Source organism: Streptomyces hiroshimensis, assembly GCF_014650335.1.
GTDB lineage: Bacteria > Actinomycetota > Actinomycetes > Streptomycetales > Streptomycetaceae > Streptomyces > Streptomyces hiroshimensis.
On record NZ_BMUT01000010.1, the window covers coordinates 225,964 to 283,634 of the forward strand.

At 73.0% G+C, this 57,671-nt stretch carries 49 protein-coding genes (2 of these 49 only partly in view); 19 read left to right on the top strand and 30 right to left on the bottom strand.

Annotation, left to right across the window (positions count from 1 at the left end; genetic code table 11):
• A protein-coding gene (gene hisD, locus IE241_RS23025) for a histidinol dehydrogenase (RefSeq protein WP_190023701.1) crosses the window boundary here: on the bottom strand, nt 1–1,174 show its 5' portion. The gene continues 164 nt to the left of window position 1, outside the view; only the first 1,174 of its 1,338 coding nucleotides appear in the window; it begins with the start codon at nt 1,172–1,174; its stop codon lies off the left edge, out of view.
• A gap of 146 nt (nt 1,175–1,320) precedes the next feature.
• Between hisD and IE241_RS23030 the strand changes: the two genes are divergently transcribed.
• From IE241_RS23030 to IE241_RS35005, 4 genes are all read left to right on the top strand, one after another.
• Nucleotides 1,321–2,922, top strand: coding sequence for an oxidoreductase (locus IE241_RS23030; RefSeq protein ID WP_190023702.1), 1,602 nt, complete (start codon nt 1,321–1,323; stop codon nt 2,920–2,922).
• A 44-nt stretch (nt 2,923–2,966) separates the two neighbouring features.
• Nucleotides 2,967–3,704: an LON peptidase substrate-binding domain-containing protein gene (locus IE241_RS23035; RefSeq protein WP_190023703.1), complete on the top strand. Its 738-nt coding sequence runs from the start codon at nt 2,967–2,969 to the stop codon at nt 3,702–3,704.
• 17 nt (nt 3,705–3,721) lie between these two features.
• Entirely contained in the window at nt 3,722–4,222 is a 501-nt protein-coding gene (ybaK, locus tag IE241_RS23040; RefSeq protein ID WP_190023704.1) for a Cys-tRNA(Pro) deacylase, read from the top strand.
• Nucleotides 4,223–4,346: 124 nt separating this feature from the next.
• On the top strand, nt 4,347–4,421 hold the full coding sequence (locus tag IE241_RS35005; RefSeq protein ID WP_373300743.1) for a 50S ribosomal protein bL37: 75 nt from the start codon (nt 4,347–4,349) through the stop codon (nt 4,419–4,421).
• Between the two features lie 266 nt (nt 4,422–4,687).
• Here the strand turns inward: IE241_RS35005 and IE241_RS23045 are convergent, their stop codons facing one another.
• From IE241_RS23045 to IE241_RS23060, 4 genes are all read right to left on the bottom strand, one after another.
• The gene (locus IE241_RS23045; RefSeq protein ID WP_190023705.1) at nt 4,688–5,326 is read right to left on the bottom strand and encodes an ABC transporter permease; all 639 of its coding nucleotides are present in this window, start codon (nt 5,324–5,326) and stop codon (nt 4,688–4,690) included.
• A gap of 56 nt (nt 5,327–5,382) precedes the next feature.
• Complete coding sequence (locus IE241_RS23050; RefSeq protein ID WP_190023706.1) at nt 5,383–6,219, bottom strand: ABC transporter permease; 837 nt, start codon at nt 6,217–6,219, stop codon at nt 5,383–5,385.
• An 82-nt stretch (nt 6,220–6,301) separates the two neighbouring features.
• Complete coding sequence (locus IE241_RS23055) at nt 6,302–7,273, bottom strand: ABC transporter ATP-binding protein (protein ID WP_190023818.1); 972 nt, start codon at nt 7,271–7,273, stop codon at nt 6,302–6,304.
• A gap of 110 nt (nt 7,274–7,383) precedes the next feature.
• Nucleotides 7,384–8,703 (bottom strand): NYN domain-containing protein, encoded by a 1,320-nt coding sequence (locus IE241_RS23060; protein WP_190023707.1) that lies wholly within the window; start codon nt 8,701–8,703, stop codon nt 7,384–7,386.
• 256 nt (nt 8,704–8,959) lie between these two features.
• On the opposite strand from IE241_RS23060, the gene IE241_RS23065 reads away from it, so the two are divergent.
• Complete coding sequence (locus tag IE241_RS23065; RefSeq protein ID WP_190023708.1) at nt 8,960–9,133, top strand: hypothetical protein; 174 nt, start codon at nt 8,960–8,962, stop codon at nt 9,131–9,133.
• A gap of 155 nt (nt 9,134–9,288) precedes the next feature.
• Here the strand turns inward: IE241_RS23065 and dnaE are convergent, their stop codons facing one another.
• Nucleotides 9,289–12,834, bottom strand: a complete 3,546-nt coding sequence (gene dnaE, locus IE241_RS23070) for a DNA polymerase III subunit alpha (protein WP_190023709.1) — start codon at nt 12,832–12,834, stop codon at nt 9,289–9,291.
• A 158-nt stretch (nt 12,835–12,992) separates the two neighbouring features.
• On the opposite strand from dnaE, the gene IE241_RS23075 reads away from it, so the two are divergent.
• From IE241_RS23075 to IE241_RS23100, 6 genes are all read left to right on the top strand, one after another.
• Nucleotides 12,993–14,327, top strand: a complete 1,335-nt coding sequence (locus tag IE241_RS23075) for a DUF2252 domain-containing protein (protein WP_190023710.1) — start codon at nt 12,993–12,995, stop codon at nt 14,325–14,327.
• A gap of 37 nt (nt 14,328–14,364) precedes the next feature.
• Complete coding sequence (locus tag IE241_RS23080) at nt 14,365–15,009, top strand: hypothetical protein (RefSeq protein WP_190023711.1); 645 nt, start codon at nt 14,365–14,367, stop codon at nt 15,007–15,009.
• A gap of 34 nt (nt 15,010–15,043) precedes the next feature.
• Nucleotides 15,044–15,877, top strand: a complete 834-nt coding sequence (locus tag IE241_RS23085; protein WP_190023712.1) for a thioredoxin domain-containing protein — start codon at nt 15,044–15,046, stop codon at nt 15,875–15,877.
• Nucleotides 15,878–15,973: 96 nt separating this feature from the next.
• Nucleotides 15,974–16,639, top strand: coding sequence for a hypothetical protein (locus IE241_RS23090; protein WP_190023819.1), 666 nt, complete (start codon nt 15,974–15,976; stop codon nt 16,637–16,639).
• Between the two features lie 46 nt (nt 16,640–16,685).
• Nucleotides 16,686–17,507 carry a thioredoxin domain-containing protein gene (locus tag IE241_RS23095; RefSeq protein ID WP_190023713.1) on the top strand — a complete coding sequence of 274 codons (822 nt, stop codon included), beginning with the start codon at nt 16,686–16,688 and terminating at the stop codon, nt 17,505–17,507.
• Nucleotides 17,508–17,584: 77 nt separating this feature from the next.
• Nucleotides 17,585–19,240 (top strand): alkaline phosphatase D family protein, encoded by a 1,656-nt coding sequence (locus IE241_RS23100; RefSeq protein WP_229899679.1) that lies wholly within the window; start codon nt 17,585–17,587, stop codon nt 19,238–19,240.
• A 46-nt stretch (nt 19,241–19,286) separates the two neighbouring features.
• Here the strand turns inward: IE241_RS23100 and IE241_RS23105 are convergent, their stop codons facing one another.
• The gene (locus IE241_RS23105; protein ID WP_190023714.1) at nt 19,287–19,874 is read right to left on the bottom strand and encodes a dienelactone hydrolase family protein; all 588 of its coding nucleotides are present in this window, start codon (nt 19,872–19,874) and stop codon (nt 19,287–19,289) included.
• A 115-nt stretch (nt 19,875–19,989) separates the two neighbouring features.
• Between IE241_RS23105 and IE241_RS23110 the strand changes: the two genes are divergently transcribed.
• On the top strand, nt 19,990–21,093 hold the full coding sequence (locus tag IE241_RS23110; RefSeq protein ID WP_190023715.1) for a mechanosensitive ion channel family protein: 1,104 nt from the start codon (nt 19,990–19,992) through the stop codon (nt 21,091–21,093).
• Nucleotides 21,094–21,317: 224 nt separating this feature from the next.
• Here IE241_RS23110 and IE241_RS23115 read toward each other — a convergent pair whose 3' ends face one another.
• From IE241_RS23115 to IE241_RS23135, 5 genes are all read right to left on the bottom strand, one after another.
• Nucleotides 21,318–22,910: a Na+/H+ antiporter gene (locus IE241_RS23115; RefSeq protein WP_190023716.1), complete on the bottom strand. Its 1,593-nt coding sequence runs from the start codon at nt 22,908–22,910 to the stop codon at nt 21,318–21,320.
• A 107-nt stretch (nt 22,911–23,017) separates the two neighbouring features.
• Nucleotides 23,018–23,500 (bottom strand): GNAT family N-acetyltransferase, encoded by a 483-nt coding sequence (locus tag IE241_RS23120; protein WP_229899681.1) that lies wholly within the window; start codon nt 23,498–23,500, stop codon nt 23,018–23,020.
• 4 nt (nt 23,501–23,504) lie between these two features.
• Nucleotides 23,505–24,446, bottom strand: coding sequence for an RluA family pseudouridine synthase (locus IE241_RS23125; protein WP_190023717.1), 942 nt, complete (start codon nt 24,444–24,446; stop codon nt 23,505–23,507).
• 42 nt (nt 24,447–24,488) lie between these two features.
• On the bottom strand, nt 24,489–25,037 hold the full coding sequence (gene lspA, locus IE241_RS23130; RefSeq protein ID WP_190023718.1) for a signal peptidase II: 549 nt from the start codon (nt 25,035–25,037) through the stop codon (nt 24,489–24,491).
• A 78-nt stretch (nt 25,038–25,115) separates the two neighbouring features.
• On the bottom strand, nt 25,116–26,384 hold the full coding sequence (locus IE241_RS23135; RefSeq protein ID WP_229899683.1) for a TraR/DksA family transcriptional regulator: 1,269 nt from the start codon (nt 26,382–26,384) through the stop codon (nt 25,116–25,118).
• Nucleotides 26,385–26,867: 483 nt separating this feature from the next.
• Between IE241_RS23135 and ileS the strand changes: the two genes are divergently transcribed.
• Nucleotides 26,868–30,020 carry an isoleucine--tRNA ligase gene (gene ileS, locus IE241_RS23140; protein WP_190023719.1) on the top strand — a complete coding sequence of 1,051 codons (3,153 nt, stop codon included), beginning with the start codon at nt 26,868–26,870 and terminating at the stop codon, nt 30,018–30,020.
• A 181-nt stretch (nt 30,021–30,201) separates the two neighbouring features.
• Here ileS and IE241_RS23145 read toward each other — a convergent pair whose 3' ends face one another.
• The 16 genes from IE241_RS23145 to rsmH form a co-directional block, all read right to left on the bottom strand.
• On the bottom strand, nt 30,202–31,410 hold the full coding sequence (locus IE241_RS23145) for a DivIVA domain-containing protein (RefSeq protein ID WP_190023720.1): 1,209 nt from the start codon (nt 31,408–31,410) through the stop codon (nt 30,202–30,204).
• 49 nt (nt 31,411–31,459) lie between these two features.
• Complete coding sequence (locus IE241_RS23150) at nt 31,460–31,744, bottom strand: YggT family protein (RefSeq protein WP_030364712.1); 285 nt, start codon at nt 31,742–31,744, stop codon at nt 31,460–31,462.
• A 76-nt stretch (nt 31,745–31,820) separates the two neighbouring features.
• Nucleotides 31,821–32,432: a cell division protein SepF gene (locus tag IE241_RS23155; RefSeq protein ID WP_058044831.1), complete on the bottom strand. Its 612-nt coding sequence runs from the start codon at nt 32,430–32,432 to the stop codon at nt 31,821–31,823.
• Nucleotides 32,433–32,554: 122 nt separating this feature from the next.
• Nucleotides 32,555–33,274, bottom strand: a complete 720-nt coding sequence (locus tag IE241_RS23160; RefSeq protein ID WP_190023721.1) for a YggS family pyridoxal phosphate-dependent enzyme — start codon at nt 33,272–33,274, stop codon at nt 32,555–32,557.
• 5 nt (nt 33,275–33,279) lie between these two features.
• Nucleotides 33,280–34,020, bottom strand: coding sequence for a peptidoglycan editing factor PgeF (gene pgeF / locus IE241_RS23165; protein ID WP_229899685.1), 741 nt, complete (start codon nt 34,018–34,020; stop codon nt 33,280–33,282).
• Between the two features lie 40 nt (nt 34,021–34,060).
• Nucleotides 34,061–35,293 carry a cell division protein FtsZ gene (gene ftsZ, locus IE241_RS23170; protein ID WP_190023722.1) on the bottom strand — a complete coding sequence of 411 codons (1,233 nt, stop codon included), beginning with the start codon at nt 35,291–35,293 and terminating at the stop codon, nt 34,061–34,063.
• A 239-nt stretch (nt 35,294–35,532) separates the two neighbouring features.
• Complete coding sequence (locus IE241_RS23175) at nt 35,533–36,399, bottom strand: cell division protein FtsQ/DivIB (protein WP_373300737.1); 867 nt, start codon at nt 36,397–36,399, stop codon at nt 35,533–35,535.
• 23 nt (nt 36,400–36,422) lie between these two features.
• Nucleotides 36,423–37,517 carry an undecaprenyldiphospho-muramoylpentapeptide beta-N-acetylglucosaminyltransferase gene (murG, locus tag IE241_RS23180; protein WP_190023723.1) on the bottom strand — a complete coding sequence of 365 codons (1,095 nt, stop codon included), beginning with the start codon at nt 37,515–37,517 and terminating at the stop codon, nt 36,423–36,425.
• A 6-nt stretch (nt 37,518–37,523) separates the two neighbouring features.
• A complete protein-coding gene (gene ftsW / locus IE241_RS23185; protein ID WP_190023724.1) occupies nt 37,524–38,927 on the bottom strand; it encodes a putative lipid II flippase FtsW in 1,404 nt (467 codons plus the stop codon).
• A 120-nt stretch (nt 38,928–39,047) separates the two neighbouring features.
• Nucleotides 39,048–40,520, bottom strand: a complete 1,473-nt coding sequence (gene murD / locus IE241_RS23190; RefSeq protein WP_190023725.1) for a UDP-N-acetylmuramoyl-L-alanine--D-glutamate ligase — start codon at nt 40,518–40,520, stop codon at nt 39,048–39,050.
• On the bottom strand, nt 40,502–41,566 hold the full coding sequence (gene mraY, locus IE241_RS23195) for a phospho-N-acetylmuramoyl-pentapeptide-transferase (RefSeq protein ID WP_190023726.1): 1,065 nt from the start codon (nt 41,564–41,566) through the stop codon (nt 40,502–40,504). Before mraY ends, murD begins: the two co-directional genes overlap by 19 nt.
• Nucleotides 41,566–42,987, bottom strand: coding sequence for a UDP-N-acetylmuramoyl-tripeptide--D-alanyl-D-alanine ligase (locus tag IE241_RS23200; protein ID WP_190023727.1), 1,422 nt, complete (start codon nt 42,985–42,987; stop codon nt 41,566–41,568). The genes mraY and IE241_RS23200 overlap by 1 nt, the downstream gene beginning before the upstream one ends.
• Before the next feature lie 65 nt (nt 42,988–43,052).
• Nucleotides 43,053–44,750 carry a UDP-N-acetylmuramoyl-L-alanyl-D-glutamate--2,6-diaminopimelate ligase gene (locus IE241_RS23205; protein WP_190023728.1) on the bottom strand — a complete coding sequence of 566 codons (1,698 nt, stop codon included), beginning with the start codon at nt 44,748–44,750 and terminating at the stop codon, nt 43,053–43,055.
• Between the two features lie 14 nt (nt 44,751–44,764).
• Nucleotides 44,765–46,708, bottom strand: coding sequence for a peptidoglycan D,D-transpeptidase FtsI family protein (locus IE241_RS23210; RefSeq protein ID WP_190023729.1), 1,944 nt, complete (start codon nt 46,706–46,708; stop codon nt 44,765–44,767).
• A gap of 4 nt (nt 46,709–46,712) precedes the next feature.
• The gene (ftsL, locus tag IE241_RS23215) at nt 46,713–47,192 is read right to left on the bottom strand and encodes a cell division protein FtsL (protein WP_190023730.1); all 480 of its coding nucleotides are present in this window, start codon (nt 47,190–47,192) and stop codon (nt 46,713–46,715) included.
• Nucleotides 47,189–48,148: a 16S rRNA (cytosine(1402)-N(4))-methyltransferase RsmH gene (gene rsmH / locus IE241_RS23220; protein WP_190023731.1), complete on the bottom strand. Its 960-nt coding sequence runs from the start codon at nt 48,146–48,148 to the stop codon at nt 47,189–47,191. Before rsmH ends, ftsL begins: the two co-directional genes overlap by 4 nt.
• 431 nt (nt 48,149–48,579) lie before the next feature.
• Here rsmH and IE241_RS23225 point away from each other — a divergent pair, with 431 nt between their 5' ends.
• The 4 genes from IE241_RS23225 (at nt 48,580) to IE241_RS23240 (ending at nt 54,148) form a co-directional block, all read left to right on the top strand.
• Nucleotides 48,580–49,131, top strand: coding sequence for a beta-class carbonic anhydrase (locus IE241_RS23225; protein WP_190023732.1), 552 nt, complete (start codon nt 48,580–48,582; stop codon nt 49,129–49,131).
• 156 nt (nt 49,132–49,287) lie between these two features.
• Entirely contained in the window at nt 49,288–50,325 is a 1,038-nt protein-coding gene (locus IE241_RS23230; RefSeq protein ID WP_190023733.1) for an AAA family ATPase, read from the top strand.
• The gene (locus tag IE241_RS23235; RefSeq protein ID WP_190023734.1) at nt 50,325–51,719 is read left to right on the top strand and encodes a DUF58 domain-containing protein; all 1,395 of its coding nucleotides are present in this window, start codon (nt 50,325–50,327) and stop codon (nt 51,717–51,719) included. Before IE241_RS23230 ends, IE241_RS23235 begins: the two co-directional genes overlap by 1 nt.
• Nucleotides 51,716–54,148: a transglutaminase TgpA family protein gene (locus IE241_RS23240; RefSeq protein ID WP_190023735.1), complete on the top strand. Its 2,433-nt coding sequence runs from the start codon at nt 51,716–51,718 to the stop codon at nt 54,146–54,148. The genes IE241_RS23235 and IE241_RS23240 overlap by 4 nt, the downstream gene beginning before the upstream one ends.
• Before the next feature lie 90 nt (nt 54,149–54,238).
• Here the strand turns inward: IE241_RS23240 and IE241_RS23245 are convergent, their stop codons facing one another.
• Entirely contained in the window at nt 54,239–54,643 is a 405-nt protein-coding gene (locus IE241_RS23245; protein WP_190023736.1) for an SCO2097 family morphological protein, read from the bottom strand.
• A 237-nt stretch (nt 54,644–54,880) separates the two neighbouring features.
• Nucleotides 54,881–55,642 (bottom strand): methyltransferase, encoded by a 762-nt coding sequence (locus IE241_RS23250; protein ID WP_190023737.1) that lies wholly within the window; start codon nt 55,640–55,642, stop codon nt 54,881–54,883.
• 208 nt (nt 55,643–55,850) lie between these two features.
• Here IE241_RS23250 and IE241_RS23255 point away from each other — a divergent pair, with 208 nt between their 5' ends.
• On the top strand, nt 55,851–56,465 hold the full coding sequence (locus IE241_RS23255) for a TetR/AcrR family transcriptional regulator (RefSeq protein WP_190023738.1): 615 nt from the start codon (nt 55,851–55,853) through the stop codon (nt 56,463–56,465).
• Nucleotides 56,466–56,853: 388 nt separating this feature from the next.
• Nucleotides 56,854–57,671: the 5' portion of a phytoene desaturase family protein gene (locus IE241_RS23260; protein ID WP_190023739.1), read on the top strand. Its footprint extends 709 nt past the window's final position; 818 of the gene's 1,527 nt are visible here — the first part of the coding sequence; the start codon lies at nt 56,854–56,856; its stop codon lies beyond the right edge, outside the window.

The window sequence follows — 57,671 nt, forward strand, 5'->3', positions numbered from 1 at the left end:
AGAGGCCGGAGGAGTGGCAGGCGCAGCCGCCGGTGGGCAGCACGTGGTTGGAGCCCGCGGCGTAGTCGCCGAGCGAGACGGGGGCGTAGGGGCCGACGAAGATCGCGCCGGCGTTCTGCACACGGGCGGCGACGGCCGCGGCGTCGGCGGTCTGGATCTCCAGGTGCTCGGCGCCGTAGGCGTCGACGACGGCGAGGCCGTGATCGACGGAGTCGACCAGGACGATGCCGGACTGGCGGCCGCCGAGCGCGGGCACGATGCGGTCCTCGATGTGCCGGGTCATGGCGACCTGGGTCTCGAGCTCCTTCTCCACCGCGTTCGCGAGGTCCTCCGAGTCGGTGACGAGGACGGAGGCGGCCAGCGGGTCGTGCTCGGCCTGGCTGATCAGGTCGGCGGCGACGTGCACGGGGTCGGCCGTTGAGTCCGCGAGGATCGCGATCTCGGTGGGGCCGGCCTCGGCGTCGATGCCGATGCGGCCCTTGAGCAGCCGCTTGGCGGCCGCGACCCAGATGTTGCCCGGGCCGGTGACCATGTTGACCGGGCGGCACTCCTCGGTGCCGTAGGCGAACATGGCGACGGCCTGGGCGCCGCCCGCCGCGTACACCTCGTCGACGCCCAGCAGCGCGCAGGCGGCCAGGATCGTCGGGTGCGGCAGGCCTCCGAAGTCCGCCTGGGGCGGGGAGGAGACGGCCATGGAGGCGACGCCGGCCTCCTGGGCCGGCACCACGTTCATGATCACGGACGAGGGGTAGACGGACCGGCCGCCCGGCACGTACAGCCCGACGCGCTGGACGGGCACCCAGCGCTCGGTGACCGTGCCGCCGGGCACGACCTGGACGGTCTTGTCGGTGCGCCGCTGCTCGCGGTGGACGATCCGGGCGCGGCGGATGGACTCCTCCAGCGCGGCGCGCACGGCGGGGTCGAGCTCCTCCAGCGCGCGGGCGATGGCCTCGGCGGGGACCCGGATCCGGTCGAGCGTGACGCCGTCGAACCGATGCGCGTAGTCGATCAGTGCCGCGGTACCGCGATGATGCACGTCCTCGCAGATGGGCCGCACCTTCTCCAGGGCGGCCTCGACGTCGAGTTCGGCTCGGGGCAGCAGGTCGCGGTCGATGCCCGCCTCGGGGGAGCCCGGGGCGAAGGCGGAGCCACGCAGATCGATTCGGGAGATCACACGGTAATTGTCTCAGACCCGTCCCGTCGCACGGCGCCCCGTACCACTCAGTGGTACGGGAGTTTCACCGAGAGTGTTCAATCGGTCACGCGTTTGGGAAAGGGGACAGTGCACCGAGGTGTACGGGACGGGAGGGGGTACGGAGCGTGACCGACCCGACGGACGGCGACCCGCCGGCGGAGCTGGAGCTGACCGCCCCCGAGCGGGCCATGTGGGAGGCCTTCCGCCGCGGCGGCACCCACGACCTGCGCACCCCCCGCCCCGAGTGGAACGACCCGCGCGGGCTGCACACGTGGGGGCCCGAGCGCAGCGTGCGGGCCCGCCTCGTGGCCCTCCTCCTGCTGGACGGCCCTCCCCCGCTGCCGGGCCGCGTCTGCGCCCTCAAGCTCAACGGCGTGCAGATCACCGGCCAGCTCGACCTCTCGGGCGGCACGGTCGTGCCGTACGTCGAGATGCACAACTGCCGCTTCGAGCAGGAGGTGCTGCTGCCGGAGAGCCACTTCACGACGCTGCGGCTGGTCGCCTGCGCCCTGCCCCGGCTGGAGGCCGCCCGGCTGCGCACCGAAGGCGATCTGCACCTGCCGCGGTGCGTCGTGCAGCGCGGCATACGGCTGACCGACGCCCAGATAGGCACCGATCTGCTGCTCAACCAGCTCGTGGTGCGCGCGGACCGGCGCGGGGTGTCCATCGCCGCCGACGGCATCAGCGTCGGGCAGGACCTGCAGGCCGAGATGATGCGCTCGTACGGCGAGCTGAGCATGCGGGCCGCCACGATAGGGGTCTCGCTGAGCCTGCGCGGCTCCACGCTGAGCAATCCGCAGGGGCGGCGTGCGTTCAACGCCCCGCAGCTGACCGTGGAGCGCACGCTCTATCTGACGGGGGCCGGGGTCGGCGGCTATCCGTTCGCCACCGGCACCACTCCCCCGTACGGCATCACCACCACCCCGCAGCACGGCATCCGCACCCAGGCCTTCGAGTGCCGCGGCGGGGTGCGCCTCGACGACGGCCGGTTCGGCGACGCCGTCGACTTCAGCGAGGCCCGGTTCGTCCTGGAGTCCGACCAGGAGCTGTCGCTGCGCCGCGTCCAGACCCCCGAGCTGCGCTTCCTCGGCGAATGGGTCCAGCGGGGGCGGGTGGTGCTCTCCGGGACCCGCGTCTCCAACCTGGTCGACCGCTATGCGAGCTGGCCCGGCCCGGGCAGTCTGGTGATGGCCGGCTTCTCCTACGAGACGCTGATACCGCTCGGCCACTTCCCCTTAGGCCTGCGCCTGGAGTGGGTGGCCGCGGCCACCCCCGAGTACGCCCCCGAGCCCTACGAGCAGTTGGCGGGCGCCCTGCGCGACAGCGGCGAGGACGCCGACGCGCGGGCGGTCCTGCTCGCCAAGCAGCGCCGCCGCCGCGAGACCCTCCCGCCGGCCGGCAAGGCCTGGGGCTATCTGCAGGACTGGATGGTGGCCTACGGCTACCGGCCCGGGCGGGCGGCGGTGTGGATGGCGGTGCTGTGGGCTGCCGCCACGGTCTACTTCACCTGGCGGCCCGTGCCGCCGCTCAAGGAGGGCGAGGGCCCCGCCTGGAACCCCGGGCTCTACGCCCTCGACCTGCTGGTCCCCGTCATCGACCTGGGACAGGGCAACGCCTGGCGGCCCACCGGCGCCGCGCAGTGGGTGGTCACGGCGCTCATCCTGCTGGGCTGGGTGCTCGCGACGACCGTGGCGGCGGGAGCGTCCCGGCTGCTGCGCCGGCAGTGAACGCCGGGGCGGCATCGCTGCACAGGCCATTAGGCTTACCGGCTGTGACCACCGCGCGCCTGCCCCTCTTCCCGCTGAACTCGGTGCTGTTCCCTGGGCTCGTCCTGCCCCTGAACGTCTTCGAACAGCGGTACCGCGCGCTGATGCGCGACCTCTCGGCGCTCCCGGAGGAGGAACCGCGCCGCTTCGGCGTCGTCGCCATCCGCGACGGCAGCGAGGTCGCGCCCACGGCGCCCGGGATGCCCGAGGGCGCCCGCCCCGAGCCCGGCCCCGCCTCCGGCTTCGGCCCCGACCCCCTCAAGGCGTTCCACGCCGTGGGCTGCGTGGCCGAGGCGGCGACGATCCGCGAGCGCTCCGACGGCACGTACGAGGTCCTCGCCACCGGCACCACCCGCTTCCGCCTGCTGTCCGTCGACGCCTCCGGGCCGTACCTGACCGGCGAGGTCGAGGACATCGAGGAGGAGCAGGGCGAGGGGGCGGGCGCGCTCGCCTCCGGGGTCGTCCGGGCCTTCCGCGCCTACCAGAAGCGGCTCGCCGGGGCGACCGAGCGCACGCTCGCCGGGCAGAGCGACCTGCCGGGCGAGCCGTCGGTCCTCTCCTACCTGGTCGCCGCCGCGGCCATGCTCGACACCCCCGCCAAGCAGCGGCTGCTGGAGACGCCGGACACCGCGACGCGGCTCGCGCGCGAGCTGAAAATGCTGCGCACCGAGACCGCGGTGATCGCTAAGCTCCCGTCGCTGCCGGCCGTCGACTTCACCCGGCGGCCCACGAACCCCAACTGACCGGACGGGACGGACCCTTGGCACGCAAGGCCGGCAAACAGCAGGCGGGCTCGACCCCGGCGATCGTCGCCCTGGAGAAGGCGGGGACCGCGTTCTCCGTGCACTCCTACGAGCACGACCCGGCGGTCGCGTCCTACGGGACGGAGGCCGCGGAGGCCCTCGGGCGGGACCCCGCGCAGGTCTTCAAGACCCTCGTGGCCGAGGTCGACGGCGCGCTCACGGTCGCCGTCGTGCCCGTCTCCGGCTCGCTCGACCTCAAGGCGCTGGCGGCGGCGGTCGGCGGCAAGCGGGCGGCGATGGCCGACCCTGCGGCCGCGGAGCGCACCACGGGGTACGTACGGGGCGGCATCTCCCCGCTTGGGCAGCGCCGGCGCCTGCCGACCGCGCTGGACGCCTCCGCGCGCTCCCACGCGACCATCTGCGTCTCGGCGGGGCGCCGCGGCCTGGAGGTCGAGCTCGCGCCCGGTGACCTGGCCGCGCTCACGGGCGCGGTGGTCGCGCCGATCGCCCGGGACTGACCGGTGCGGTGACCCTGCGGGTGGCTCTGCGGGTGCCCGGGGTCTGGACGGTTGCCCGTCCCTCGGCTAGGACCGTCAGGAGCGGGCCGCCGCGCGTGCGGCCCGCCATCCGGGAGGGACGCCCATGTCCAAGCGCACCCGCAAGCGCCGCTGGCGCGTAAAGAAAAACCGCGCCAATCACGGCCGTAGGCCGGCGTAGGCCCTGGCCGGGCCGACCGGAGTCCAGCAGCCGGCCGGCTCGGCACCGCCGGACCGCGCCGCGGGGGCTGAGCGCCGTTGCGGCGGGGGTTTTCTGCCTGGCGGCATGAGCGTTCGGGCCGCCCCGGCCCTCAGCCCCCGCAGAGGGAAACGCCACCCCAGCTGTCAGCCCCCGCAGGGGGAAACGGTGCGGGCGGGGCCGGGGCATTTTCCCCCGCCGCAACGGCGAGCGACCAGGACGGTCGTGCCCGGCGGTGCCGGACCGGCTCAGGCCGGATTCCCGGGCTCCCCGGACGTCCAGTCCGGCTCCGGCTCCGGCTCCGGGTCCCGCGGACCGAACAGCGCCGTCAGCACGAGATGGACCGCCATCGCCGCGAGCGGCCACGCCAGCAGCGCGCCCTTGGCCGCGAGCTTGAGCGGGGCGTCGAAGACGACGCCGCGGCCGGCCGCGCGGGCCGCCGCCACCACGTCCGACGTCGGGCCGAGCGCAGCGCCCACGCGCCAGGCGATCACCGAGGCCACCAGGGAGCCGAGGGCGAGGCCCACGACGAGCGGGATGCCCCCGCGGCGGCGGAGCAGGAAGACGACCGCGGCGCTCACCGCGCCGAACCCGAGCGCCAGCAGCACGAACATGCCGTCCGCGCCGATCGCCTGCTCGCCCTCGCTGTTCTTGAGGTACACCGCCTTGCCGTCCGAGATCAGCGGCACGCGCGGCGCCAGCCACACCCACAGCAGCCCCAGCAGCACTCCGGCCACGGCCACCGCCGCGGCGACGACCGCGGCCTGCCGCAGCTCGGTGCGGAGCTCCTCCCGCTCGGCGGGGAGAGCTCCGGGGACGGGGCCCGGCTCGTCCCCGGCGGGCTGCTCGTCGGCGGGCTGGTCATGCGGCGTCAGCGGTGCGGTCACCCTGTCATCGTGCCAGGTCGGCGCAGCCGGGCCCGCGGCAGGACGGTCCTGGCGCGTCACCGCACGGCCGCACGGCGGTACGCCCAGGTCGCCGCGGCCAGCGACACCACGCCGACGGCGGCGCACACGCCGAGGTCGGCGGCGACCACGGCCCAGTCGGGGCTCGCGTCGAAGGTGCGGGCCAGCGCCTCCACCCCGTACGTGGAGGGCAGCAGGTCGCGGGCGTAGGCGATGGGCGCGGGCATGTGCGCGGCGGGCAGCACGCCCAGCAGCAGCGCGGCCGACATGCCCAGCTGCCCGCCGAGCGTCGCCAGCTCCTGCCGGGGGGCGAGCAGCCCGAGGGCCGCGCCGAGCCCGGCGAGGGCGGCGCCGGAGAGCGGGACCACCGCGGCGAGCACCCACAGGTGCCCCATCGGCAGTTTGAAGAGCACGCTGCCCACGACGGCGGTGACGGCCGTACCGGGCACGGTGAAGGAGGCGTAGGCGCCCGCCGCGCCGAGGACCACGGCCGCGGGCGGCACCGGCAGCGTCGCGTAGTGGTCGAGCCCGCCGCCGGCGCGCAGCTGGCCGAAGTACTGGGCGAGGAGGTTGAGGGCGACGAAGGCCACGACGAGCACGCTGGAGCCGGCCACGACGGCCCGCGCCTCGTCGCCGCCGTCCACCACCCCGCGCATCATGATCATGATGCCGACGGACTGGAACGTGGCCACGAAGAGCAGCGGGATCCGCGCCACCTTGGCCCGCGAGAGCTGCGCGCGGTACACGGCGGCCAGGGCGGGCAGCAGCTTCGCCCTGGGCGCGAGCGGGGCGGCGTCCTCGCCGCCGGACCGCGGCCGGGAGTCGCTCCCGGTCCGGACCGCCCCGGACACCGCCTCTGCGGATACAGCACTCACCCGGCACAGCTCCTGTTCGGTCGGGTCCGGTGACCCTGTCTCGCCGTCGCCCCCGCCGTCCCCGTCGCCCCCGCCGTCGCCGTCACGCCTTCACCAGCCCGTCCGCGCGGCCGCCGAGCGCCAGGTACACGTCCTCCAGGCTCGGCGTGGTCAGCGTGAAGTCGTCGAGCGCGGCGAAGGCGGGCCCGCCGGTCACGGCGGCGACGGCCGCACGCGCCTCGGCGGGGGCGAGCCGCAGCGTCCAGCGGCGGCCGGCGGGGTGCGCGGCGTCGCGCAGGGCGGCGACCTCGGGGACGTGCAGCGGGGCCTCGTCGCGCCAGACGAGCTCGACGCGGACCTCGTCGCCGACGAGCTCCTTCAGCCCCGCGGGGGTGTCGCAGGCGATGATCCGCCCGCGCTCCAGCACGGCGACGCGGTCGAGGACGGTCTCGGCCTCGATGACGTTGTGGGTGACGAGCAGGACGGTCGCGCCGCGCTCGGCGCGCCGCCGGTCGACGGCGGCCCAGACGGCGCGGCGGGCCACGGGGTCCATGCCGGCGGTGGGCTCGTCGAGGACGAGCACGGGCCGGTCGCCGACGAGCGCGGCGGCGAAGCAGGCCAGCCGGCGCTGGCCGCCGGAGAGCTTCTTCAGCGCCCGGCCGGCGAGGTCCGTCAGGCCCAGCTCCTCGAGGACGGCGTCGCGCTCGGCGCGGGCGGCGCGCAGGCCGAGGCCGCGGAGCCGGCCGGTGGTCTCGGCGGCGAGGGAGACGGTCAGCTCGTCCAGCGCGGTCGACTCCTGGCCGAGGTAGCCGACGAGGCGGGCGGCGCGCTCGGGGTGGCGCACGAGGTCGTGGCCGAGGAGCTCGACGCTGCCCTCGTCGGGCCGGAGCAGGCCGGTGAGCTGGCGCACCAGGGTGGACTTGCCGGCTCCGTTGGGGCCGAGCAGCCCGAAGATCTCGCCGCGCCGGACCTGCAGGTCGATGCCGTCGCTGGCGCGTACGGCCGCGGTGCCGGGCGCGCCGCGGCGGCCGCGCGCGGCGGGGTAGGTCTTGACCAGGCCGCGCACGGTGCACACCGTGGCGGCTGCCGCCGCCTCTTTCACGCCCGTCCTCACGAGCTATGAGGGTACGCGGTTGGGCTCGCGCCCCGGCCGTTGGGGCGCCCGAAGGCGGGGCGTGGTGGAAGTCAGTCGCCCACCGGCGCCTTCTCCGCGGCCGTGCGCGCGTCGATTTCGCGCCAGAACCCGGCACGGATCGCATAGCGGTCGTGCTCGTCGATCTGGTCGTCCTTGTGGGCGAGGAGCCCGAAGCGGGCGGCGTAGCGGAGCAGCTCGCCGTCGATGCGGTGCGGGATGCGGGGGTACTCCGTGGAGAGGTGCTGCAGGTGGACGGCGTCGGCGAGGCGCTCGGCCCAGCGCCGGGCGAAGACCTGGCCGACCTCGAAGGGGTCGCCGCCGACGGTGGTGATGTCCTCCTCGCGGTCCGCCCAGCGCTGCTCGGCGCTGGTGAGCTGGGCCAGCATCGGCAGGGAGGCGGTTTCGGGGGGCTCGCCGGGCCCGGTGCCGGTGCCGCGCTCGATCCAGCCCTTGTCGGAGGACCAGCGCAGGGTGGCGTTGGCGGCGAGGGCGGCGCCCTGGCCGCCGCCCTGGCCCGGCTGCCCGCCGGGGCCGGACTGGGCCGCGGCGGGCTGGCCGGCGGGGCCGCGGCCGAGGATGGCGAGGTCCTTGGGGGTGGGCACGCCGCGGGCGGCGGGGGCCTCGGGTGCATCGCGGTCGTCGCGCTCGCCGTCGGCGCCGGGGGCCGCGGCGGGCCGGGAGCCGTTGCGTTCGGCGGGGACCGGCTCGGCCTGGCGGGGCGAGGGGGCCGTGCCGGCGGCCGCGGTCTCGGGGAGGGGGGCGGAGAGGATCGCGGCGATCTCGGGGCGGGGCGCGGGCTGCGGGGCGCAGGGCCCGGTGAGCTCCTTGGCACGGACGGCGCGGGTGATCCACGTGCGGTCGAGGACGCGGCGCTCGTCGGCCTCGGCGACGAGGTCCTCGGACTGGTTGTAGTCGCCGTCGGCGGCCTGGACGGCCCACAGGTGGACGGCGACGCCGTGCTCCTTGGCGGACATCAGGCCCGGCAGGAGGTCGCCGTCTCCGGTGACGAGCACGATGTCGGAACAGGCGCGGTTGCGGGCGAGCTCGGTGAGCTCGGCGTGCATGGCGGCGTCGACGCCCTTCTGCGCCCAGCGGCCGTCGCTGCGGGTCAGGGCCCCCAGCCGGACGGTGACGCGGGGCATGACGCGCAGCCTGCGGTGCTCGGGCTGGGGCACCCGGTCGGGCGCGCCGTCGAACCAGTAGATCCTCAGCAGGGGCTGCTCGGTCTCGGCCTCGGCGCGCTCACGCAGCCCCTGGATGAGGATCGCGTGGTCGACGGAGATACGGGACCGGGCGGGCTCGCCGGCCAGCAGGCTCGCGGCGGCGCCCAGCAGGTACCCGGCGTCCACCAGGACGACGCAGCGGTCCACGTTCCACCCTCTTTCTGTGCGTGCAGAAATTGCGGTCGCCCCCCGGCACGGCAAGCAGTGCCCCGGTTCTCCTCGGCTTTCCCTGGAGTCTGCCCGACCGTGCGGGGGTTATCAGTCCGAACTGGATCTTCGGCGTGGCGGATACGCCTTCCCGGCGGTAAGTGCACGGATCACGCACGGTAATTACCCGAAATGCGCTGTTCGCCGGTGCGTGCGAGTGTGTTCGGCGGGGGGACACCCCGAGTGGAGGCTGAGCATGGCGAAGAACAAGAAGCAGGACAGGAGCCAGCAGCGGGGCAGCGCCGCCGAGCGCGGGCAGCAGCAGGCCAAGAGCTCCTCGATCGAGTCCCAGAGCGAGCAGCGGGCCACGCAGGTCACCCCGGGCGACATGGCGCGCAAGAGCAAGCAGAAGCGCTTCGGCCACAACTGAGGGGTGCCGGGACGGCATCCGGCCGATAAGCGACGGCGCCCACCGGCGCTTTGATGCAGCGAGGGGCGCGCCCGGAGGATCCGGGCGCGCCCCTCGTGCGCGGGTGCGGGCTCAGCAGGTGCTCAGCCGGTGATCAGCAGGCGAGCAGCAGGTGCTCAGCCGGCCAGGCAGGACGGGCCGAGCAGCTGCTTCAGGTCGCCGAAGAGGGCCGGGTCCGGGGTGACCCGGTGCCGGTCCAGGCGCAGGACGGTGGTCTTCCGCGGGCCCTGGAGCTTGATCCGCACCTCGGTGGAGCCGCGGTGGTGGGTGAGGACCTGGCCGAGCCGCTCGACCATCGGCGGGGTGACCTTCACCGTGGGGATGGTGATGATCACGGGGGCGTTGGTGCCCGCGTTGGAGAGGTCGGGGACCATCAGCTCCATGGCGACCAGGCGGGGGATGTCCTCGCGCTTGTCGAGGCGGCCCTTGACGAAGACGACGGCGTCCTCGACGAGCTGGGTGGAGACCAGCTGGTAGGTGGCGGGGAAGAACATGCAGTCGATGGATCCGGCCAGATCCTCGACGGTGGCGATGGCCCAGGCGTTGCCCTGCTTGGTCATCTTGCGCTGCAGGCCGGAGATGATGCCGCCGATGGTGACGATCGCGCCGTCGGCGTGCTCACCGCCGGTGAGCTGGGAGATCGAGGCGTCGGCCTTGTCGTTGAGGACGTGCTCGATGCCGAAGAGCGGGTGGTCGGAGACGTAGAGGCCGAGCATCTCGCGCTCCTGGGCGAGCAGGTAGGCCTTCTCCCACTCGATGTCGGAGAACTCCACGTCGAGCCCGAAGCCGGGGCCGTCGTCGGCGGTGTCGTCGCCCATGCCGCCGAAGAGGTCGAACTGTCCCTCGGCCTCCTTGCGCTTGACCTGGACCACATTGTCGATCATCGGTTCGTAGTGCGCGGTGAGGCCCTTGCGGGTGTGGCCCATCTCGTCGAAGGCGCCGGCCTTGATCAGCGATTCGACGGTGCGCTTGTTGCAGACGACGGCCTCGACCTTGTCGAGGAAGTCGGGGAAGGAGCTGTACTTCCCCTTGGACTTGCGGCAGCGGATGATCGAGTCGACCACGTTCTGTCCGACGTTGCGGACGGCGGTGAGGCCGAAGAGGATCACGTCGTCACCCTGGGCGGCGAAGTTGGCCTCGGACTCGTTGACGTTCGGCGGGAGCACCTTGATGCCCATGCGCCGGCACTCGTTCAGATAGATCGCCGACTTGTCCTTGTCGTCGCGCACGGAGGTGAGCAGCCCGGACATGTACTCGGCGGGGTAGTTCGCCTTGAGGTAGGCGGTCCAGTACGAGACGAGGCCGTACGCGGCGGAGTGGGCCTTGTTGAAGGCGTAGCCGGCGAAGGGGACCAGGACGTCCCACAGGGCCTGGATGGCCTCGTCGGAGAAGCCCTTCTTGGTCGCGCCCTCCTTGAAGAAGACGAAGTTCTTCGCCAGCTCGTCGGGCTTCTTCTTGCCCATGACGCGGCGGAGGATGTCGGCCTCGCCGAGCGAGTACCCGGCGACGATCTGCGCGGCCTTCTGCACCTGCTCCTGGTAGACGATCAGACCGTAGGTGACGCCGAGGACCTCTTCGAGGGGCTCCTTCAGCTCCGGGTGGATCGGGGTGATCTCCTGCTGGCCGTTCTTGCGCAGGGCGTAGTTCGTGTGCGAGTTCATGCCCATCGGGCCCGGCCGGTACAGGGCGGACACGGCGGAGATGTCTTCGAAGTTGTCGGGCTTCATCAGCCGCAGCAGGGACCGCATGGGGCCGCCGTCGAACTGGAAGACGCCGAGGGTGTCGCCGCGCTGGAGCAGCTCGAAGGTCTTGGGGTCGTCGAGCGGCAGGCTCAGGAGATCGATGTCGATCCCCTTGTTGGCCTTCACCATCTTGACGGCGTCGTCCATGATCGTGAGGTTGCGCAGGCCGAGGAAGTCCATCTTCAGCAGGCCGAGCGACTCACAGCTCGGGTAGTCCCACTGGGTGATGGTCACGCCGTCGGAGTGGCGCACCCAGACGGGCACGTGGTCGGTGATCGTCTCGCTGGACATGATCACGCCGGCCGCGTGCACACCCATCTGCCGGACCAGGCCCTCGACACCCATCGCGGTGTCGATGACCTTCTTCACGTCCGGCTCGTTCTCGTACATCCCCCGGATCTCGCCCGCCTCGCTGTAGCGCGGGTGCTTGGGGTCGAGGATGCCGGAGAGCGGGATGCCCTTGCCGAGGACGTCCGCGGGCATCGCCTTGGTGAGGCGGTCGCCCATCGCGTACGGATAGCCGAGGACGCGGGCGGAGTCCTTGATCGCGTTCTTGGCCTTGATGGTGCCGTAGGTGCCGATCATGGCGACCTTGTCGGCGCCGTACTTCTCGGTGACGTAGCGGATCACCTCGGCGCGCCGGCGCTCGTCGAAGTCGATGTCGACATCGGGCATGGAGATGCGCTCGGGGTTGAGGAACCGCTCGAAGATCAGGCCGTGCGGGATCGGGTCGAGGTCGGTGATGCCCATGGCGTACGCGACGATCGAGCCGGCCGCGGAGCCTCGGCCGGGGCCGACGGCGATGCCCTGGTTCTTGGCCCACATGATGAAGTCGGCGACCACGAGGAAGTAGCCCGGGAAGCCCATCGAGATGATCGTGTCCATCTCGTACTCGACCTGCTTCATGCGGTCGTCGGGGATGCCGCCGGGGAAGCGGCGGTGCATCCCGCGCATGGTCTCCTCGCGGAACCAGGTGACCTCGGTGTAGCCCTCGGGGATGTCGAACTTGGGCATCAGGTTCCGGAACTGGAACATGCCCTCGGTGTCGACCTGCTCGGCGACCAGCCGGGTGTTGGCGCAGCCCTCCTGCCAGGCGTCCGAGGAGTCGATGGCGTACATCTCGTCCGTGGACTTCAGGTAGTAGCCCGAGCCGTCGAAGCGGAAGCGGTCGGGGTCGGAGAGGTTCTTGCCGGTCTGGATGCACAGCAGGGCGTCGTGGGCCTCGGCCTCGTGCGCGTAGGTGTAGTGCGAGTCGTTGGTGACCAGGGGCGGGATGCCGAGCTTCTTGCCGATCTCCAGCAGGCCGTCGCGGACGCGGCGCTCGATCTCGATGCCGTGGTCCATCAGCTCCAGGAAGTACCGGTCCTTGCCGAAGATGTCCTGGTACTCGGAGGCGGACTTCAGGGCCTCGTCGAACTGGCCGAGGCGCAGGCGGGTCTGCAGCTCGCCGGAGGGGCAGCCGGTGGAGGCGATCAGGCCCTCCGACCACTGGCTGATGGTCTCCTTGTCCATCCGCGGCCACTTGGTCAGCCAGCCCTCGGCGTAGGCGTCGGAGGACAGCCGGAAGAGGTTGTGCAGGCCGGTGGCGTTGGCCGCCCAGATCGTCTTGTGCGTGTAACCACCCGAGCCCGAGACGTCGTCCCGCTTCTGGTGCGGCTGGCCCCACTGGATCCTGCGCTTGTTGCGCCGGGACTCGGGGGCGACATAGGCCTCGATGCCGATGATCGGGGTGATCCCGGCCTTCTGGGCGGAATGGAAGAAGTCGTACGCACCGTGCAGGTTGCCGTGGTCGGACATGGCGATGTGTGTCATGCCCATCTCATTGCAGGCATTGAACATGTCCTTGAGCCGCGCGGCACCGTCCAGCAGGGAGTACTGGGTGTGGACGTGCAGGTGCGTGAAAGGCGGCTTATCGGCCACGGCGGGAGACCTCCGGCGGGAGCGGGCGGGGGGCGAACGGGACAGTTTTGAAGGTTACCGGCCCCCACCGACAGCCGCGGGCACGCGCCGGTAGCCTCACGCGTTGAGCACGACAGCACAGATGTTCGTTCCATGCCCCACCCCAGGAGGACCCCGCGATGGCGACCGAGCACGACCGGGCCGCGCAGCGCGGCGAGGAGATACTCGCCGTTTTCGACACCGCCTTCGGCGAGCTGCTCGCAGCCGACCCCGCCGCCTTCCGGGTCAAGTTCCGCAAGATGGCCGCCTCCGCCTTCGCCTTCTACCGGGGCACGGCGTGCCTCTTCTACGGGGACCTGGCCAAGGAGGCGCCGGAGGGCGCGGCCGGCCCGTACCTGGACGAGCGCACGAGCCGGGTGTGGATCCACGGCGACCTCCACGCCGAGAACTTCGGCACGTACATGGACGCGGGCGGCCGCCTGGTCTTCAACGTCAACGACTTCGACGAGGCCTACGTCGGCCCCTTCACCTGGGACCTCAAGCGCTTCGCCGCCTCCGTCGCCCTGATCGGCTACACCAAGGCGCTCAGCGACGAGATGATCACCGAGCTGGTGCGCACGTACGCCGCCGCCTACCGCGAGCGCATCCACGCCCTGGCCACCGGCGCCGAGGACGACGAGCACGCGCCCTTCACCCTCGACACCGCCGACGGCCCCCTGCTCGGCGCGCTGCGCGAGGCCCGCGCGATGACGCGCTTCGGGCTGCTCGCCTCCATGACGGAGATCCGGGACTTCGACCGCCGCTTCGCCGCCGACGGCGGCGCCATAGAGCTGGACGCGGCCACGCGCTACAAGATCCTCGCGGCCTTCGACGGCTATCTGGAGACCCTCCCGGACACCAGCCTCGCCCGCCCCGACTCCTACCGGGTCAAGGACGTCGTCGGCCGCCGCGGCATCGGGATCGGCAGCGCCGGCCTGCCCTCGTACAACATCCTCCTGGAGGGCAACAGCGACGCCCTGGAGAACGACGTCGTCATCTACATGAAGCAGGCGCAGACCCCGGCGGTCTCCCGGCACGTCACCGACCGGGCCGTGCGCGACTACTTCCGGCACGAGGGCCACCGCACGGTGATCTCCCAGCGCGCGCTGCAGGCGCACGCCGACCCGTGGCTGGGCTGGACCGAGCTGGACGGCGCCGGGCAGCTGGTGGCCGAGGTCTCGCCGTACGCGGTCGACCTGGACTGGTCGGACATCGACGACCCGGCCGAGATCGCCGCGGTCGTCGCCGACCTCGGCCGCGCCACGGCCGCCATGCACGCCGCGGCGGACGACCAGAGCGGCCACTCCCTGGTGCCGTTCTCCACGGAACGCGCCATCGACGCCGTGATCGCCGCCGACGAGGAGGGCTTCGCGGAGCTCCTGGTCGGCTTCGCCCACTCCTACGGGGCCCGGGCCCGCGCGGATCACCAGATCTTCGTGGACCTCTTCCGCAACGGCCGCATCCCCGGCCTTTAGTCCCGGTTTACAGCAGGACGTGCCAGACTCGGTCCCCATGGACATATCGGCGGCATGGGTGCGGGCACTGCGCGCGGCGCTGTTCACAGCGCTGTGCGTGACGCTGTCCGCGGGCTCCCACGTGCTGCTGTCCGGGAGGCCGCTGCCCATGCCCGCCGTCGCGGCGGCGTCGGCGGCCGTCTTCGCGCTCGCCCACTCCCTGGCGGGGCAGGAGCGCGGCTACCGGAACATCGCCGCCCTCCTGGTCCCCCTGGAGCTCGGCGTCACCGCGCTCTTCACCGCCGGGCAGGACACCTGCTACGGCGGCCCCGGCCACCCCGCCCCCGCCCCGGGGGCGCTGGCCTGGCTGTGCAGCGGCAGCACGGGCGGCCCGCTCGCCCGGTTCGCCGGCCCGGGCAGCGCCCCGTGGCTGCTGTTCGCGGGGCACGTCGCGGTCGGCCTGCTGGCCGCCGCGTGGCTGCGCCGGGGCGAGCGGGCGCTGGCGCAGCTCCTGTGCGCCGCGGCGGCCGCCGTGTGCCGCCCGCTGCGGCCCGTCCTCGCGACCGGCGCCCCGCTGCCCGCCGGCGTGACCGTACGGTCCGTGCGGCCCGCCCTCCCCGGCCGCGCCCTTCCGCTCCTCGTCCACTCCGTCGTACGGCGCGGGCCGCCGCGGGGGCCGGCCTCCGGCCTCACCCCCGCCTGACCCACCCCACGTACCACGGAAAGATCGCACCACCATGAGCAAGCGCAACAACTGGGAGAACAAGCAGACCGCACGCGAGCGGCTGCGCGCCGAGCGCGAGCGCCAGGCCAAGAAGGACAGGACGCGCCGCCAGCTGATCGTCGGCGGTGCCGTCGTCGCGGTCCTGGCCGTCGGCGCGGGCATCGTCGTGGCCGTCTCCCAGCTGGGCAAGGACGGCAAGAGCGGCCTGAACGCGAGCTGGGAGGCCGCGTCCAAGAAGGAGCTCGTCAAGCCCGCCAACACCGGCGGCGACAACGGCACCGAGATCCTCATAGGCAAGAAGGACGCCAAGCACACCCTGGACCTCTACCAGGACATGCGCTGCCCGATCTGCTCCGTCTTCGAGCAGAGCGTCGGCGACACCATCGACAAGGACGTCAAGGACGGCAAGTACAAGGTCTCGTACCACGTCGCCACGTTCCTCGACCGCAACTTCGGCGGCAGCGGCTCCAAGAACGCCCTCAGCGCGCTGGGCGCCGCCCTGAACGTCAGCCCCGAGGCCTTCAGCGCCTACAACAAGGCCCTCTACTCCAAGGCCAACCACCCCAACGAGACGAAGGACGACTACGCCAAGGACGACGTCCTGCTGAAGGTGGCCAACGAGGTCCCGGCGCTCAAGGGCAACAAGGACTTCGAGAAGAACGTCCAGGACGGCACGTTCGACAAGTGGGCGCTGACGGTGTCCGACGAGTTCGACAAGGTCAAGGACGTCACCGGCACCCCCACCCTCAAGATGAACGGCAAGAAGCTGACGGCGGAGGACGGGAAGAACGTCCCGATCACCCCCGAGCAGTACACCAAGGCGGTCGACGCGGCCCTCAAGTCCTGAGCCCCGCACCCCCGGTGTCCCGTCCCCTCCGGTGACGTTCAGCGATGCCGAATCTTGACACGACACTTAACGGCTGCCGTGGCAGACTTCGGCCTCATGGAGGGGACGGGAGTTCGACTGAGAGCGCTGCGCGCGGCGCTCTTCACGGCGCTCTGTGTCACGCTGTCCGCCGCTTCGCACGTCCTGCTCTCCCGTACGCCCCTGCCCGCCGCCACGGTCGCCGTGCTGTCGGCGGTGTTCTTCGCCGTCGCCTACGCCCTCGCGGGCCGCGAGCGCGGCTTCGGGTCCATCGCCGCGCTGATGGTCCCTCTGGAGCTCACGGCGGACACCGTGTTCACGGCGGGCCAGCACGCCTGTTACGGGCGGGCCGGCGGCCCCGTCGCGGGCCCCCTGCACTCCCTGGGCCTGGATCTGGCCTGCCGCGGCGAGGTCGGCACCCCGCTGGCCCGCATGGCCGCCGAGGGCGACGCCGGGCCGGTCGCCGGCTCCGCGCTGCCCTGGCTGCTGCTCGCAGGCCACGTCGCGGTGGGGCTGCTGGCCGCCGCCTGGCTGCGCCGCGGCGAGGCGGCCCTGGCCCACCTGCTGCGCACGGCCGCTGCCTTCGCCTTCGGCCCCCTGCTCCTGGCCTTCGCCTCCCCGGTGCCCGCAGGCCCGGGCGCCCGCGTACGCCCCCCGTGCCGCACGCTCCTCGCGCGCGGCCTCCCCCTGCTCGTCCACTCCGTCGTACGGCGCGGACCGCCCCTCGCTCCGGCAGCAGCCTGAGCCCGCGGTCCCCCCATTTCCGTACGTCCACACCGGAGAAGACATCATGAGCAACCGCAACAACCAGCAGAACAAGCAGGCCGCGCGCGAGCGGCTGCGCGCCGAGCGCGAGCGCCAGGCCAAGCGGGACAAGACGCGCCGTCAGCTCGTCGTCGCCGGCGCCATCGTCGTCGTCCTCGCGATAGCCGGCGGCGTCGGCTACGCGGTGACCAACATGAACGACGGCAAGGGCGGCAGCAGCGGCTGGGCGGCCGACAAGCCCCTCGTGAAGCCCGCCAACACCACGGGCGAGAACGGCAACGAGATCGTCATCGGCGACGCCAAGGCCAAGGAGACCCTCACGGTCTACGAGGACCCGCGCTGCCCGTCCTGCGCCGCCTTCGAGAACCAGTCCGGCGCCCAGCTGCGCCAGGACGTCAAGGACGCCCGCTACAAGGTCCGCTTCGTCATGGTGAACTTCATCGACGACCTGGCCAAGGGCACCGGTTCGAAGAACGCCGTCAGCGCCCTCGGCGCCGCACTCAACGTCAGCCCGGAGGCCTTCGTCGCGTACAAGGAGGCGCTCTACTCCCCGAAGAACCACCCCGACGAGCGCGACGACGCCTTCGCCAAGGACGCGCGGCTGATCGAGATCGCGCAGCAGGTCCCGGCCCTGAAGGGCAACAAGGACTTCGAGAAGGCCGTCAACGAGGGCACCTACGACAAGTGGGCCGTCGAGATGGGCACGCTGTTCGAGAAGAACAAGATCGGCGGCACCCCGGCCCTGCTCCACGGGGACAAGCAGCTGAAGGCCCCGAACGGCAACCCGCCGATGGCCAAGGAGTCCTTCATCGAGGCGATCGACAAGGAATTCGGCGCGAAGAAGTAGTGACGGGCGGGTGAGGGGCGGGCGAACTGTCAAGTTCCGCCCGTCCCACTGCTTACCGGGCAGTAAGGTGATGGCCCGTGACCGCTGACACCACAGCCATTCCCGCATCGCACATATCCCGCCGCACCGCCGTCACGGCGGTAGCAGGCGCCGCGACCGTCGCCCTCCTCCCGCTGGCCGGAGCCGCCCCCGCCTACGCGGCGGACCCGCCCGCCTTCCTGCACGGCGTCGCCTCGGGCGACCCGCTGCCCGACGGCGTGCTGCTGTGGACGCGTGTGACGCCCTCGCCCGACGCGGTCCCCGGCTCGGGGCGCGGAGCGGCCGTCGACGTCGACTGGGAGGTCGCCGAGGACGAGGCGTTCGGGAAGGTCGTCGCCAAGGGCACGGTGACCGCGACGGCCGCCGCCGACCACACCGTCAAGGCCGACGTCCGCGGCCTGCGCCCGGCCACCGGCTACTGGTTCCGCTTCACCGCAGGCGGCGCGCACTCCCCCGCCGCCCGCACCCGTACGGCACCCGAGGCCGGTGCGGCCGTCGCCGGCGTCCGCTTCGGCGTCGTCTCCTGCGCCAACTGGGAGTCCGGTCACTTCGCCGCCTACCGCCACCTCGCGGACCGCCGCGACCTGGACGCGATCCTGCACCTGGGCGACTACATCTACGAGTACGCCTCCGGCGTCTACCCGCCCGCGAAGCAGGTCGTCCGCCCGCACGCGCCCACGCACGAGATCCTCACCCTGGCCGACTACCGCACCCGCCACGGCCGTTACAAGACGGACCCCGACCTGCAGGCCCTGCACCGGGCCCACCCCTTCGTGGCCATCTGGGACGACCACGAGTTCGCCAACGACGCCTGGACGGGCGGGGCCGAGAACCACACCCCCGGAGCCGAGGGCGAGTGGACCGCGCGGATGGCCGCCGCCAAGCAGGCCTACTTCGAGTGGATGCCGGTGCGGCCGTCCACCGCGGGCACCACCTACCGCCGGCTGCGCTTCGGCAACCTCGCCGACCTCCACCTGCTGGACCTCAGATCCTTCAGATCGCAGCAGGTGGGCCCCGGCAGCGGCAAGGTCGACGACCCCGAGCGCACCATCACCGGGCGCGCCCAGCTCGACTGGCTGAAGGCCGGGCTCGCCTCCTCCGACACCACGTGGCGCCTCGTCGGCAACCCCGTGATGATCTCCCCCTTCGCCTTCGGCGCCCTCCCGGCCCACCTGCTGGAGCCGCTCGCCAAGCTGCTGGGCCTGCCCGCCGGCGGCATAGCCGCCAACACCGACCAGTGGGACGGCTACACCGACGACCGGCGCGAGCTCCTCGGCCACCTGAGCGACCGCGGGATCCGCAACACCGTCTTCCTGACCGGTGACATCCACATGTCCTGGGCCAACGACGTGCCGAAGACGGCGGCGACGTACCCGCTCTCGCCGTCCGTCGCCACCGAGTTCGTCGTCACGTCGGTCAGCTCCGACAACCTGGACGACCTCCTGGGCGTGGCCCCGCACACCGTCTCCCTCGCCGCGGTCGCCGCCATCAGGGCAGCCAACCGGCACGCGAAGTGGATCGACATGGACTCCCACGGCTACGGGGTCCTCGACATCACGCCCGAGCAGGCGCAGATGGACTACTACGCCCTCTCCGACAAGACCGACCCCAAGGCGACGGCCGAGTGGAGCCGCTCGTACCGGACGCGTTCGGGCACGCAGCAGATCGAGCGCGTGAAGACGCCGGTACGGTGATCCGCGGCCGGTCCCCGGCCTGGTCGCCCGGTCCGGTCCCCCCGGCCTAGCCCCCGATCTCCTCCAGGAAGCCCAGCACGACGCGCCAGGCCGTCTCCGCGGCCTCGGCGTCGTAGTCCGCGAGGTCCGGGTCCGTGAACAGGTGCCCCGCCCCGGGGTACCTGTGGACCTCCACGTCCGCACCGGCCCGGCCCATGCGCAGGTACCAGGCGTTGAGCCAGTCGTGCGGCTCGAAGGGGTCGGGGTCGGCGACGTGCAGCTGGACGGGCAGCTCGTCCACGGAGGCGTCCTCGGCCAGGTCCGACGTGCCGTGCAGGAGCAGCAGGCCGCGCGCCTTCTCGTCGCCCAGCGCCAGGTTCTGCGCGATCGAGCCGCCGAGCGAGAAGCCGGCGTAGACCAGGCCCCGGTCCGACAGCGGCGCCACCGCGGTGACGGCGCGGCGCAGCAGCTCCTCGCGGCCGATCTCGTCCTTGACGGCCATGCCGTCCTCCACGGTGTCCGCGGTCCGGCCCTCGTAGAGGTCCGGAACGTGCACCTCGTGCCCGGCGGCGCGCAGGCGCTCGGCGGCGGCGTGCACGGCCGGCCTCAGGCCGTAGGCCGAATGAAAAAGGACAATCGTGGTAGAGGACGCCACTGGAGTCACTTCCTAACAGGTGGATCGCGTGCCTCCCATCGTGCCAGCTACGGTCGGGGGTGAGCGCCACCCGGTGAGTGCCCGCAGCAGCCGGCCGGAAGGAGCTGAGGTGTCCATGGAGGGCGTACTGCGTCCGCTGTCCGTCATCGGCGGAGCGTTGATCGTCACCCTGGCCGTGGGATGGGTGGCCGACCACGTACTGCGCAGAATCGACGAGCGGCACCCCGAGACGCCGCTGTGGGACCTGCTGCACCGGTGCCGGCTCCCCCTCCAGGTCGTGCTGTGCACGGCGCTGCTGCGCGGCAGCTTCCGCTCGGCCGGGATCCTGGAGGACCACGAGGAGGCCGTCGGCCAGGTGCTGACGCTGGTGCTGATCGGCGCCTGCGCGTGGCTGGTGGTACGGGTCGCCGTCGCCATAGTGGAGGCCGCCTACGCCCGCTACGCCGCGCGCGCCGCGGACGCGGCCCGGGTGCGCCGGGTACGGACCCAGGTGACGCTCATCCGGCGGATCGTCACGGCCCTCGTGTGCGTCGTCGCCGTGGCGGCGATGCTGCTCACCTTCCCGGCCATGCGGGCCGCCGGGGTGTCCGTGCTGGCCTCGGCCGGTCTGATCGGCATCGTCGCCGGTGTGGCGGCGCAGTCCACGCTCTCCAACCTCTTCGCCGGGCTGCAGATCGCCTTCGGCGACGTGGTGCGCATCGGGGACACGGTCGTCGTGGACGGCGAGTGGGGGCGCGTGGAGGAGATCACGCTCACCTATCTGGTGGTCACCACCTGGGACGAGCGGCGCATCACCATGCCGGTGTCGTACTTCACCAGCCGGCCGTTCGAGAACTGGTCCCGCAGCAATCCCCGGATGACCGGCACGGTCTTCTTCCACCTGGACCACTCCACGCCCATAGACCTCATGCGGGAGCGGCTGCACGAGATCCTCAAGGGCCTGCCGGAGTGGGACGGGCGGTCCTGGAGCCTGGTGCTCACCGACACGACGCCGTCGACGATCCAGGTGCGGGCGCTGGTGACGGCGAAGGACGCCGACGACATCTGGACGCTGCGGTGCGTGGTGCGGGAGCAGCTGATCGAGTGGCTGCGGCGGGAGCATCCGTACGCGCTCCCGCGCATCAACACGGCCCCGGCCCCGGGCCTGGAACAGGCGCCCGACCGCCGCCAGGCACCCCCCACGTCGGAGGACATCGGCCCGGGCCCCGGCACGACGTAGGCTCAGCCCGGGTTCGCGGACTCCGGGGGACGCCCGTCCGGGCGGGCCTCCTGGCCGGCGGGCAGCCCCCCCCTCAACCGTCTTGCCGTCAGGCAAGACAAATCCGCCGCAACGGCGATCAGCCACCGCGGCGCTGTCCGGCGGTGCCGGGACACGCTCCGCCGGGGCCCCGCAGCCGCCCGGCGCAAGCCGCGCGGCCGCGGGCCGTGGAACCCCCGCGGCCGTCACCCACCCCGGAGGCTGCGGACGTCCAGGTGGCGGAGGACGCGGTCCACGACCTCCGGGTCCGCCCCGGGTTCGCTGCGGGCCGCCAGGACCTCCCGGCGGGCGGCCGAGAGCATCTCGGCCTGGATGCGCTGGGTCGCCCGGATCCTCTCCACCCGCCGCGCATGCGCCTCCCGCCGTTCCTCGTCCACCATGTCGGGGCTGATGCGCGCGCCGACGTCGTACGCGCGCCGCGTGAGCTGCTCGACCATGTCGTCGGGGAGCTCCTCCTTCTCCTGGATCTCCTTCAGCCGCCGCCTCGCGGCCTTCGCGGCGCGTACGGCGAGCAGGCGGGCGAGCTCCCGCTCGGCGTCGGCGTCCGACTGCACGCCGAGCCGCCGCACGAGCCACGGCAGGGTCAGCCCCTGCAGGACGAGCGTGGCGAGGATGACGGCGAAGGCGACGAAGAGGATCTCGTCGCGGGCGGGGAAGGGCGTCCCGTCGTCGCGGGTGTGCGGGATGGCGAGGGCGAGGGCGACGGAGGCCACGCCGCGCATCCCCGACCACCACATCACGACCGTCTCGCGCCAGCTGACGGGGACCTCCTCGTCGATGTCCCGGCGGCTGTGCAGCCGCTTGGCCAGCCACGCGGCGGGCAGCAGCCACAGCAGCCGTACCCCGACGACGACCGCGACGACGACGGCGCCGATGCCGAGCATCTCGCCCCACCGGCCGGCGGCGGTACTGAAGACGTGGTGGAGTTCGAGGCCGATGAGGCCGAAGGCGACGCCGGTGACGAGGGTGTCGACGACCTCCCAGAAGGAGTGCCGGGCGAGCCGGCCCAGCACGTCGTCGGCGTCACCCGCGTACTCGGCGAGGAAGAGCCCGGTGACGAGCACGGCGAGCACGCCGGAGCCCTTGAACTCCTCGGCCAGGACGTAGGAGACGAAGGGGACGAGCAGGGTGAGGCCGATCTGGAGGGTCGCGTCGCCGAGGGCGTCCATGAGCTTCTTGGCCGCCCAGCCGAGCGCGAGCCCGACGGCGAGGGCGACCACGGCGGAGAGCACGAACTCGCCCGCGGCCTTCGGGGCGGAGAAGCTGCCGCTGACGGCCGCGGCGATGGCCACGTGGTAGAGCACGATGGCCGTCACGTCGTTGAAGAGGCCCTCGCCCTCCAGGATGGAGATCAGGCGGCGCGGCAGCCCGAGGGAGCCCGCGACGGCCGTCGCGGCCACCGGGTCGGGCGGGGCGACGAGCGCGCCGAGGGCGACGGCCGCGGCGAGGGAGATGCCGGGCAGGATGGCGTCGGCTACGGCGGCGACGGCCGCGGTCGTCACGAACACCAGGGCGACCGCGAGCAGCAGGATGGGCCGGACGTTGGCCTGGAACTGCCGCCAGGAAGTGCGCTGCACGGACGCGTAGAGCAGGGGCGGCAGCACCAGCGGGAGGATGAACTCCGGCGGGATCTCCACGTTGGGCACGAAGGGCAGCAACGCGAGGACGATGCCGCCCAGCGTCATGAGCACCGGGGCCGGCAGGCGCAGCCGGTCCGCGACGGGCACCATGACCAGCGCGCCGATGAGCAGCACGAACAGCAGGGCGAGCTGGTCCACGGACGTCCTCCGGGCGGATCGGGGAAGTCGATCGTTTCCCCAGCGTGCCACGAAGCGGACGAACCCGGATCTTCAGGGTGATTCCGGGCAGGGTCAGTGCCTGCTGCTCACAGCGCCTTCGTCATCGCGCGGTGCGGAATGCCGCTTCCCTCGTCGAACTCGGGCCCGTGGGCCGCATAGCCGAGCCGCTCGTAGAAGCCGAGCGCGTGCGTCTGGGCCTCCAGGTAGACCCGGGCCAGGCCCAGCCGGCGGGCCTCCGCCTCGACGGCCAGGACGAGCTCGGCGCCCAGGCCCGTGCCGCGCGCGGCACGGGAGACGGCGAGCCGGCCGAGGACGGCCGTGACGTCGTCCTCGACGCCCGCGTGGCCGTACTTCTTCCGGGCGGGGGCGCCGTGCAGGAAGCGGACCGTGCCGACCGGCCCGGCCGGGCCCGTGGCCAGGAGGTGGACGGCGTGCGCGTCGTACGCGTCCATCTCCTCGGCCTCCGGGATGCGCTGCTCGGCGACGAAGACCTCGCGGCGCACGGCGTGGCAGCCGGGCAGCTCGCCGAGGCCGACGACGCGGACCGTTATCCCCTGCGCGGCGCCCACGGGGTCAGGAGCTTTCGGCGCGCACGGTGTCCAGCGCGCGCTGCAGGTCCTCGGGGTAGGTGCTCTCGAACTCGACCCAGCGGCCGTCCTCGGGGTGCTCGAAGCCGAGCCGCACGGCGTGCAGCCACTGGCGGGTGAGCTTGAGGCGCTTGGCCAGGGTCGGGTCGGCGCCGTAGGTGAGGTCGCCGACGCAGGGGTGGCGGTGGGCGGCCATGTGCACACGGATCTGGTGCGTACGGCCGGTCTCCAGCTTCACGTCCAGCAGGCTGGCCGCGCGGAACGCCTCGATGAGGTCGTAGTGGGTGACCGACGGCTTGCCCTCGGCGGTGACGGCCCACTTGTAGTCGTGGTTGGGGTGGCGGCCGATGGGGGCGTCGATGGTGCCGCTCATCGGATCGGGGTGGCCCTGGACCAGCGTGTGGTAGCGCTTGTCGACCGTGCGCTCGCGGAACTGCTGCTTGAGCAGGGTGTAGGCGCGCTCGGACTTGGCGACGACCATCAGGCCGGAGGTGCCGACGTCCAGGCGGTGCACGATGCCCTGGCGCTCGGCGGCGCCGGAGGTGGAGATGCGGTAGCCCGCGGCGGCCAGGCCGCCGATGACCGTCGGCCCCGTCCAGCCGGGGCTGGGGTGGGCCGCCACGCCGACCGGCTTGACGATCACGACGATGTCGTCGTCGTCATGGACGATCTCCATGCCCTCGACGGGCTCGGCGACGATCTGCACCGGCGCGGGCGCGGCGGGCATCTCGACCTCCAGCCAGGCCCCGCCGGTCACGCGGTCGGACTTCCCGGCCTCCGCCCCGTCCAGCTGGACCTTGCCCGCGGCCGCCAGCTCGGCCGCCTTGGTGCGGGAAAAGCCGAACATACGGGCGATGGCGGCGTCGACGCGCTCGCCTTCCAGGCCGTCGGGTACGGGCAGGGCGCGGATCTCGGGAATGGTGCTCACCCGTCGAGTATGACGGACGGGTGCGACACCCCCGCCCCGGGCTCAGTCCTGGTGGACCGTGCCGTCCGGGTCCAGACCGCGGAAGGACAGGATCACGATGAGGAAGCCGCCGCAGACGATCGCGGAGTCGGCGAGGTTGAAGACCGCGAAGTGCGCGGGCGCGATGAAGTCGACCACACCGCCCTCGAAGCCCCCCGGGGCGCGGAACAGGCGGTCGGTGAGATTGCCCAGCGCACCGCCGAGCAGCAGGCCCAGCGCGATCGCCCACGGCAGGCTGTAGAGCTTGCGGGCGATGCGCGCGATCACCACGATCACGGCGGAGGCGATCACCGTGAAGACGATCGTCATCGCCTCGCCGATGCCGAAGGCGGCACCGCGGTTGCGGACCACCTCCAGCTGCAGCCAGGTGCCGATCACCTCGATCGGGTCGTGGTGCTCCAGCTTCGCGACCACGAACAGCTTGCTGCCCAGATCCAGGAGATAGGCGAAGGCGGCCACCACCAGGAGGACCGCGATGCGCCGCCCGCCCTTGGCCGTGGTCGTCTCCGCGGCCTCCGGCGTGCCGGTGGTGGTCTGTTCCGCCTCTGTCACGTGAGTCCTTCGACGTCGTCCAGGTCGCCAGGGCCTGCCTGACTGAGGACGAGGGTACGGCACACTCGCGCGACGGGGTCAGCGGCGTTCCTGGCGCTGTTTGCACTCCACACACAGGGTCGCCCGCGGGAACGCCTGCATGCGGGCCTTGCCGATGGGCTTCCCGCAGTTCTCGCAGAGCCCGTACGTTCCGGCGTCGAGCCGTTCCAGCGCCCGCTCGGTCTGGTCCAGCATCTCCCGGGCGTTGGCGGCCAGCGCCAGCTCGTGCTCCCGGGTGATGTTCTTGGTGCCGGTGTCGGCCTGGTCGTCGCCCGCGCCGTCGCCCGAGTCCCGCATCAGGCCGGTGATCGCCTCCTCCGAGTGGGCGATCTCCGCCCGCAGCCGCAGCACCTCGCTCTGCAGCTCCGTCCGGGCCTCGGCCACCTCCGCCGGCGACCAGGGCTCCTCCCCCGGCCGTACGGCGAGCTCACCGGGCTCCGCGGGCCCCGTGCGGGCCCCCGGCACCTTCCCCGCGGCCCGTGTCCCGTCCATGGTCTTCTTCGCAGCCACCGTCCTGGCTCCCGTCTTCTCAGGGGGCACCGCCTTCTGGGCAGGTGCGGCTTCTTCTGTGCGGGCGGCCTTGCCGCCGGGCGCGGCCTTCCTGACAGCCGGCGCCTGAGCGGCGCCCTTCCCGGCGGCGGACGCCGCCTTCTTGCCTGCGGCCTTCTTGGCAGAGGCCCCGGCCGCCGGCGCGGCGCCCTCCCCGGCGGGGGCCGCCTTCTTGGTGGCGGCCGTCTTCGTGGCGGAGGCCGTCTTCTTGGCGGGGGCCTTCGCAGAGGGCGCGGACGCCGCCTTCTTCCCCGCGGCCTTCTTGGACGAGGCCGAGCCCGACCCGGACGCCCGGGCGACGGCCTTCTCGGCGGACGCCGCCTTCTTTCCGGCGGCGGCCTTCTTGGACGAGGCCGAGCTTGCCCCGGATCCCCGGGCGGCAGCCTTCTTGGCGGGTGCCTCCTTGCCCGAGGCCGTCGTCCCCTTCCCGGCCGTGGCGGCTTTCTTGGCGGCGGCAGTCTTCTTCGCCGGAGCGGCCTTCTTCGCGGCAGACGCCTTCTCGGCCGCCCCGGCCGCAGTGGCCTTCTCCGCAGCCTTCCCCCCGCTCGCGGCGGCCTTGGCGGCCCGGCCCGCCGTCGTCCCCTTCCCGGCCGCCCCGGCCACACCCCCGGCGGGGGCCTTCTTCGCCGGAGCGGCGGCCTTCGCCGTCTTCCCGCCGCCCCTGGCGGCCTTCGCGGCAGCGGCCCCGGCCCCGCCGTGGGCCTTCCCCTTCGCGGAAGCGGCCCCCGCTGCTTCCGCGACCGCTCTCTTCGCCACCATGACCGCGGCCCCTTCACATTTTATGATCTTGCGCGCGAATCGTGCCGGAACGATAAAACTCCACCGGGCACGCGGCAACGGGGCACGCCGGTCTCATCGGTTGTGCCCCGCCCCCGGCCCTGTAATCGGACTGCACCCGTCCCCCGCCCGGCCCCGGCCGAAACCGGTGGGCCGCGTCCGGTCCCGCCCCGTACACTGGGCGCAGCGAAAGGCGTGGAAGGGACGAGTAGCGCCGCACGCAGCCTGTAGCGACCCGGGGACGGTGGGAGCCCGGGGGCGTGCGCGGTGTGAAGATCACCCCTGAGCCGCCGGAAGAACGCCCCCGGACACCCGGCGGGTCAGTAGAGCCGGCATCGCGGCCCAATGAGGGGGTCACGGGCGCAAGCGCCCGCGGCCAAGGAGGGTGGTACCGCGGGAGGCGTACAGCGCATCTCGTCCCTCCGACGGACAGCGCAATGACGTTCCGCCGGAGGAAGCCTCACCATGAGTCCCCAGCCGCAGTACCGCCAGGTACCCGCCCAGGTGGACCTGCCCGCCCTGGAGCACGCCGTGCTCGAGTTCTGGCGCGAGAGCAAGGTCTTCGCCCGTAGCCTCGAGCAGTCCGAGGGCCGCCCCGAGTGGGTGTTCTACGAGGGCCCGCCCACGGCCAACGGCATGCCGGGCGCGCACCACATCGAGGCCCGCGTCTTCAAGGACGTCTTCCCCCGCTTCCGCACGATGCAGGGCTACCACGTCGGCCGCAAGGCCGGCTGGGACTGCCACGGCCTGCCGGTCGAGCTCGCGGTGGAGAAGGAGCTGGGCTTCTCGGGCAAGCAGGACATCGAGGCGTACGGCATCGCGGCCTTCAACGACAAGTGCCGCGAGTCCGTCACCCGCCACACGGACGCCTTCGCCGAGCTCACCACCCGCATGGGCTACTGGGTCGACCTGGACGACGCCTACCGCACGATGGACCCGGACTACGTCCAGTCCGTCTGGTGGTCGCTGAAGGAGATCTTCAACAAGGGCCTGCTGGTCCAGGACCACCGCGTGGCCCCCTGGTGCCCCCGCTGCGGCACCGGCCTGTCGGACCACGAGCTGGCCCAGGGCTACGAGACGGTCGTCGACCCCTCCGTCTTCGTCCGCTTCCCGCTGACCTCCGGCCCGCTCGCGGGCGAGGCCTCGCTGCTGGTGTGGACGACCACCCCCTGGACGCTGGTCTCCAACACCGCCGCCGCCGCGCACCCCGACGTCACCTACGTCGTCGCCACCGACGGCAGCGAGAAGCTCGTCGTCGCCGAGCCGCTGCTGGAGAAGGCCCTCGGCGAGGGCTGGACGGCCACCGGGCAGTCCTTCACCGGCCGCGAGATGGAGCGCTGGGCCTACCGCCGCCCGTTCGACCTGGTCGAGCTGGAGGGCGCCAACTTCGTCGTCAACGCCGAGTACGTCACGACCGAGGACGGCACGGGTCTGGTCCACCAGGCGCCCGCCTTCGGTGAGGACGACCTCAGGACCTGCCGCGCCTACGGCCTGCCGGTCGTCAACCCGGTCCGCCCGGACGGCACCTTCGAGGAGGGCCTCGCCCTCGTCGGCGGCCAGTTCTTCAAGAAGGCCGACGAGAAGCTCGTCGCGGACCTCTCCGAGCGCGGCCTGCTCTTCAAGCACATCGCCTACGAGCACAGCTACCCGCACTGCTGGCGCTGCCACACCGCGCTCCTCTACTACGCGCAGCCGTCCTGGTACATCCGCACCACCGCGATCAAGGACCGGCTGCTCGAGGAGAACGAGAAGACCAACTGGTTCCCCGAGTCGGTCAAGCACGGCCGCTTCGGCGACTGGCTGAACAACAACATCGACTGGGCGCTCTCCCGCAACCGCTACTGGGGCACGCCGCTGCCGATCTGGCGCTGCGAGGAGAACCACCTCACCTGCGTCGGCTCCCTGGCCGAGCTCTCCGAGCTCACCGGCACCGACCAGAGCGGCCTCGACCCGCACCGCCCGTACATCGACGACGTCACCTTCACCTGCACCGCCGAGGGCTGCTCCCACACCGCCGTGCGCGTGCCGGAGGTCATCGACGCCTGGTACGACTCGGGCTCGATGCCGTTCGCGCAGTGGGGCTACCCGTACAAGAACAAGGAGCTCTTCGAGAAGCGCTACCCGGCGCAGTTCATCTCGGAGGCCATCGACCAGACCCGCGGCTGGTTCTACACCCTGATGGCCGTCGGCACCCTCGTCTTCGACAAGTCGTCGTACGAGAACGTCGTCTGCCTGGGCCACATCCTCGCCGAGGACGGCCGGAAGATGTCCAAGCACCTGGGCAACATCCTCCAGCCGATCCCGCTGATGGACCAGCACGGCGCCGACGCCGTCCGCTGGTTCATGGCGGCCGGCGGCTCCCCGTGGTCCGCGCGCCGCGTGGGCCACGGCACCATCCAGGAGGTCGTCCGCAAGACGCTCCTCACGTACTGGAACACGGTCGCCTTCCAGGCCCTCTACGCCCGCACGTCCGGCTGGGCGCCCAGCGCCGCGGACCCGGCCCCGGCCGACCGCCCGCTGCTGGACCGCTGGCTGCTCGGCGAGCTGAACGCCCTCGTCGGCCAGGTCACCGAGGCCATGGAGGCCTACGACACCCAGCGGGCCGGCAAGCTGCTGTCCTCCTTCGTCGACGACCTGTCCAACTGGTACGTGCGCCGCTCGCGCCGCCGGTTCTGGCAGGGTGACGCGGCCGCGCTGCGCACCCTCCACGAGGTCGTCGAGACGGTGACCCGCCTGATGGCGCCCCTGGTGCCGTTCATCACCGAGCGCGTCTGGCAGGACCTCGTGGTCCCCGTCGACCCGCAGGCCCCCACGTCGGTCCACCTGGCCGGCTGGCCGGTGGCGGACGCCGCCCTCGTCGACCCGAAGCTGTCGCAGCAGATGCTGCTCGTGCGGCGTCTGGTCGAGCTGGGCCGCGCCACCCGCGCGGAGTCCGGCGTCAAGACCCGTCAGCCGCTCTCCCGCGCGCTGGTGGCCTCGGCCGGCTTCGAGGAGCTGGGCGCCGAGCTGCGCGCCCAGATCGCCGAGGAGCTCAACGTCTCCTCCCTCGCCTCCCTCTCCGAGGTGGGGGGTTCCCTGGTCGACACCACCGCCAAGGCCAATTTCCGTGCCCTGGGCAAGCGGTTCGGCAAGGGCGTCCAGGCGGTCGCCAAGGCCGTCGCCGGGGCGGATGCCGCGGCGCTGTCGCTGGCCCTGCGCGAGGGCACGGCCTCGGTCGAGGTGGACGGCGAGACGGTCGCCCTCTCGCCCGACGAGGTCATCATCACCGAAACGCCCCGCGAGGGCTGGTCGGTGGCCTCGGACTCGGGTGCCACGGTGGCGCTCGACCTGGAGATCACCCCGGAGCTGCGCCGCGCGGGCCTCGCCCGTGACGCCGTCCGGCTCATCCAGGAGGCCCGGAAGAACAGCGGTCTGGACGTCGCCGACCGGATCGCCGTGCGCTGGGAGTCGGCGGCCGAGGAAGTCCGTACCGCCCTCTCGGAGCACGCCTCCCTGATTGCGGACGAGGTTCTGGCCACGGACTTCGCCGAGGGCGAGGCCGACGGCTCCTACGGTGAGCCTTTCACCGACGAAGCGCTTTCGCTGACGTTCCGTCTCCGCAAGGCGACCGAGGCCTGATAAAACCGGCAATGGCCGGGTGAGGGATTCCCTCGCCCGGCCATTGCCATATGTCGTATTGGCCGACATCCGTACGGAAATACAGAGCGCATAAAAGGGCCGGGCCCCTGGGAAATCCCAGGGGCCCGGCCCTTTATGACTGCCGACCGACCGACTGCCGACTAGCGGCCGTACGGGCGCGTCAGTTGTCGTCCTCGTCGATAAGGAAGCCCCGCATGGGGGACGGCGCCTGCTGCATCGGCTGCTGGCCCTGCGGCCGCACCGGTGCCATCGGCTGGGTCATCGCCGGGGACATCTGCTGCTGGCCACCGTAGGACGGGCCGCCCATGGAGGTGTTGCCGCCCATCGAGGTGTTGCCACCCATGGACGGGTTGCCGCCCATGCTGTGGCCGCCCATGCCCGCACCTGCCGGAGCCATCGACCCGCTCATCGAGGGGGCCGCGGGCAGCGACGGGGTGTTGGGGTTGCGGGGCGGGGCCAGCGAGTCGTCCGCCTGGTTCTCCAGCTGGCGCAGCTGGCTCTCCAGGTAGGACTTCAGACGCGTGCGGTACTCGCGCTCGAAGCCGCGCAGGTCCTCGACCTTGCGCTCCAGCGTGGCGCGGGCGGACTCCAGGGAGCCCATCGCGACGCGGTGCTTCTCCTGCGCATCCCGCTCCAGGGCGTCGGCCTTGGCGCGGGCGTCCCGCTCCAGGCCCTCGGCCCGGCTGCGCGCCTCGCCGACGATCTTGTTGGCCTCGGAACGGGCCTCCGCGATCGCCTGGTCGGCGGTCTGCTGAGCGAGCGAGAGCACACGGGCGGCGCTGTCACCGCCCGGGCCCTGGCCCGGCTGCGGCAGCTGCGGGCCGCCCATGGGGCCGTTCTGGCCCATGGGGTTCTGCCCCATAGGACCGTTCTGCCCCATTCCGTTCTGACCCATCGGACCGTTCTGACCCATGGGACCGCCCATGGGGCCGCCCATCGGACCGTTCTGACCCATGGGGCCGGGGCCGTTCTGACCCATCGGGCCGGGACCGTGCGGACCCTGGGGACCGTGGCCGTGACCGCTGGGGCCGGCCGGAAGCTGCGGGGCACCGCCCGGCAGCTGCGGCGGGCCGCCCATCTGCTGCTGCTGCGGCACCGGCTGCGGTCCGGATATGGCGGCGGGCACCGGAGCCCCGCCGGGTCGCTGGTCCTGCGGCTCGGGCTTGCGCATGCCCTGCTGCTGGTTCTGCGCGGCGGCACGCGTGGCGGCGGCCAGCTTGGCGCGCAGGTCCTCGTTCTCGCGGAGCAGACGGGTCAGTTCGGCCTCGACCTCGTCCAGGAAGGCATCGACCTCGTCCTCGTCATAGCCTTCTCGGAGACGGACGGTCGTGAACTGCTTGTTCCGCACGTCCTCGGGGGTCAACGGCATCTCTTCTTCACCTCAACGTAGTCGTCGGCAATCGGCAAGACCGTATCGTTCACACCTGCTCCACGACGCGGATCAGGATGAAGACGATAATCATCAATACGAAGAAGGACAGGTCGAGCGCCACGCCCCCGAGACGCAGCGGCGGAATGAACCGCCGCAGAAGCTTGAGTGGCGGATCGGTGACAGTGTAGGTGGCCTCAAGGATGACCACCATCGCCTTACCGGGTTGCCATGAGCGAGCGAACTGGAAGACGTAATCCATCACCAGCCGGAAGATCAGCACAAACAGGAAGCAATACAGCGCGATGTAGATCACCTGCAGTGCGATGCTCATCTCGCGCTTCCCTCTCCCCTTGCTCGTACCCGGCCTGTTCGGCCGTCATTCTCCCGGTATCGCCAGGTATTGCGTCTCAGCTCTGATTGAAGAACCCACCCTCTGCGATGCGGGCCTTGTCCTCCGCCGTGACATCGACGTTAGCAGGAGACAGCAGGAACACCTTCTGCGTCACCCGCTCGATGCTGCCGTGGAGACCGAAGACGAGGCCGGCGGCGAAGTCGACAAGTCGCTTCGCATCCGTGTCGTCCATCTCCGTCAGATTCATGATCACCGGGGTGCCCTCGCGGAAGTGTTCCCCGATGGTACGGGCTTCGTTGTAGGTCCGGGGGTGCAACGTCGTGATGCGGTAGGGCTCCCGCTCGGACACAACCTTGGGCATGATCACCGGTGCGTTCTTCTCCAGAGAGTGGCGTTCGGGTGTGATGGACGCCACGGGGGCGATTCGGGCGGGTCGTCCCGTTTCCGCTGTGAGCGGAGCGGGTTCGCGCTGTGCAGGCGGCTGGGCGACTCGAACCGGTTCGTCCGATTGCGTCTGTTGTGCGAGGTGTTGCTGATGCTGCTGCCTGCGTCGGTCGGGCTCCGGCTCGGGTTCGAACTCGTCGTCGGGGTCGAACCCCGGGCCGTCGTACCCATCGTCCTCCACGAGGCCGAGGTAGACCGCCATCTTGCGCATCGCGCCGGCCATTCTCTGCGTCCTCCGCTCTGTGGTGGATCGGCTCCGTCAACGGCGCCTTGGATCCACGCGGTCTGCCCGCCTTCTGGCGGGAATGACCATATTTTTTGCTGTGGTCCGACTTCTTGGCGACGTTACCCGAGCCTGGGTCGGACTCCGAGTACCGCCGATCCGACACGTACATGTGTCGCCCCGGCGGCCACGGCGTCATCCAGATCCGCGCTCATCCCTGCTGACACCATGTTCGCAGCAGGATGGGCCGCGCGCAGGCCCGTTGAGATTTCCATCAGCCGGTCGAAGGCGGCCCGCGGCCGTCCGGCATATGGTCCGACGAGCGGAGCGACCGTCATCAGACCTGCGGGGCGCACCCCTTCGGCTGCCGCGAGCGCATCGGCGAGTTCTGTCACACCATCAGATGCGACTCCACCCCTTTCGCCCCGTTCACCCGACTCTGCGTCAAGTGCCACCTGAATCAGGCAGTCCAGCGTCCGCCCGGCCTTGGCGGCCGCCGCGGAGAGCGCGGTGACGAGCCGGGTCCGGTCGACCGAATGCACAAAGTCGGCATAACCGGCCACCGAACGCACCTTGTTCGTCTGCAATTGTCCGACGAAGTGCCAGGTGAGGGGCAGATCCGCGCACTCGGCCGCCTTCGGGGCGGCATCCTGGTCGCGGTTCTCCGCGACGTGGCGCACCCCGAGTTCGGCGAGGAGCCGCACGTCACTTGCGGGGTAGGTCTTGGTGACCACGATCAGGGTCACGTCCTCGCGCGGGCGGCCCGCCGCGGCGCATGCCGCGGAGATACGTTCCTCCACGCGGGCCAGGTTGTCGGCGAGTTCCGTTCTCCGGTCCGTCACAGCTCTCAGTCCAACCAGACGTAGCTAGCAAGTCGCCCCGTAGTGCGCTCGCGCCGGTACGAGAAGTGATCAGCCGACTCCAGCGTGCAGATGTGAGATTGTCCGCTCATCGTCACGCCGAGCCGGGCGAGTTGGGCGCGCACCCCCGCGGCCACGTCCACGGCCGGGGTGCCCTGCCGGGTGGTGGCCCAGGCCTCGGGCACGGCCTCGGCGACCTCGGCCCGCATCGCCTCGGACACCTCGTAGCACAGGCCGCAGACCGCGGGGCCGGTGTGCGCGAGGATCCGGGCGGGGTCCGCGCCGAGAGTGATCATCATCTCGACGGTCGCGGGAACCACCCCGGCGACCAGACCCGGGCGGCCGGCGTGGGCCGCGCCCGCGACTCCGGCGACCGGGTCGGCGAGGAGCACCGGGGTGCAGTCCGCGGTCAGGACCGCGAGGGCCAGACCGCGGCGGGCGGTCACCACTCCGTCGACCGCGGGGATGTCGGCGCTCCGCCAGGGGCCGTCGACCACGGCCACGTCCCGGCCGTGCACCTGGTTCATCCAGACGACGTCCGCCGGGTCGAGGCCGAGCGACTTCGCCGCGCGCTCCCGGTTGGCCCGGACGGCGGCCGGGTCGTCGCCGACCGCGCCGCCGAGGTTGAGCTCGTCATACGGAGCGGCGCTCACCCCGCCCCACCTGTCGGTGAAGGCGAAGTGCGCGCCGCTCTCGTGCTTGCCGGGCGACACAGCTTCCGATGTCACTGTGTGCCGTTGTCCTATACCGCTCACTCGCTCGTACGTCCTACTTGAGGAAGTCCGGAACGTCCAGTTCCTCGGCGGTCGAGTCCTGGTACGGACGGGCCGGCGGGACCTGCGGGGAGGAGACCGGCGGCGGCGGGAGCTCGTTGACCGGCGCCGGGTCGGCCACGGGCTCCTCGGTGCGCGGGGTCACGCTGCCCAGTCCGCCGAAGGACGAGCGGGAGGGCTCGGCCGGAGCCGGGCGCGAGGCCGCGGCCGGGGTGCTCTCCTCGCGGCCGGAGCCGTAGGAGGAGCCGAGCACCTTGTCGCGGCTGCCCTTGGCCGGCGGCTGGCCGCCGTCGAAGCCGGCGGCGATGACGGTGACCCGGACCTCGTCGCCCAGGGCGTCGTCGATGACGGCGCCGAAGATGATGTTGGCCTCGGGATGGGCCGCCTCGCTGACCAGCTGGGCGGCCTCGTTGATCTCGAAGAGACCGAGGTCGGAGCCGCCGGAGATGGAGAGCAGGACGCCGCGGGCGCCGTCGATGGACGCCTCCAGCAGCGGCGAGGAGATCGCCATCTCGGCGGCGGCCACGGCGCGGTCGTCGCCGCGGGCCGAGCCGATGCCCATGAGCGCCGAGCCGGCCTCGGACATCACGGACTTGACGTCGGCGAAGTCGAGGTTGATCAGGCCCGGGGTGGTGATCAGGTCGGTGATGCCCTGGACGCCCGACAGCAGGACCTGGTCCGCCGACTTGAACGCGTCGAGCACGCTCACCTGGCGGTCCGAGATGGACAGCAGCCGGTCGTTCGGGATCACGATGAGGGTGTCGACCTCGTCGCGCAGACCCGCGATGCCGTCCTCCGCCTGGTTCGCGCGGCGGCGGCCCTCGAAGGTGAACGGCCGGGTGACCACACCGATCGTCAGGGCGCCCAGCGAGCGGGCGATGTTGGCGACGACGGGGGCGCCGCCGGTGCCGGTGCCGCCGCCCTCGCCCGCGGTCACGAAGACCATGTCGGCCCCCTTGAGGACCTCCTCGATCTCCTCGCGGTGGTCCTCGGCGGCCTTGCGGCCGACGTCGGGGTTGGCGCCGGCGCCGAGGCCGCGGGTGAGCTCACGGCCGACGTCGAGCTTGACGTCTGCGTCGCTCATCAGCAGGGCCTGCGCATCGGTGTTGATCGCGATGAACTCGACGCCCTTGAGACCGACCTCGATCATCCGGTTGATGGCGTTCACGCCACCGCCGCCGATGCCGACGACCTTGATGACTGCGAGGTAGTTCTGCGGTGCTGCCACGTCGAAGGCCTCTCGCCTCGAGTTACGTATGCCTGGGGGACGGTTCAGTGCCGACCCGAACCCTCAACGTGAAGTTTAGGGTTACCGGTGCCGCTGTTCGCTGGGGTTCTCCGAACAGGACACTAAGTCGACAAGCCGCGCGCGTTCAACGAACACGCCGAACCTCCCGTTTTTCTTTTCACCCTATGTGATCACCCATAGCCGTAGCCAGCCAGGGTGCTGCCCGGCCACCCCGGCCGTCAACTCCCCGACGCCGCGGGGGCGCTGGGAGCGCTCACATCGAAGCGGTCGGCACCCCGCGCGGCCTTCAGCAGAGCGGTCAGCGCCCGGGCCTTCGCCTCGCCCCGCTCGCCGCTGCCCCAGACCACCGTCCGATCGCCCGTCAGCTCCAGGGTGATGGAGTCGTACGAGCGTACGCGGATGGCACGGGTGTCCGCCCGCACGGCTTCGGGCAGCGCCTCGGCGACCCGGACGCCCTCGCGCTCCAGCCGCTCGGCACCGAACCGGCGCAGGCTGGCCGCGGCGCCCTCCGAGGGCTCCACGGTCAGCCGGGGCACCCCGCCCGGAGCTTGATCGACTGTGGCGAACCGTACGCCCTCACCGTCGATTTCAATAAATTTTCCGCCCTTTGCGGCGTCCTGGACGATCGCCTTGGGCTGACGCTCGACCACTTTCAGGCCGACCGTGTGCGGCCAGGACCGCTCGACCCTGACCGATTCGATCCGCGGCAGGGCGGCCCGCAGCCGCTCCTCGATGGCGCCGGTGTCCACGGAGACCAGCGGGCCGCCGAGCCGGACGTCGGCCGCGGCCCGCACCTCATCGGGCGTCAGCACCCGGGTGCCGGAAACCTCCACCCGGGTGGCGCGCAGCCAGGTGGAGCCGTACAGCGCCCATCCGGCGGCACCGCCGGCGAGTACGGCGGCCACCGCCCACAGCACCAGCCGGCGGCCGCGGGGCAGCCTGGAGCGGAGGCTGCCGCGGCGCGGACCGCGCCCGGGCGGCCTCCCGGCCGGCTTCCTGGCCGGCCGGGAGGGAGTGCCGCTCCGGGGCCGCACCGACTTGCTGCTCTTCGCGCCACCGCGCCGTGCGGTCGTCGGTCCGGCCACGCTCCAGCCTCCTGCTCCGGGCGTCAGCCCGCTCTCTTGGCGGCAATCGCCTCGTACACCATGCCGACGAGCAGGTCGTCGGCGTCCCGGCGGCCGAACTCGGAGGCGGCACGGGACATCTCGTACAGCCGGTGCGGGTCGGCGAGCACCGGGAGCACATGGCTCTGCACCCACTCGGGCGTCAGCTCGGCGTCGTCCACCAGCAGTCCGCCGCCCGCCTTGACCACCGGCTGGGCGTTCAGCCGCTGTTCGCCGTTGCCGATGGGCAGCGGGACGTAGGCGGCGGGCAGCCCGACGGCGGACAGCTCGGCGACGGTCATCGCGCCCGCGCGGCAGAGCATCATGTCGGCCGCGGCGTACGCGAGGTCCATCCGGTCCACGTACGGTACCGGGATGTAGGGCGGCATTCCGGGCATGTTGTCCACGTGCGGCAGGTCGTTCTTCGGACCGACCGCGTGCAGCACCTGGATGCCGGCGCGCTGCAGGAACGGGACGACGGCCTGGACGACCTCGTTCAGCCGGCGGGCGCCCTGCGAGCCGCCGGAGACCAGCAGCGTGGGCAGGTTCTGGTCGAGCCCGAAGTACGCCCGCGCCTCGGGCCGGGCCGCGCCGCGGTCCAGGGTGGCGATGGTGCGGCGCAGCGGGATGCCCACGTAGCGGGCGTTGCGCAGCTTGCTGTCCGGGGTGGACACCGCGACCCCTGCGGCGTAGCGCGAGCCGATCTTGTTGGCGAGGCCGGGCCGGGCGTTGGCCTCGTGCACGATGATCGGCACGCCGAGCCGCTTGGCGGCCAGGTAGCCGGGCAGCGCCACGTAGCCGCCGAAGCCGACCACGCAGTCCGCCTTGGTGCGCTCCAGGATCTGCTCGGCCGCCTTGATCGTGCCGCGCAGCCGTCCGGGGACGGTGATCAGCTCGGGTGTGGGCTTGCGGGGCAGCGGTACGGCGGGAATGAGGCCGAGCTCATAGCCCCGCTCGGGCACGAGCCGGGTCTCAAGGCCCCGCTCCGTGCCGAGCGCCGTGATCCCCACGGTCGGGTCCTGCCTGCGCAGGGCGTCCGCGAGGGCGAGCGCGGGCTCGATGTGGCCGGCGGTCCCCCCACCGGCGAGTACGACATGCACCGAAATTCACCGCTCTCCGGACGGTCGCTTCTTGACGCGCCGTCTCATCGTCTTCCATCTCACCCCAGGCTGCCGCATGGCCAGCGCCGCCCGCGCACCGGGTTCGTCGCGCGCGAAGGCGATCAGCAGCCCGATGGCGAACATGGTCGGCAGCAGGGCGGACCCTCCGTAGGAGAACAGCGGCAGGGGGACACCGGCGATCGGCAGCAGGCCGAGCACCGCACCGATGTTGACCACGGCCTGGGCCGTGATCCAGGTGGTCACACCTCCCGCGGCGTACCTCACGAAGGGGTCCTCCGTGCGTCCGGCCACGCGGATACCCGCATAGCCTAGAGCCGCGAAGAGGGCGAGCACCGACAGCGTCCCCGCCAGACCCAGCTCCTCGCCGGTGATGGCGAAGATGAAGTCGGTATGGGGTTCGGGGAGTTCGCCCCATTTCTCCACACTCGCTCCGAGCCCGGCACCGAACCAGCCGCCGTTGGCCAGCGCGTAGATTCCGTGCACGGCCTGCCAGCACTGGTCGTGGTCGCCGGGGTCGGTGGCCCCGATGCAGGCCAGCCGGGACATCCGGTTGGCGCTGGTCTTGATGAACAGTACGGCCAGCACGGCCGTGACGCCGAAGACCCCCGCGAACAGCCGCGTCGGCGCCCCGGCCACCCACAGCAGCCCGAGCAGCACCGTGGTGAGCACCACGGTGGTCCCCATGTCGCCGCCCAGCATGATCAGGCCGAGCAGCACGAAGGTGACGGGTACCAGCGGCACCAGCAGGTGCTTCCACTGGGTGAGCAGCTTCTTGGACTGTTTGCGGGCCAGCAGGTCGGCGCCCCACAGCACCAGCGCGAGCTTGGCGAACTCGCTCGGCTGGAGCTGGAAGGGGCCGCCGAGGGAGATCCAGTTGGTGTTGCCGTTGATGGTCTCGCCGATCCCCGGCACCTGCACCAGGCAGAGCAGGAAGAGCGAGCCGGCGAGCGCGGGGTAGGCGAAGACGCGCAGCAGGCGCACGGGCATGCGCGCGGCCAGGAGCAGCATGACGGTGCCGATGGCGGCGGCCAGCAGCTGCTTGCGGAAGAAGAAGGTGGGCGGCAGGCCGTTCTGCAGGGCCTTGATCTGGGAGGCCGAGTAGACCATGACCAGGCCGAGCACGGTGATCAGCAGGGAGCCGCCCATGACCAGGTAGTACGCGGTCAGGGGACGGTCCCAGGCGCGCTTGGCACGCCTGTGGAGCTGCCTGAGGCCGCCCAGCAGGGTGCCACGGGGCCCTCTGGGGCCGCCGGGCCCGCCGCGGCCCGCACCGCCCCCACGGCCCGCTGCCGGGCGCGGACGGGCCGTCCGGGCGGGTCCGGAGCGCGCGACGGGGCCGCGCAGGGCCGTCCATGGGCCGGACGGCCTCAGGATGTCGTCCGCGTGCATCCGGGTGTCCCCTTCGCTGGTGTGCGGCGGCGCCCGGTCGCACGCCGCCGGGGCCCGCCCCGGAGACCCTCCCGCATCCGGGAGGGTTCCGGGCCTCGGCCCGCCGCAGGGACCGTACGGCTACGCGTCCGTGGCGTCGCCGGGCTCCTGGCCGGCCAGGTCCCGGACCGCCTCGGCGAAGGCCTCGCCGCGCTTGTTGTAGTCGGTGAACATGTCCATCGAGGCGCAGGCCGGGGCCATGAGCACGGTGTCCCCCGGCCCGGCGAGCCGTGCGGCTTCCCGCACGGCCTCGGCCATCGCCCCAGTGTCGGTCCGGTCGAGGTCGACCACCGGGACATCCGGGGCGTGTCGCGCCAGCGCTTCGGCGATCAGCGCGCGGTCGGCCCCGATGAGGACGACGCCGCGCAGCCGCTTGGCGGCCTTGGTGACGAGGCTGTCGAAGGTGGCGCCCTTGGCGAGGCCGCCGGCGATCCACACGATCGACTCGTAGGCCGCGAGGGACGCCTCGGCGGCGTGGGTGTTCGTGGCCTTGGAGTCGTCCACGTACGCGACCCCGGCGACGTCCGCGACGTGGGCGATGCGGTGGGCGTCCGGGCGGAAGGCGCGCAGGCCCTCCCGGACGGCCGCGGGCTCCACGCCGAAGGCGCGGGCGAGGGCCGCGGCGGCGAGGGCGTTGGCGACGTTGTGCGGGGCCGCGGGCTTCACGTCGGCGACCTCGGCGAGCTCCTGGGCGGTCGTCTGCCGGTCCGCCACGAAGGCGCGGTCCACGAGGATGCCCTCGACGACGCCGAGCATGGACGGGCCGGGGGCGCCGAGGGTGAAGCCGATCGCGCGGCAGCCCTCCTCGACGTCGGCCTGGCGGACCAGGTGCTCGGTGGCGGGGTCGGCGGCGTTGTAGACGCAGGCGACCTGGTTGCCCTCGTAGATCCGGCCCTTGTCGGCGGCGTACGCCCGCATGGAACCGTGCCAGTCGAGGTGGTCGGGGGCGAGGTTCAGGACGGCCGCGGAGTGGGCGCGCACGGAGGGCGCCCAGTGCAGCTGGTAGCTGGAGAGCTCGACGGCGAGGACGTCGTACTCCTCCTCGCCCAGCACCACGTCGACGATCGGGGTGCCGATGTTGCCGACGGCCCGCGTGCGCAGGCCTGCGGCCGCGAGGATCGAGGCGAGCATCTGGACCGTGGTGGTCTTGCCGTTGGTGCCGGTGACCGCGAGCCAGGCGGCGGGCTTGCGGCCGCTCTCGCCGCGCAGGCGCCAGGCGATCTCCACGTCGCCCACGACCTCCACGCCCGCCTCGGCGGCGGCCGCGAACAGCGGGCTCGACGGCTTCCAGCCGGGGGAGGTGACGACGAGCTCCGTGCCCTCGGGCAGGGTGTCCGCGTCGCCGAGGCGAACGGTGATCCCGTCCGCCCCCAGGGCCGCGGCGCGCTCGCGCAGCACCGGGCTGTCGCCGCCGTCGACGACGGTCACCCGGGCGCCGAGGCCGGCCAGGGCGCGGGCGGCGCTGATGCCGCTCACGCCGAGGCCGGCGACGGTGATGTGCTTGCCGCTCCAGGCGGCGGAGGCGGAGGAGAGCGTCACTTGATGGCCAGCCATCCCGCGTAGAAGATTCCGAGGCCGATGGCCACGCACAGGCCCTGGATGATCCAGAAGCGGACCACCACGAGGACTTCGCTCCACCCCTTGAGTTCGAAGTGGTGCTGGAGCGGGGCCATCCGGAAGACCCGCTTACCGGTCATGCGGAACGAGCCGACCTGGATGACCACCGACAGGGTGATCAGCACGAAGAGGCCGCCGAGGAGGGCGAGCAGCAGCTCGGTGCGCGAGCAGATCGCAAGGCCCGCGAGGGCGCCGCCGAGGGCCAGCGAGCCGGTGTCGCCCATGAAGATCTTGGCGGGCGAGGTGTTCCACCACAGGAAGCCGAAGCAGGAGCCCATCAGGGCCGAGGCGACGACGGCGAGGTCGAGCGGATCGCGTACCTCGTAACAGCCGGAGCCGGCGGTCAGCGGGTTGCCGCAGGACTGGCCGTGCTGCCAGGTGCCGATGAAGACGTAGGCGCCGAAGACCATCACGGAGGCGCCGGTGGCCAGGCCGTCGAGGCCGTCGGTGAGGTTCACGCCGTTCGACATCGCGAGGATCATGAACAGCGCCCACACCACGAAGATGACCGGGCCGACGGACCAGCCGAAGTCCTGGGTGAAGGAGAGCCGGGTGGAGGCCGGGGTCTGCCCGCGGGTGTCCGCGAACTGCAGGGCCAGGACGGCGAAGGCGATGCCGACGATCAGCTGGCCGGCCATCTTCGCCTTGGCCCGCAGGCCCAGGCTCCGCTGCTTGACGATCTTGATGTAGTCGTCGAGGAAGCCGACGAGGCCCATGCCCGCCGTCAGGAACAGCACCAGCAGACCCGAGAAGGTCGGCTCGTGGCTGGTGATGACCTTCGTCAGCGCGTAGGCGATCAGCGTGGCCAGGATGAAGGCGATGCCACCCATGGTGGGCGTGCCCTTCTTCCCGGCGTGGCCGCGCGGGCCGTCGTCGCGGATGAACTGGCCGTAGCCCTTGCGGGCGAGGAACTTGATCAGCAGCGGGGTGCCGATGAGGGTCAGGAAGAGACCGATGACACCCGCGAAGAGGATCTGGTTCATCAGCCGGCGACCTCACCGTCGACGGCGAGCAGCTGCTCGGCCACCCGCTCCAGCCCCACCGACCTGGACGCCTTCACCAGCACGACGTCACCCGGGCGCAACTCGCTGCGCAACAGGTCGACCGCCGCCTGCGCGTCGGACACGTGCACCGACTCCTCACCCCACGAACCCTCGTTATAGGCGCCCATCTGCAGCCAGGCCGCTTCCCTGCCCCCGACTGCCACGAGCTTGCTGACGTTGAGCCGGACGGCGAGCCGTCCGACCGCGTCGTGCTCGGCGAGTGACTCCTCACCGAGCTCGGCCATCTGACCGAGCACCGCCCACGTGCGGGCCCCCTTCGCCGTGGCGGCGGTGCCCATGGCGGCCAGCGCGCGCAGCGCGGCTCGCATGGACTCGGGGTTGGCGTTGTAGGCGTCGTTGACGATCGTCACGCCGTCCGCGCGCTCGGTGACCTCCATCCGCCAGCGGGAGAGCTGGCCCGCCTCGGAGAGCGCGGTGGCGATCTCTGTCACGGGCATGCCCAGCTCATGGGCGACGGCGGCGGCGGCGAGCGCGTTCGACACGTGGTGCTCACCGTACAGCCGCATGGTCACGGCGGCGCACCCGGTGGGTGTGTGAAGCGTGAAGGAGGGCTGTCCGGCGGCGGTCAGGCGGACGTCCTCGGCGCGCACGTGGGCGTCGGGGGACTCGCCGAACAGGACGACGCGGGCCTTGGTACGGGCGCTCATGGCGCGCACCAGCGGGTCGTCGGCGTTGAGCACCGCGACGCCGCCGGCGTCCGCCGGGGGCAGCGCCTCGACGAGCTCGCCCTTGGCCACGGCGATCTGCTCGCGGCCGCCGAACTCGCCGACGTGGGCGGTGCCGACGTTGAGGACGACGCCGATGCGCGGCGGGGTCAGCTCGGTGAGGTAGCGGATGTGGCCGATGCCGCGGGCGCCCATCTCCAGCACGAGGGTGCGGGTCTCGGGGCCGGCGGACAGGGCCGTCAGCGGCAGCCCGAGCTCGTTGTTGAGCGAGCCGGGGGTCCACACGGTGGGGCCGAGCCGCTGCAGCAGCTGGGCGATCAGGTCCTTGGTGCTGGTCTTGCCGGCGGAGCCGGTCAGGGCCACCACGTCGGTGCCGAGCTTGTCCACGACGGCGCGGGCGAGGGCGCCGAGGGCGGCCACGACGTCCGGGACGACGATGGCGGGGACGCCGACGGGGCGGGTGGCCAGGACGGCCACGGCGCCGTCGGCGACGGCGCGCTCGGCGTAGTCGTGGCCGTCGACGCGCTCGCCGGCGATGGCGGCGAAGAGGCTGCCGGGCCGCACGTCACGGGAGTCGCGCACGACCGGGCCTTCGGCCATGCGGCCGGGGTCCGGTATGTCGTGCTGCTGCCCGCCGGTGATGGCGGCGATCTCGGCGAGGGACAGAGCGATCACTGAGATTTACCTCCGGCCGTTCGGGAGAGCTTCCGGGGGGAGGGTTGTGCGCGCATGGCGGTCTGTCATCCCTGGTCGTTCCGGTGCGTGGGCAACGAGCGCAGTCGCGCGGCTTCGATCGCCTCGCGCAGCACCTGTCGGTCGTCGAAGGAGCGGACGACGCCGTTGATGTCCTGGCCCTGCTCGTGGCCCTTGCCGAGGACGAGGACGACGTCCTTGGCCTCGGCCCGGGCGACCGCGGCGGCGATCGCGTCGGCCCGGTCCTCCAGCAGCAGGACGGTGCCGCGCTCGTGGACGGGCACCTCGGCGGCGCCCTGGAGCATGGCGGCGAGGATCGCGAGCGGGTCCTCGGAGCGGGGGTTGTCGGAGGTCAGCACGGCGGTGTCGGCGAGCCGGGCGAGGGCTGCGCCCATGGGGGCGCGCTTGGTGGTGTCGCGGTCGCCGCCGCAGCCGAGGACGGCGTGGATCCGGCCCTCGCAGACCTTGCGCAGCGCGCGGAGAACCGATTCGACGGCGTCCGTCTTGTGCGCGTAGTCGACCACGGCCAGGTAGGGCTGGCCGGCGTCGACGCGCTCCAGGCGGCCGGGCACGCCGGGCACGGCGGCGACGCCGTCGGCGGCGGTCTGCGGGTCGATCCCGGCCGCGACGAGGGCGACGACGGCCGCGAGGGCGTTGGCGACGTTGAACGGGCCGGCGAGGGGCGCCTTGGCCCGCACGCGCTCGCCCTGCGGGCCGAGGATCGTGAAGACGGAGTCGAACGGGCCGATCTCGACGCCGTCCGCGCGCCAGTCGGCGTCGGGGTGGCCCTCGGCGGAGAAGGTGGTCACCGGCACCTCGGACTCGCCGGAGGCGAGCCTGCGGCCGTACTCGTCGTCGAGGTTGACGACGCCGGCGCGGCTGCGGGCCTTGGTGAAGAGCTCCGCCTTGGCCTGGAAGTAGTCCTCCATGCCGGAGTGGAACTCCATGTGCTCCGGGCTGAGGTTGTTGAAGACCGCGACGTCGAAGACGCAGCCGTCGACGCGCCCCAGGCGCAGGGCGTGGCTGGAGACCTCCATGGCCACCGAGCGGACGCCGCGCTCGCGCATGACGGCGAAGAGCGCCTGCAGGTCGGTGGCCTCGGGGGTGGTGCGCTCGGACTTGATCCGCTCGTCGCCGATCCGGGACTCGACGGTGCCGATCAGGCCCGTCATCGCCCCGGCCGCCCGCAGCCCGCCCTCGATGAGGTAGGCCGTGGTGGTCTTGCCGGAGGTGCCCGTGATGCCGATCTGCAGCAGCTCCTGCCCCGGCCGGCCGTAGATCGTGGCGGCCAGCTCGCCCATGACGGCGCGCGGGTCGGCCACGGTGAGCACGGGCAGCCCGGTGGCGGCGGCGCGCTCGGCGCCCGCGGGGTCGGTCAGCACGGCGACGGCGCCGAGACCGGCGGCCTGGGCGGCGAAGTCGGCGCCGTGGAAGCGGGCGCCGGGCAGGGCCGCGTAGACGTCGCCCTGCCGCACGGCCCGGGAGTCGTGGGTGATGCCGGTGACGGCGGCCCCGGGGCCCTGTGGCGCGGGGATGCCCAGCTGACCGGCCAGCTCCGCCAGGGGCGCGGGGCGGACATGGGTGGGACGGGGCGCACCCGCGGGAACGGCGGGGGCGCCCTGGGGGCTGGTGTGGGACTGATCAGCGTGTGGCACGGCGGTGAGCGTACCGGGCGCACCCGCTCCGTCGCGAAGCGAGGGGCGCCCCGGGCCGCGGTTCCCCGGATCGGGAGTGATGGTCGTCACGGCCGGCCCCGGGCTCACTGGTCGTCGTAGCTCACCGGCAGCCGGGGCGGCTGGGTGCCGGAGGGGGGTACCTGCAGGGTCTTCAGGGCGAACTCCATCACCTGCTTGTAGACGGGTCCGCAGATCTGGCCGCCGAAGTAATTGCCCTTGGTGGGGTTCTGGATGGCGCAGTAGACGGTGACGCGCGGCTGGTCGGCGGGGGCGAAGCCGGCGAAGGAGGCGGTGTAGCCGTGGTAGCGGCCGGTGCGCGGGTCCACCCGGTTGGAGGTGCCGGTCTTCCCCGCGACGCGGTAGCCGGGGATCTTGGCCTTGTTGCCGGTGCCCTCGCGGTCGTCGACGACGGACTCCAGCATCGTGGCGAGCTCCCGGGCGGTGCGGTCGCTGACCACCCGGGTGCGCTCGGGGACGGGCGCGGGCGTGAAGCGGCCGTCCGGCCCCTTGGTGCCGCGCACGAGCGTGGGCCGGATGCGCTCGCCGCCGTTGGCGATCGTGGAGTAGACGGAGGCGGCCTGGACGGCGTTGAGGGACAGGCCCTGGCCGAACGGGATGGTGTACTGCCGGGAGCCCTGCCACTTGGCCGGCTGGGCGAGGATGCCGGGCGTCTCGCCCGGGAAGCCCAGGCCGGTGGGCTCGCCGATGCCGAACTTGCGCAGGTAGGAGTAGAGGACCTGGTTGGCCCGGCCCTGGTCCTTGCCGAGCTGCTCGGCGGCGAGGATGGTGCCGATGTTGCTGGACTTGGCGAGCACGCCGTTGAGCGTCAGGTGCCAGGTCGGGTGGTCCATGTCGTCGGCGAAGGAGCGGTCGGCGCGCGGCAGCCGGTTGGGCACCTCGACGTGCGTGTCGGGCGTGGCGGCGCCCTCCTCCAGAACGGCGGCCATGGTCATCACCTTGCTGACGCTGCCGGGCTCGTAGGCGTCCTGCAGGGCGGCGTTGCCGAGGGCGGCGCTGTCGGCGTGGGCGAGGTCGTTGGGGTCGTAGCCGGGGGCGTTGGCCATGGCCAGGATCTCGCCGGTGCGGTTGTCCTGGACGACGACGTAGCCGCGGTCGGCCCCGGACTCCTGCACCTGACGGGTGATGGCGCTCTGGGCGGCCCACTGGATGTCCCGGTCGATGGTCAGCTCGATGTCCGAGCCGGGCACGGCGGGCTGCTCCTTGACGTCGCCGGTGGGCACCTGGCGGCCGCCGGACTGGGCGTAGACGAGCTTGCCGTCCTGGCCCGCGAGCACACGGTCGTACTGGGCCTCGATACCGCCGCCCCCGCGGCCCTCCGCGTTCACGAAGCCCAGTATCCCGGCCGCGAGGCCGCCGTTGGGGTAGACGCGCTTGCTGTGCGGTTCTCTGTTGACCCCGGCGAGGACGTCGGCGCCCTCCTTGCGCTGCGCCCTGGCCGCGGACGCCTTCTTCAGCTCCTTGATCCGGTTCCAGACCTTGGGGGTCTGCCGGCGGGCGAGGACGACGTACTTCGACTTGGGGTTGGCGGTGAGCCTCTGCTCCAGCACCGAGGGGCGCTCGCCGAGGACGGGCGCGAGCAGGGCGGCGGCCTGGCGGGCGGCGCCCTCGGCCTTGATCCGCTCGGGGGTCAGCAGGTCGGGCGCGGCGGTGATGTCGTAGGCGTCGACGGTGGTGGCGAGGTCGATGCCGGAGCGGTCGGTGACGGTGCCGCGCTCGGCGGCCAGGGTGACCGGGATGTACCGGTTGACGTTGGCGCGGGCCGCGTAGGCGCTCGCGTCGAAGGCCTGCACCTGCAGCAGCCGGACGGTGAAGACGAGCAGGACGAGCGTGAGCCCGAGGCCGACCAGGCGCAGCCGCGGCCGGGGGCTGCCGAGCTTCAGGGGCCGCTCCCCGGCGGCCTTCAGGCGCGCCGGGCGGGGGCGGGCCTGGGGGCGGGCGGGCTCGGGGACGCGGCGGCGGGCCGGCCCGGACTGCCTGGGGGGCCGGCCCCCGGGGTTCTGCGGCACAGCGTCACCTGCCGGTGGTCGGGGTGGTCGGCACTGCGGTGGGGGCGGGCATCAGGGCCGGCACGGGGGCCGGCGGCGGCGCGGGGACGGCCGGTGCGGGCGCGCGGTACGCCACGGGGTCGGCCGCGGGGGCGTCCCCGGCCGGGGACGGCGAGCCGCGGACGGTGCCGTCGGGGCTGAGGAAGGCGGGGTTGCCGCCGGGGATCATGCCGAGGTCGCGGGCGCGGCGCTCCAGGGCGTCGGGGGCGGCGAGCTGGTCGACCTCCTGCTGGAGGGCCTGCTGCTCGTCGGTGAGCTCGGTGGTCTTGCGCTGGAGGCGGGAGAGTTCGAAGGAGCCCTGGTTGAGGGCGGAGTTCAGCAGGAGGAGCGAGATCAGGCCGGAGCCGAGCAGCACCACCACGAGGAGGACGAAGGGGGTGCGCTTGGCCCCGACGGGACCCACCAGGCGGCCCAGCCGGGTGCCCCGGCGGGCGGCCGGGGTCACCGGATGTCCTCGCGGATGCGTTCGGCGCCGCGCAGCCGCGCGGGGGCGGCCCGGCGGTTCTCGGCGACCTCTTCCTCGGTGGGCAGTTCGGCGCCGCGGGTGAGCAGCTTCAGGCGGGGCTGGTAGCGCTCGGGGACGACGGGCAGGCCGGGCGGCGCGGTGCTGGTGGCGCCGGCGGCGAAGACCTGCTTGACGATGCGGTCCTCCAGGGACTGGTAGGACAGCACGGCGATGCGGCCGCCGACGGCGAGCGCGGCGACGGCGGCGGGGATGGCCGCCTCGACGCTGGCCAGCTCGGCGTTGACCTCGATGCGCAGGGCCTGGAAGGTGCGCTTGGCGGGGTTGCCGCCGTGCCGCTTGGCGGCCTGCGGCAGGGCCTCGCGGATGACGTCCACGAGCCGGGCGCTGTTGCTGAACGGCTCCTTGGCGCGCTCGCGGACGATCGCCTCGACGATCCTGCGGGCCTGCTTCTCCTCGCCGTAGGCGCGCAGGATGCGCACCAGGTCGCCGGGGGCGTACGTGTTGAGGACCTCGGCCGCGCTGATGCCCGCCGTCTGGTCCATGCGCATGTCCAGCGGGGCGTCCTGCGCGTAGGCGAAGCCACGGTCGGCCTCGTCCAGCTGCATGGAGGAGACGCCGAGGTCGAACAACACGCCCTGGACCTTGGGGATGCCGAGCCGCTCCAGCACCTCGGGCAGCTCGTGGTAGACGGCGCGCACCAGCGTGGCGCGCTCCCCGTACGGCTTGAGGCGGTCGCCGGCGAGCTCCAGGGCGGTGGGGTCCCGGTCGAGGGCGACGAGCCGGGCCTCGGGGAAGGACTTGAGCAGCGCCTCGCTGTGCCCGCCGGCGCCCAGGGTGCAGTCGACGACGACGGCACCGGGCTCGGTGAGAGCGGGAGCGAGCATGTCCAGGCAGCGCTGGAGCATGACGGGGACGTGTCGCGCGTTGCTGCTCATGCGCCCTTCTGAGTTAGGGGTGCCCGGGGCGCGCGCAGGCGTCCGTATCCCCGGGTCCCCGCCCGCTCCAAGGGGAAGCAGCCTGCCCGGCACCGGGGAAGGGGCGCCGGGCGACCGGGGAGCGGGAGGAGGCCGAGGGGTACGTCCGCGTCGCGCACGTGCGGGTTTTCGGTGTCCAGGGGGAGCGTCAGGCCTCCCACTTCGCGCCACTTTAGTCCACTCGTCCCCCCGGTCAACCAACCGGCCAGCGCGTCCCGGGACGGGCGCGGCGCGGGGGGTGCCCACAGGTGCACATGGCGGGAAATGTGCCGTTCACCCGGACGGCCGCAGGGCCGCCACCCTTGTGGCTTACCTCACAGAGGGCCCTGTGAGCGGGGTTTTGTGGCCGGCGTAACGGGCCTCGGGGCGCTGCGCCGACTACCGTCGTTCATATGTCGATATCCGCGTCCCAGCCGGCGCCCCAGAGCTCCGACAACGCCCGACAGCCGACGGTCACGGACCGTCTCGTTCAGGCCAACGCCGAGTACGCCTCGCACTTCTCCGACCCGGGCATGGACGCCCGCCCCGTCCTCAAGGTCGCCGTCGTCGCCTGTATGGACGCCAGGCTCGACCTGCACGCGGCCCTGGGCCTGGAGCTCGGCGACTGCCACACCATCCGCAACGCGGGCGGCGTCGTCACCGACGACATCATCCGCTCGCTGACCATCAGCCAGCGCGCGCTCGGCACCCGCTCCGTCGTCCTCATCCACCACACCGGCTGCGGTCTGCTGACCCTGACCGAGGACTTCCGCCACGAGATCGAGGCGGAGGTCGGGCAGCGCCCGGCGTGGGCGGTGGAGGCCTTCAAGGACCTGGAGCAGGATGTCCGGCAGTCCATGCAGCGCGTACGGACCTCGCCGTTCCTGCCCCACACCGACGACGTCCGGGGTTTCATCTTCGATGTGACGACGGGTCTGCTGCGCGAGATCGACCCGCAGCACTGATTGTCCACAGGCGGTGACGCGGCGCCGCGCGGGCGGCGAGAATGCGGAGAGGACGCCGCCCTGGTGTGACGAGCGGGGTGCGGTGTCCGTAATCGGGGGCGGGCCGGTCCGTGGCTTACGGACCGCAAGCCCGCAGGACGGGCCGAGGAGGGCCGGGTGACGACCTATGGCGAGCCGGGGAGCCTTGAGGATCCCGCGACGCACGCGGAGCCGGGCGTAGGCGGAGATCTGACGACCACCGCGGAGCGGATCCGCCGGGCGGTGGAGAGCGTGATCGAGGGCAAACCGGAAGTCGTGCGGCTCGCGCTGACGGTGCTCCTCGCCGAGGGCCACCTGCTCATCGAGGACGTGCCGGGCGTCGGCAAGACGATGCTCGCCAAGGCCCTGGCCCGCTCGGTCGACTGCTCGGTGCGGCGCATCCAGTTCACGCCCGACCTCCTGCCGTCGGACATCACGGGCGTGAGCGTCTTCGACCAGCAGCGGCGCGACTTCGAGTTCAAGCCGGGCGCGGTCTTCGCCCAGATCGTCATCGGCGACGAGATCAACCGCGCCTCGCCCAAGACCCAGTCGGCGCTGCTGGAGTCCATGGAGGAGCGCCAGGTCACCGTCGACGGGCACACCTACGAGCTGCCGAGCCCCTTCATGGTGGTGGCCACGCAGAATCCCGTCGAGATGGAGGGCACCTACCCGCTGCCCGAGGCCCAGCGCGACCGCTTCATGGCCCGGGTCTCCATGGGCTATCCCAGCCCCGAGGCCGAGCTGCGGATGCTGGACGTGCACGGGGTGGTCCCCCCGCTGGAGGATCTGCAGCCGGTCGCCCACGCCCACGACATCGTCAAGCTCGTCGAAGCGGTCCGTAGGGTCCATGTGGCCGACTCCGTCCGGCGCTATGCGGTGGATCTCGTCACCGCCACCCGCCACCACCCCGACCTCAGACTCGGGGCGTCCCCGCGGGCCACGCTCCACCTGGTGCGCGCGGCCCGGGCGGCGGCCGCCCTCGCGGGCCGCGAGTTCGCCCTGCCCGACGACGTCCAGGCGCTCGCCGTCTCCGTCCTCGCCCACCGGCTGCTGCCCACGGCCCAGGCCCAGCTGGGCGGGCGCACCGCCGAGCAGGCCGTCCTCGACATCCTGCGGCGCACCCCCGTGCCCGACCCCTCGGCGCAGGCGGCCTGGCGGCAGGCGCGGAGGCTGTGATGGGCCCGGGGGAGGGCCCGGATCCCGGCCGCCCGGGCCGGGGGGCCGCAGCGGGCAGCGGCGGCCTGTGGGCGGCGCTGGGCGGGCTGACCACCCGCGGCCGCTCCTTCCTGGCGGCCGGCATCGCGGCCGCCTCCTGTTCCTACGTGCTCGGCCAGGCCGATCTGCTGCGGGTCGGGCTGTTACTGGCCGTCCTGCCCCTGCTCTGCGTGACCGTGCTGCACCGCACCCGCCACCGCGTCACGGGCAGCCGCCGCCTCGCGCCCGCCCGCGTCCCCGCCGGCGCCGAGGCCCGCGTCCGGCTGCGGATCGACAACGTCTCCCGGATCCCCACCGGCCTGCTGATGCTCCAGGACCGGGTGCCCTACGTCCTGGGCTCGCGCCCCCGCTTCGTGCTGGACCGCATCGAGCCCGGCGGCCGGCGCGAGGTGTCCTACCGCGTCCGCTCCGATCTGCGCGGCCGCTATCCCCTCGGCCCGCTGCAGCTGCGGCTGACGGACCCCTTCGGCATGTGCGAGCTGGCCCGCGGCTTCAGCGCGTACGACACGCTGACGGTCGTGCCGCACACCGAGCCGCTGCCCCCGGTGCGCCTGGGCGCCCCGGGCTCGGGCCACGGCGACGGCCTGCGCCGCTCCCCCGCCCTGGCCGGCGAGGACGACGTCATCCCCCGGGGCTACCGCCACGGAGACGACCTGCGCCGTGTCCACTGGCGCTCCACCGCGCGCCACGGCGAGCTCATGGTGCGCCGCGAGGAGCAGCCGCGCCGGGCCCGCTGCACCGTGCTGCTCGACACCCGCCGCACGGCCTACGAGGGCGCGGGCCCCGGCTCGTCCTTCGAGTGGGCGGTCTCGGCGGCCGCCTCCGCCGCGGTGCACCTGCTGGGGCGCGGCTTCTCCGTGCAGCTGCTCACCGACACCGGGGGCGCGGTCCCCGGCCCGGGCGCCCCCGGCGAGTACGGCGGCCGCCCCGGTTCTCCCCACGACTCCGCGGATGCGGCGGGCCTGCTGCTGGAGTCCCTCGCGGCCGTGGAGCACTCGGAGGGCGCCTGCCTCTCCCCCGCCCTGGGCTCCCTGCGCGGCGAGGGCGGGCTGCTCGTGGCGTTCTTCGGCGGCCTCGACGAGCAGCAGGCGGCCCTGGCCGCCCGGATGCGCGGGCGCGGCGGCACCGCCGTCGGCTTCGTCCTCGACCCGGCCGCCTGGCGGGGGGACCCCCGGGGCCAGGGCGCGGCCGAGCAGCGGCTGCAGGTGCTGCGGGAGGCGGGCTGGACGGCGCTGCCCGCCGGTCCCGGGGCCTCGCTGCCCGACCTGTGGCGGCTGGCGGCCGGGCCGGGCCTCACCGCCCCGGCAGGCTTCCCCGGCTCCCCCGGGGCGGGCACGGCGGGAGGGCCGGCATGACCGGGCGGACCCGGCTGGCGGTGAGCGCGGCGGCGGCCACGCTCGCGGCCTCCTGCGCGATGCTGCCGCTGGTGGACAAGTCGGCCTGGATACTGCAGGCCGCCTTCCTGCTGGCCCTCCAGAGCACGGTCGGCGCCCTCGCCCGCCGGGTGCCGCTGGCCCGGCCGCTGACGGTCGCAGCGCAGGCCCTGGTGACCCTGCTCCTGCTCACCGTGGCCTTCGCCGGTGAGCAGGCGGTCGCCGGGCTGCTGCCCGGCCCCGACGTCTTCCGCGAGTTCGGCCAGCTGCTGCAGGAGGGCACCGAGGACGTCGGCCGGTACGCCATCCCCGCGCCGGCCACGGCCGGTATCCGGCTTCTGCTCGTCGGGGGCGTGCTGGTCGTGGGCCTGACGGTGGACGCCGTCGCGGTCACGTACCGCAGCGCCGCCCCCGCCGGGCTGCCGCTGCTCGCCCTGTACTCCGTGGCCGCCGGGCTCGGCCAGGGCGGTTCGGGGTGGCTGTGGTTCCTCGCGGCGGCGAGCGGCTATCTGCTGCTGCTCCTGGCCGAGGGGAGGGAGCGGCTCGCGGAGTGGGGCCGCGTCTTCGGCGGCCGCCGGACGGCTCCCCCGGCTCCCGGGCCCGCACCGGGCGGTGCCTCCCCCGGCCCCGTCCGCACGGGCCGGCGCATCGGCGCGCTGGCCCTCGGCATCGCCCTGGTGGTGCCGGCCGTGCTGCCCGCGATGGAGAGCGGGCTCTTCGAGCCCAAGGGCCGGGCCGAGGCCGCGGGCCCCGGCGGCGGGCTCACCTCCGTCAAGCCGCTCGTCGCGCTCCAGGACAGCCTCAACCAGCCGGCCAACCGCGAGCTGCTGCGCCTGCGCTCCTCCGCCGAGAACACCCGCGACCTCTACCTGCGCATCGTCGCCCTCGACCGCTTCGACGGCGCGTCGTGGCAGACCACCGAGCGCCCCCTGACGGAGCTGCCCGCGGTCCTGCCCACCCCGGCCGGGCTCGCCCCCGGCGTGCGCACCACGCGCATCGACACCACCGTCACGGCCTCCGCCGGCTACGCGCAGAACTACCTGCCGCTGCCCTACCCGGCCGAGGAGGTGCGCACCGAGGGCCGCTGGCGGTACGAGCCGGAGGGCCGCATCCTCACCGGCGAGCGCGGCCAGACCACCCGGGGCGTGCGCTATCAGGTCGCCAGCCTGCAGGTGGAGCCCACGGCCGCGCAGCTCGCGAGCGCCCCCGCGCCCCCGGAGCAGGTCCTGCGGGCCTACACCCAGGTGCCCCGGTCACTGCCGCCCGTGGTGGCGCAGACGGCCCGGAAGGTGACGGCGGGCTCGGCGAACGCCTACCAGCAGGCGGTCATGCTGCAGGACTGGTTCTCGGTCGGCGGCGGCTTCCAGTACGACACCCAGGTCGCGTCGGGAACCGGCGCGGACGCCGTCGCCCGCTTCCTGGAGGCCAAGCGGGGCTTTTGCATCCACTTCTCCTTCTCGATGGCGGCGATGGCACGGACGCTGGGCATCCCCGCGCGCGTGGCCGTCGGCTTCATGCCGGGCACTCCCACGGCGGACGGCTCGGTGTCCGTCGGGTCCAAGGACGCCCACGCCTGGCCCGAGCTGTACTTCGAGGGCATCGGCTGGACGCGCTTCGAGCCGACGCCCGGCCGCGGCACCACGCCCGAGTACGCCGTCGCCGAGCAGGCCCCCGGGGCCGGTCCCGGCGCGGCGCCGGCTCCGGCCCCGGAGCGGAGCGCCGCGGCCCCGGCGGCCCCGCAGGACACGGACGCCTGCCCGCCGGCGCAGAAGAAGCTCGGCGAGTGCCGGCCCGCCCCCGGGCAGGCCGGCGGCGGGCAGTCCTCCGGCGGCCCCTCCGCCGCCGCGGTGACGGGCATCGCCGTGGCGGCGCTGGCGGCCCTGGGGCTCCCCCTGCTGCCCATGCTGTGGCGCCGGCGGGTCCGGGCCCGCCGGCTCGGCGGGCCGGACCTGCACCCGGATGCCGCCGCGGACGCCATGGCCGCGGAGCGCACGCTGGCGGCCTGGCGCGAACTGACGGACTCCGCCTGGGACTACGGCATCCTGCCCGACGACTCCCGCACCCCGCGTGCCGCCGCCGCGCGCATCGTCACCGCCGGCGCCCTGGAAGGGGAGGCCGCCGCGTCCGCGGGGCGCGTGGCCGCCGCGGTCGAGCAGGTGCTGTACGCGCCGCGGCCACGGCCCGCGCCGGGCCTCGCGGGCGACGTCGAGTGCGTGCGGGCCGGGCTGCACGCCGCCGCGGGGCGGGGCGCCCGGCTGCGCGCCGTACTGCTGCCGCGCTCGGCGGCCCGGCTGCTGTGGGGCTTCGCGCGGCGCCGCTCGGCAGCGGCGCGGCGGATCCGCACCGGCCGGCTCGGGGCCTCCTGGCGGCGTGCGGGCCGGGCGCTGCGCGCGGCACGCCCGCGCGCCTGAACGGCACCCGCCGCAGACGGATATGGCGTGGGGGGGGGGGGGNNCCCCACGCCATGGATGAAGAAACGGATGAAGGAAGCGCGAGGGCTCTCAGTGGCCCTGCTCGTCACGGCGGCGCTGCCAGCGCTGCTCGATGCGGTCCATCATGCTGCGGCGCGGGCGCATCTGGCCGCGGCCGCCCAGGGGCCCCGCCGGGCCCGTCCCCCGCTGCGCACCGGCCCGCGGCCCCTTGCGCCAGCCGGTGACGGCGAGCGCCGCGCAGCCCAGCATGACGAGGAAGCCGACCACACTGATCCAGTACTGCCCCTGAATCATCACGCCGGTCATCAAGAGCGCGATACCCACCAGAAACCCGGCGACCGCCTGGTAGACCCGTCGCCGGGTGTACGTGCGCAGGCCGCTGCCCTCGAGCGCTGTCGCGAACTTGGGATCTTCGGCGTACAGCGCTCGCTCCATCTGCTCGAGCATGCGCTGCTCGTGCTCCGAGAGCGGCACGGAGTCCTCCTACTCGTCGGTCGCGGGGGGCGACCGGGTGCGACCCTTTCAGGATAGGCAGGGAATCGCCCCCGTGAAACCCGCCCCTCTGCGCCAATCCGCCCACCGATGTCCGTGTGGCGATCGGTGGTGTCGGGACGTACATTCCCGGTTCGCCGATCGGCCATGCCGGACGGTGTCCCCCGATCATACGGGGCGAACCAGCTGATCGGGTGGTGTGTGACCTACAGCGCGCAGTCAGCCACGTTCGGCCAGTACGTGCAGTTGGGTGGCCACCGAGTGGAAGGCCGGCAGCGCGGCCGCGGCGGCCTCCAGCTGGGCGAGCGCCTCCCGGGCGCCGGGCTCCGCGTCGAGCAGCACACCGGGCACCAGATCCGCGAAGACGCGCACGCCGTGCACGGCGCCGGCCTCCAGGCCCGCGGCGGTCACGAGCTCCGTCAGCTGCTCGGCGGTGAACCGGCGCGGCACCGGGTCGCCCGCGCCCCAGTGGCCGGCCGGGTCGGTGAGGACCTGGCGAGCCTCGGTGAAGTGCCCGGCGAGCGCACGGGCGAGGACCGCGCCGCCGAGGCCGGCGGCCAGCAGGCTCAGGGTGCCGGCGGGGCGCAGCGCCTCGATGACGTTGCGCACGCCCTCGGCGGGGTCGTCCACGTACTCCAGGACGCCGTGGCAGAGCACCACGTCGTAGGCGCCGCGGTCCACCACGTCGAACAGGCCGTGGGCGTCGCCCTGGACGCCGCGCACCCGCTCGGCGACGCCGGCCTCGGCGGCCCGGCGCTCCAGCGCGAAGAGGGCGTTGGGGCTGGGGTCGACGACGGTGACGCGGTGGCCGAGGGCCGCGACGGGCACCGCGAAGTGGCCGGAGCCGCCGCCGGTGTCGAGCACGTCCAGCACCCCGCCGTCCGGGCCGGCGGCCTTCACCCGGCGGTCCAGGGCGTCGCGCAGGACCTCCCAGACCACGGCGGTACGCAGGGACGCCCGGGGGCGCAGCGGGTCTGACACGGCGGGTGGCTCCTCGGCGGTGGCGAACGGTTGCGTCCGCCCCAGCCTAATGGGCCGCGCCCGGGGGCAGGACGACACGGCCGCCCGGTCCGGCGCGGCGCCGCGCGGACCGCCCCGGGCGGCCGCCGGCGCCTGCGCGAATGCCCGTACGGCCACGCGAGGTTGACGCAGGGGCGGGCGCCGCGCGGCGGGCAGGGAGAATCACTTCATGGACAGCAGCAGTACGCGCCGTCAGAACACCCGGCGAAAGCTCTTCGACGCCGCGGTGACCCTCATCGCCGAACAGGGCTTCTCCTCCACCACCGTGGACGAGATAGCGGAACGGGCCGGGGTGGCCAAGGGCACCGTCTATTACAACTTCGCGAGCAAGACCGATCTGTTCGAGGAGCTGCTGCGGCACGGGATGGAGCTGCTGACCGGGGCGCTGCGGGCGGCGGCCGAGGAGACCGCCGAGCGGGGCGGTGGCGCGGCCGAGGCGCTGGACGCGATGATCCGCGCCGGGCTGGACTTCGTGGCCCGCCAGCCGTCGCTGGCCCGGCTCTACGTCGCCGAGCTGTGGCGCACCAACCGGGCCTGGCGCCCGACGCTGACGCGGGTGCGCCAGGAGGCGGTCGAGGTGATCGAGTCCGCGCTGCGGGAGGCGGTCGCGGAGGAGGGCCCGACGCCGGGGACCGACCTCGCACTGACGGCGTCGGCGCTGTTCGGGACGGTGCTCGTGGCGGCGCTGGACTGGCAGTCGTTCCAGCCCGAGCGGTCGGTGGACGAGGTGCACGCGACGCTGTCGCGCCTTTTGCAGGGCCGCCTGAGCGGGGTCGTCCGCTAGCCCTGTCCGGGCCGCGGCCGGTCAGGCCTCCGCCGCAGGCGCACGTCCCGGCGCGGCCGAATCCCCCTCGGCCGGCGCCGGAACGGCGTTCCCCCCTTGCTCCCCCGTGTGCTCCCCCGAGCCCTGCAAGGGCCCCCGCCCCCCCCCGGTCACGTCGGGGGTGCCGCGCCGTTTCCGCCGCCCCGTGCCGGCGGTACCGGCGCCGCGCCCCTTCCGTGGGCACCACTCTTCCGCCCGGCGGGGCCGCGGCCCATCCGTGCGCCTACTCATCTCCTCCTCTGAGTACGGGTACTCACGCCTGAGCGTTCAGGCCCAGGGCGGGCATCCGCGCGCTCGTGGGGACCGGTGCCGCCCGGCGCTGTCAGTGCCGCCGGATAAAGTCCCTCCCATGGCACGGATTGCGGTGATCGGCGCCGGGATGGGCGCGATGGCTGCCGCCGCCCGGCTGGCCGTCGCGGGCCACCGGGTGACGGTGTACGAGCGCGCGGCGACGCACGGCGGAGGCGTCGGGCGCATGACGCGCGACGGCTTCGCCTTCGATACGGGGCCGGGGCTGCTGCACCTTCCGGCCGTCTACCGCGACCTGTTCGTCAAGACGGGCAAGGAGTCCCTGGAGCGATGCGTCGGCCTGGTCCAGGTCGATCCGGCGAGCGCGCACGTCTTCGCCGACGGCACGTCCGTCTCCCTGCCCAACGCCTCCCGGGCCGGGGTGGTCCAGGCGCTCGACGAGGCCGTGGGGGCGGGTGCGGGCGAGCGCTGGAGCGAGCTCGTGAACCGGGCGCGCGTGGTGTGGGACGCCACCCGCCGCCCCCTGCTGGAGGAACCCCTGCTCGCCGACCCCGAGTACCTGGAGGCCCTGGGCCACGACCCCTATCCGGGTCTGCGCAAGCGCGGCCTGTTCCGGCGGAGCACGCCGCCCGTGCTCGCGGCCGTCGCCGAGCGGGAGCTGAAGGACCCGCGGCTCACGGCCCTGTTGGAGAGCCACGCCCTGGCGTACGGGCTCGATCCGCGCCACGCCCCCGCGAGCGCGACGGTCCTGCCGTACATGGAGCAGACCTTCGGCAGCTGGTACGTGCGCGGCGGGATGCGCGGCCTGGCCGACGCCGTGTACGAGCGGTGCCTGGCGCGCAGGGTGGAGTTCGCCCTGGGCTCGGAGGTCACGGCCGTCGTCGAGAAGGACGGCCGCGCGGCCGGTGTGGAGCTGGC

What these genes read in the sequence shown, in the direction of transcription:
- IE241_RS23085 (WP_190023712.1), top strand. Translation starts at nt 15,044, where the DNA reads ATGAGCAAGCGCAACAACTGGGAGAACAAGCAGACCGCACGCGAGCGG.
- IE241_RS23225 (WP_190023732.1), top strand. Translation starts at nt 48,580, where the DNA reads ATGTCGATATCCGCGTCCCAGCCGGCGCCCCAGAGCTCCGACAACGCC.
- IE241_RS23240 (WP_190023735.1), top strand. Translation starts at nt 51,716, where the DNA reads ATGACCGGGCGGACCCGGCTGGCGGTGAGCGCGGCGGCGGCCACGCTC.
- IE241_RS23075 (WP_190023710.1), top strand. Translation starts at nt 12,993, where the DNA reads ATGGCGACCGAGCACGACCGGGCCGCGCAGCGCGGCGAGGAGATACTC.
- IE241_RS23110 (WP_190023715.1), top strand. Translation starts at nt 19,990, where the DNA reads ATGGAGGGCGTACTGCGTCCGCTGTCCGTCATCGGCGGAGCGTTGATC.
- mraY (WP_190023726.1), bottom strand. Translation starts at nt 41,566, where the DNA reads ATGAACCAGATCCTCTTCGCGGGTGTCATCGGTCTCTTCCTGACCCTC.
- IE241_RS23235 (WP_190023734.1), top strand. Translation starts at nt 50,325, where the DNA reads ATGGGCCCGGGGGAGGGCCCGGATCCCGGCCGCCCGGGCCGGGGGGCC.
- IE241_RS23145 (WP_190023720.1), bottom strand. Translation starts at nt 31,410, where the DNA reads ATGCCGTTGACCCCCGAGGACGTGCGGAACAAGCAGTTCACGACCGTC.
- IE241_RS23080 (WP_190023711.1), top strand. Translation starts at nt 14,365, where the DNA reads ATGGACATATCGGCGGCATGGGTGCGGGCACTGCGCGCGGCGCTGTTC.
- IE241_RS23065 (WP_190023708.1), top strand. Translation starts at nt 8,960, where the DNA reads ATGGCGAAGAACAAGAAGCAGGACAGGAGCCAGCAGCGGGGCAGCGCC.
- IE241_RS23090 (WP_190023819.1), top strand. Translation starts at nt 15,974, where the DNA reads ATGGAGGGGACGGGAGTTCGACTGAGAGCGCTGCGCGCGGCGCTCTTC.
- IE241_RS23095 (WP_190023713.1), top strand. Translation starts at nt 16,686, where the DNA reads ATGAGCAACCGCAACAACCAGCAGAACAAGCAGGCCGCGCGCGAGCGG.
- murD (WP_190023725.1), bottom strand. Translation starts at nt 40,520, where the DNA reads ATGGCTGGCCATCAAGTGACGCTCTCCTCCGCCTCCGCCGCCTGGAGC.
- ileS (WP_190023719.1), top strand. Translation starts at nt 26,868, where the DNA reads ATGAGTCCCCAGCCGCAGTACCGCCAGGTACCCGCCCAGGTGGACCTG.
- IE241_RS23135 (WP_229899683.1), bottom strand. Translation starts at nt 26,384, where the DNA reads ATGGTGGCGAAGAGAGCGGTCGCGGAAGCAGCGGGGGCCGCTTCCGCG.
- rsmH (WP_190023731.1), bottom strand. Translation starts at nt 48,148, where the DNA reads ATGAGCAGCAACGCGCGACACGTCCCCGTCATGCTCCAGCGCTGCCTG.
- IE241_RS23255 (WP_190023738.1), top strand. Translation starts at nt 55,851, where the DNA reads ATGGACAGCAGCAGTACGCGCCGTCAGAACACCCGGCGAAAGCTCTTC.
- IE241_RS23155 (WP_058044831.1), bottom strand. Translation starts at nt 32,432, where the DNA reads ATGGCCGGCGCGATGCGCAAGATGGCGGTCTACCTCGGCCTCGTGGAG.
- ftsW (WP_190023724.1), bottom strand. Translation starts at nt 38,927, where the DNA reads ATGCACGCGGACGACATCCTGAGGCCGTCCGGCCCATGGACGGCCCTG.
- IE241_RS23150 (WP_030364712.1), bottom strand. Translation starts at nt 31,744, where the DNA reads ATGAGCATCGCACTGCAGGTGATCTACATCGCGCTGTATTGCTTCCTG.